General features: G+C 41.1%; 46 protein-coding genes and 1 rRNA gene (1 of these 47 running past the window's edge). 39 read left to right on the top strand and 8 right to left on the bottom strand.

From position 1 onward, the window contains the following. The 5 genes from BLR42_RS10170 to BLR42_RS10150 form a co-directional block, all read left to right on the top strand. Window positions 1-1,330 carry the 3' portion of a Ppx/GppA phosphatase family protein gene (locus BLR42_RS10170; protein WP_091868739.1) on the top strand. It extends 215 nt beyond the left edge of the window, so the window shows 1,330 of its 1,545 coding nt (coding positions 216-1,545); its start codon lies off the left edge, out of view; its stop codon occupies window positions 1,328-1,330. A gap of 60 nt (window positions 1,331-1,390) precedes the next feature. Continuing rightward, entirely contained in the window at window positions 1,391-3,559 is a 2,169-nt protein-coding gene (locus BLR42_RS10165; protein WP_170832715.1) for an RNA degradosome polyphosphate kinase, read from the top strand. A gap of 54 nt (window positions 3,560-3,613) precedes the next feature. Beyond that, window positions 3,614-4,198 (top strand): Maf family protein, encoded by a 585-nt coding sequence (locus BLR42_RS10160; RefSeq protein WP_091868735.1) that lies wholly within the window; start codon window positions 3,614-3,616, stop codon window positions 4,196-4,198. Between the two features lie 50 nt (window positions 4,199-4,248). Then, window positions 4,249-4,503, top strand: coding sequence for a hypothetical protein (locus BLR42_RS10155; protein ID WP_022761511.1), 255 nt, complete (start codon window positions 4,249-4,251; stop codon window positions 4,501-4,503). Between the two features lie 164 nt (window positions 4,504-4,667). Beyond that, a complete protein-coding gene (locus BLR42_RS10150; RefSeq protein WP_091868733.1) occupies window positions 4,668-5,900 on the top strand; it encodes a leucine-rich repeat domain-containing protein in 1,233 nt (410 codons plus the stop codon). A gap of 82 nt (window positions 5,901-5,982) precedes the next feature. Here the strand turns inward: BLR42_RS10150 and BLR42_RS22695 are convergent, their stop codons facing one another. Next, on the bottom strand, window positions 5,983-6,147 hold the full coding sequence (locus BLR42_RS22695; protein ID WP_022761513.1) for a hypothetical protein: 165 nt from the start codon (window positions 6,145-6,147) through the stop codon (window positions 5,983-5,985). Between the two features lie 244 nt (window positions 6,148-6,391). On the opposite strand from BLR42_RS22695, the gene BLR42_RS10145 reads away from it, so the two are divergent. The 4 genes from BLR42_RS10145 (at window position 6,392) to BLR42_RS10130 (ending at window position 11,143) form a co-directional block, all read left to right on the top strand. Further along, window positions 6,392-8,503, top strand: coding sequence for a helicase-related protein (locus BLR42_RS10145; RefSeq protein ID WP_091868732.1), 2,112 nt, complete (start codon window positions 6,392-6,394; stop codon window positions 8,501-8,503). Window positions 8,504-8,505: 2 nt separating this feature from the next. Further along, the gene (locus BLR42_RS10140) at window positions 8,506-9,444 is read left to right on the top strand and encodes a DMT family transporter (RefSeq protein WP_330387341.1); all 939 of its coding nucleotides are present in this window, start codon (window positions 8,506-8,508) and stop codon (window positions 9,442-9,444) included. Window positions 9,445-9,665: 221 nt separating this feature from the next. Then, complete coding sequence (locus tag BLR42_RS10135; protein WP_091868730.1) at window positions 9,666-10,403, top strand: queuosine precursor transporter; 738 nt, start codon at window positions 9,666-9,668, stop codon at window positions 10,401-10,403. Beyond that, on the top strand, window positions 10,400-11,143 hold the full coding sequence (locus BLR42_RS10130; protein WP_091868728.1) for a hypothetical protein: 744 nt from the start codon (window positions 10,400-10,402) through the stop codon (window positions 11,141-11,143). Before BLR42_RS10135 ends, BLR42_RS10130 begins: the two co-directional genes overlap by 4 nt. 5 nt (window positions 11,144-11,148) lie before the next feature. Here BLR42_RS10130 and BLR42_RS10125 read toward each other — a convergent pair whose 3' ends face one another. Further along, window positions 11,149-12,480, bottom strand: coding sequence for a hypothetical protein (locus BLR42_RS10125; RefSeq protein WP_091868726.1), 1,332 nt, complete (start codon window positions 12,478-12,480; stop codon window positions 11,149-11,151). Window positions 12,481-12,710: 230 nt separating this feature from the next. On the opposite strand from BLR42_RS10125, the gene BLR42_RS10120 reads away from it, so the two are divergent. The 4 genes from BLR42_RS10120 to BLR42_RS10105 all read left to right on the top strand — a co-directional run bounded on the left by BLR42_RS10120 (window position 12,711) and on the right by BLR42_RS10105 (window position 17,919). Beyond that, the gene (locus tag BLR42_RS10120) at window positions 12,711-13,664 is read left to right on the top strand and encodes a DUF2156 domain-containing protein (RefSeq protein WP_091868724.1); all 954 of its coding nucleotides are present in this window, start codon (window positions 12,711-12,713) and stop codon (window positions 13,662-13,664) included. Next, the gene (locus BLR42_RS10115; protein WP_091868722.1) at window positions 13,661-14,308 is read left to right on the top strand and encodes a GNAT family N-acetyltransferase; all 648 of its coding nucleotides are present in this window, start codon (window positions 13,661-13,663) and stop codon (window positions 14,306-14,308) included. The genes BLR42_RS10120 and BLR42_RS10115 overlap by 4 nt, the downstream gene beginning before the upstream one ends. Window positions 14,309-14,786: 478 nt before the next feature. Beyond that, the gene (locus BLR42_RS10110) at window positions 14,787-15,584 is read left to right on the top strand and encodes a GGDEF domain-containing protein (RefSeq protein WP_207648532.1); all 798 of its coding nucleotides are present in this window, start codon (window positions 14,787-14,789) and stop codon (window positions 15,582-15,584) included. Further along, entirely contained in the window at window positions 15,562-17,919 is a 2,358-nt protein-coding gene (locus tag BLR42_RS10105) for an EAL domain-containing protein (RefSeq protein WP_091868718.1), read from the top strand. The genes BLR42_RS10110 and BLR42_RS10105 overlap by 23 nt, the downstream gene beginning before the upstream one ends. Before the next feature lie 6 nt (window positions 17,920-17,925). Here the strand turns inward: BLR42_RS10105 and BLR42_RS10100 are convergent, their stop codons facing one another. Beyond that, window positions 17,926-18,732: a Cof-type HAD-IIB family hydrolase gene (locus BLR42_RS10100; protein WP_091868716.1), complete on the bottom strand. Its 807-nt coding sequence runs from the start codon at window positions 18,730-18,732 to the stop codon at window positions 17,926-17,928. Between the two features lie 162 nt (window positions 18,733-18,894). Here BLR42_RS10100 and BLR42_RS10095 point away from each other — a divergent pair, with 162 nt between their 5' ends. From BLR42_RS10095 to ppdK, 7 genes are all read left to right on the top strand, one after another. After that, window positions 18,895-20,451: a GGDEF domain-containing protein gene (locus BLR42_RS10095; protein ID WP_170832714.1), complete on the top strand. Its 1,557-nt coding sequence runs from the start codon at window positions 18,895-18,897 to the stop codon at window positions 20,449-20,451. A gap of 77 nt (window positions 20,452-20,528) precedes the next feature. Then, window positions 20,529-21,374 carry a PHP domain-containing protein gene (locus tag BLR42_RS10090; protein ID WP_091868712.1) on the top strand — a complete coding sequence of 282 codons (846 nt, stop codon included), beginning with the start codon at window positions 20,529-20,531 and terminating at the stop codon, window positions 21,372-21,374. 787 nt (window positions 21,375-22,161) lie between these two features. Then, window positions 22,162-23,802, top strand: a complete 1,641-nt coding sequence (locus BLR42_RS10085) for an ABC-F family ATP-binding cassette domain-containing protein (protein ID WP_026499009.1) — start codon at window positions 22,162-22,164, stop codon at window positions 23,800-23,802. A 141-nt stretch (window positions 23,803-23,943) separates the two neighbouring features. Beyond that, window positions 23,944-24,813, top strand: a complete 870-nt coding sequence (locus BLR42_RS10080) for a phosphoribosylaminoimidazolesuccinocarboxamide synthase (RefSeq protein WP_091868709.1) — start codon at window positions 23,944-23,946, stop codon at window positions 24,811-24,813. Window positions 24,814-24,929: 116 nt separating this feature from the next. Next, window positions 24,930-25,778, top strand: coding sequence for an aldo/keto reductase (locus tag BLR42_RS10075; protein WP_091868707.1), 849 nt, complete (start codon window positions 24,930-24,932; stop codon window positions 25,776-25,778). A gap of 294 nt (window positions 25,779-26,072) precedes the next feature. Beyond that, entirely contained in the window at window positions 26,073-26,954 is an 882-nt protein-coding gene (locus BLR42_RS10070) for a glycerophosphodiester phosphodiesterase family protein (RefSeq protein ID WP_091868706.1), read from the top strand. A 102-nt stretch (window positions 26,955-27,056) separates the two neighbouring features. After that, entirely contained in the window at window positions 27,057-29,693 is a 2,637-nt protein-coding gene (ppdK, locus tag BLR42_RS10065; protein WP_091868704.1) for a pyruvate, phosphate dikinase, read from the top strand. Window positions 29,694-29,764: 71 nt separating this feature from the next. Here ppdK and BLR42_RS10060 read toward each other — a convergent pair whose 3' ends face one another. Both BLR42_RS10060 and BLR42_RS10055 read right to left on the bottom strand, forming a co-directional pair. Next, complete coding sequence (locus BLR42_RS10060; protein WP_091868702.1) at window positions 29,765-31,306, bottom strand: DUF5597 domain-containing protein; 1,542 nt, start codon at window positions 31,304-31,306, stop codon at window positions 29,765-29,767. 145 nt (window positions 31,307-31,451) lie between these two features. Next, a complete protein-coding gene (locus BLR42_RS10055; protein WP_170832713.1) occupies window positions 31,452-32,276 on the bottom strand; it encodes a helix-turn-helix domain-containing protein in 825 nt (274 codons plus the stop codon). Window positions 32,277-32,884: 608 nt separating this feature from the next. On the opposite strand from BLR42_RS10055, the gene BLR42_RS10045 reads away from it, so the two are divergent. After that, on the top strand, window positions 32,885-35,296 hold the full coding sequence (locus tag BLR42_RS10045; RefSeq protein ID WP_091868696.1) for a glycoside hydrolase family 3 protein: 2,412 nt from the start codon (window positions 32,885-32,887) through the stop codon (window positions 35,294-35,296). A 133-nt stretch (window positions 35,297-35,429) separates the two neighbouring features. On the opposite strand, the gene BLR42_RS10040 is transcribed toward BLR42_RS10045, so the two are convergent. Further along, the gene (locus tag BLR42_RS10040; protein ID WP_091868694.1) at window positions 35,430-35,729 is read right to left on the bottom strand and encodes a hypothetical protein; all 300 of its coding nucleotides are present in this window, start codon (window positions 35,727-35,729) and stop codon (window positions 35,430-35,432) included. A gap of 130 nt (window positions 35,730-35,859) precedes the next feature. Here BLR42_RS10040 and BLR42_RS10035 point away from each other — a divergent pair, with 130 nt between their 5' ends. The 8 genes from BLR42_RS10035 (at window position 35,860) to BLR42_RS10000 (ending at window position 44,394) form a co-directional block, all read left to right on the top strand. Beyond that, a complete protein-coding gene (locus tag BLR42_RS10035; RefSeq protein WP_170832712.1) occupies window positions 35,860-36,756 on the top strand; it encodes a metallophosphoesterase family protein in 897 nt (298 codons plus the stop codon). A 155-nt stretch (window positions 36,757-36,911) separates the two neighbouring features. Then, a complete protein-coding gene (groES, locus tag BLR42_RS10030; RefSeq protein WP_022763119.1) occupies window positions 36,912-37,196 on the top strand; it encodes a co-chaperone GroES in 285 nt (94 codons plus the stop codon). 23 nt (window positions 37,197-37,219) lie between these two features. After that, on the top strand, window positions 37,220-38,842 hold the full coding sequence (groL, locus tag BLR42_RS10025; protein WP_026499004.1) for a chaperonin GroEL: 1,623 nt from the start codon (window positions 37,220-37,222) through the stop codon (window positions 38,840-38,842). Between the two features lie 298 nt (window positions 38,843-39,140). Continuing rightward, complete coding sequence (locus tag BLR42_RS10020; RefSeq protein WP_091868690.1) at window positions 39,141-40,163, top strand: response regulator transcription factor; 1,023 nt, start codon at window positions 39,141-39,143, stop codon at window positions 40,161-40,163. 10 nt (window positions 40,164-40,173) lie between these two features. Then, the gene (locus BLR42_RS10015; RefSeq protein WP_170832711.1) at window positions 40,174-40,959 is read left to right on the top strand and encodes a response regulator; all 786 of its coding nucleotides are present in this window, start codon (window positions 40,174-40,176) and stop codon (window positions 40,957-40,959) included. A 233-nt stretch (window positions 40,960-41,192) separates the two neighbouring features. Continuing rightward, window positions 41,193-42,410: an iron-containing alcohol dehydrogenase gene (locus tag BLR42_RS10010; RefSeq protein ID WP_022763123.1), complete on the top strand. Its 1,218-nt coding sequence runs from the start codon at window positions 41,193-41,195 to the stop codon at window positions 42,408-42,410. 187 nt (window positions 42,411-42,597) lie between these two features. Continuing rightward, entirely contained in the window at window positions 42,598-42,846 is a 249-nt protein-coding gene (locus tag BLR42_RS10005) for a DUF6171 family protein (protein ID WP_022763124.1), read from the top strand. Window positions 42,847-42,873: 27 nt separating this feature from the next. Continuing rightward, on the top strand, window positions 42,874-44,394 hold the full coding sequence (locus tag BLR42_RS10000) for an alpha-N-arabinofuranosidase (RefSeq protein ID WP_170832710.1): 1,521 nt from the start codon (window positions 42,874-42,876) through the stop codon (window positions 44,392-44,394). A gap of 6 nt (window positions 44,395-44,400) precedes the next feature. Here BLR42_RS10000 and BLR42_RS09995 read toward each other — a convergent pair whose 3' ends face one another. Next, a complete protein-coding gene (locus BLR42_RS09995) occupies window positions 44,401-45,750 on the bottom strand; it encodes an MATE family efflux transporter (RefSeq protein WP_091868684.1) in 1,350 nt (449 codons plus the stop codon). A 292-nt stretch (window positions 45,751-46,042) separates the two neighbouring features. Between BLR42_RS09995 and BLR42_RS09990 the strand changes: the two genes are divergently transcribed. The 5 genes from BLR42_RS09990 to BLR42_RS09970 all read left to right on the top strand — a co-directional run bounded on the left by BLR42_RS09990 (window position 46,043) and on the right by BLR42_RS09970 (window position 52,381). Beyond that, a complete protein-coding gene (locus BLR42_RS09990) occupies window positions 46,043-46,999 on the top strand; it encodes a glycoside hydrolase family 43 protein (protein ID WP_026499001.1) in 957 nt (318 codons plus the stop codon). Window positions 47,000-47,023: 24 nt separating this feature from the next. Then, complete coding sequence (locus BLR42_RS09985; RefSeq protein ID WP_091868682.1) at window positions 47,024-48,664, top strand: glycoside hydrolase family 43 protein; 1,641 nt, start codon at window positions 47,024-47,026, stop codon at window positions 48,662-48,664. A gap of 268 nt (window positions 48,665-48,932) precedes the next feature. Then, window positions 48,933-50,462, top strand: coding sequence for an ABC transporter substrate-binding protein (locus BLR42_RS09980; protein ID WP_022763129.1), 1,530 nt, complete (start codon window positions 48,933-48,935; stop codon window positions 50,460-50,462). 61 nt (window positions 50,463-50,523) lie between these two features. Beyond that, on the top strand, window positions 50,524-51,441 hold the full coding sequence (locus tag BLR42_RS09975; protein WP_022763130.1) for a carbohydrate ABC transporter permease: 918 nt from the start codon (window positions 50,524-50,526) through the stop codon (window positions 51,439-51,441). A gap of 13 nt (window positions 51,442-51,454) precedes the next feature. Then, window positions 51,455-52,381 (top strand): carbohydrate ABC transporter permease, encoded by a 927-nt coding sequence (locus BLR42_RS09970; RefSeq protein WP_022763131.1) that lies wholly within the window; start codon window positions 51,455-51,457, stop codon window positions 52,379-52,381. A gap of 92 nt (window positions 52,382-52,473) precedes the next feature. On the opposite strand, the gene BLR42_RS09965 is transcribed toward BLR42_RS09970, so the two are convergent. Beyond that, on the bottom strand, window positions 52,474-53,400 hold the full coding sequence (locus BLR42_RS09965; RefSeq protein WP_022763132.1) for an ArsR/SmtB family transcription factor: 927 nt from the start codon (window positions 53,398-53,400) through the stop codon (window positions 52,474-52,476). A 146-nt stretch (window positions 53,401-53,546) separates the two neighbouring features. On the opposite strand from BLR42_RS09965, the gene BLR42_RS09960 reads away from it, so the two are divergent. The 5 genes from BLR42_RS09960 to BLR42_RS09935 form a co-directional block, all read left to right on the top strand. After that, window positions 53,547-54,176, top strand: coding sequence for a lactate utilization protein (locus BLR42_RS09960; protein ID WP_091868681.1), 630 nt, complete (start codon window positions 53,547-53,549; stop codon window positions 54,174-54,176). Window positions 54,177-54,206: 30 nt separating this feature from the next. Next, window positions 54,207-54,815, top strand: a complete 609-nt coding sequence (locus BLR42_RS09955) for an MBL fold metallo-hydrolase (RefSeq protein WP_091868679.1) — start codon at window positions 54,207-54,209, stop codon at window positions 54,813-54,815. 7 nt (window positions 54,816-54,822) lie between these two features. Further along, a complete protein-coding gene (locus BLR42_RS09950; RefSeq protein ID WP_170832709.1) occupies window positions 54,823-56,112 on the top strand; it encodes a CapA family protein in 1,290 nt (429 codons plus the stop codon). Window positions 56,113-56,146: 34 nt separating this feature from the next. Continuing rightward, window positions 56,147-57,157: a pyruvate kinase gene (pyk, locus tag BLR42_RS09945; RefSeq protein WP_091868675.1), complete on the top strand. Its 1,011-nt coding sequence runs from the start codon at window positions 56,147-56,149 to the stop codon at window positions 57,155-57,157. A gap of 344 nt (window positions 57,158-57,501) precedes the next feature. After that, a 16S ribosomal RNA gene (locus BLR42_RS09935) occupies window positions 57,502-57,671 on the top strand; the annotation flags it as partial.

Raw genomic sequence — 57,671 nt, 5'->3', positions numbered from 1 at the left:
CTACGGAGTTACGCGTTATCAGGCCTATGGAACGAGCGCGATGCGTGAGACCAAGGACACTGATACTGTTCTGGAACTTTTGAGACAGCGCACAGGGCTTGAAATAGATATTCTGAGTAATTCCGAGCAGAGATTCCTTGATTATAAATCGGTTGCTCTTAATAACGAACGATTTTTTAAATTCCTTGAAAAACCAACTGCTATTGTTGATGTCGGCGGAGGTAGTATCCAGATATCTCTTTTCGAGAATGATACCCTTGTGACTACTCAGCAGCTGCGGCTTGGTGTTCTTCGTCTATATTCCACCATGCAGCAGATTCAGCCCGGTCACAGCAAGTTTCCGATGCTTGTGCAGGAACTCGTTGAATCCCAGCTGAATGTCTTTGCAAAGATGCATCTTAAAGACAGAAAAATAGAGAATGTTATTTTAATTGACGATTACGTATCACCTGTTCTGCAAAGAATAAACCTTGGTATGGAGGAAAAAGGATACGCATCGGCCAAGGAATTTGTGTATTATATGGGAACTTTGGCCAACAAATCTCTTACTGATATTTCCAAAAAGCTTGGCCTTCCACAGGATAATCTGATGCTCATGTATGTATCGGGACTTCTTGTGAGTAACATTGTTGCGATGCTTAAGGCAGAGACTATCTGGGCGCCCGGAGGGACACTCTGCGACGGTATCGCTTTCGAGTATGCCGAGAGGAAAAAATATATCAAGAGTTCTCATGATTTCGAGCAGGATATTGTTGCATGCGCACAGAATATTTCGCGAAGATACATGGGAAGTAAGCAGAGAAGTGAGACACTTCAATCAATAGCACTTAGTATTTTTGACAGCATGAAAAAGGTTCACGGACTGGGAAAAAGAGAACGTTTGTTATTGCAAATCTGTACAATCCTTCATGACTGCGGAAAATACATAAGCATGGTTAATCTCGGTGACTGCTCCTACAACATAATAATGTCTACGGAGATTATCGGAATATCCCATTTGGAGAGATCGATAGTTGCCAATGTAGTAAGGTTTAATCATGACGACTTTGAATATTATAAGGGCGGAGGATACAGATTCCACGGAATAGACCACGACGCGTATCTTACCATCGCTAAGCTCACCGCTATTTTGAGAATAGCCAACGGCCTTGACAGAACTCATAAACAGAAATTTAAGAATGTCAGAGTTGCAGTAAAGGACAAGGAACTTGAAATAACGGTTGATACCATGGCTGATATTTCCCTTGAAAAAGGTTTGTTCGGAGCAAGGGGAAGCTTCTTTGAGCAGGTATACGGAATAAAACCTGTAATACGACAAAAACGCTTTTGATGAATAAGACAGCAGTTACTTTTTACAGATGATTGCCCATAGGGGCTTATGAGGGACAATATGGCAGCAAAAAAGAAAAATACAACTACAAATGAAAGCGGTATTCCTAATTTCTATAATGATGAGTACTACATTAACAGAGAGCTTAGCTGGCTTGCGTTCAACAGCAGATGTCTTTCCGAGGCAAAGGATAAGTCGACACCTCTCTTTGAAAAGCTGAAATTCCTTAGTATTACATCCAGCAATCTGGACGAGTTTTTCATGGTCCGTGTGGCTTCCCTTAAGGATATGATAAATGCCGGTTATAAGAAGCCGGATATAGCGGGAATGTCACCAAAGCAGCAGTTGGATGAGGTCACCGATGCTGTTCATGATTTTGTTGTTGAACAGTACAAAATATACAACCGGCTGTTATTGCCGGAGCTTAGTGCAAACGGTGTTGAAATTGTAAAGGATTATAAAAAGCTTGCCCCTGAGGAAGCAGACTATATAGACAGATATTTTGATGATTTCGTATATCCTGTTCTTACTCCGATGGCGGTGGATTCGTCGAGACCCTTCCCGCTTATCAGAAATAAGACACTGAATATCGGTGCGCTTGTCAAAGGTAAGGACAATGATGATGAGATGGAATTCGCCATGGTTCAGGTTCCGTCGGTTCTGCCCAGAATAATGGAAATTCCCGAGATCAGCGGAGTAAGAAAAATAATTCTCCTTGAGCAGATTATAGAGAGAAATATTCATAAGCTTTTCCTTAATTACGATATTGTGTGCTGTCATCCCTTCAGAGTTGGAAGAAATGCAGACCTTTCAATTGATGAGGATGAGGCAGAGGATCTTCTGAAGGAAATTGAGAAACAGCTGAAAAGACGCCAGTGGGGACAGGCGATAAGACTTGAGATTGAGAAGGGCTTTGATAAGAGACTTCTTAAGCTGCTTGTTGACGAGCTTAAGGTTGAGCAGCGAGAGGTCTATACTGTAGACGGACCGCTTGATCTGACCTTCCTCATGAAGATGTATGGCATAGAGGGCTTTGACTATCTCAAAGAGCATGGCTATAATCCACCTGCCCCGGTTATTCAGCTTCCGGCTGACAGGGATATCTTTGAGTGCATAAGAGAGGGTGATATTCTGATGCACCATCCCTACGAGAGCTTTGATCCGGTAGTAAGATTTGTGGAAACTGCAGCATCAGACCCTGCGGTTCTTGCCATTAAGCAGACTCTTTACAGAGTAAGCGGTAATTCACCTATTATTGCTGCTCTTGCAAAAGCTGCTGACAACGGCAAACAGGTATCTGTACTGGTTGAGCTTAAAGCCCGTTTTGATGAAGAGAATAATATCGTCTGGGCGAAGATGCTTGAGAAAGCAGGCTGTCACGTTATTTATGGATTAAAGGGACTGAAGACCCATAGTAAGATAACACTTGTTGTTAGAAAAGAAGAAGACGGTATCAGGCGTTATGTTCACCTGGCAACAGGTAACTATAATGACTCAACTGCAAAACTGTACACTGACGTCGGTATGTTTACCTGCGCTGAAGCCTACGGCGAAGATGCTACCGCTGTATTTAACATGCTTTCCGGTTATTCTGAGCCGGTAGTATGGAACAAACTGACACTGGCACCTTTGTGGCTTAAGGACAGAATTCTTGATCTGATCAAAAGAGAAGCAGATCATGCCAGAAACGGTGAGCCTGCACATATCGTTGCTAAGATGAATTCAATATGTCATAAGGATGTTATCGCAGCACTCTATGAAGCAAGCAATGCCGGAGTAAAAATCGATCTTATTGTGAGGGGTATATGCTGTCTTAGGACCGGAATTCCCGGTATCAGTGATAATATAAGAGTTCGCTCTATAGTAGGTAACTTCCTTGAACATAGCCGTATATTCTACTTTGAAAACGGCGGAAGTCCTGAGTACTACGCATCAAGTGCTGACTGGATGCCAAGAAACCTAGAGCGCCGTGTGGAGATTATGTTCCCTGTTGAAAATCCCGCACTTCGGGAAAAACTATGGCATATTCTCGACTGCGAGCTTCGGGACAATGTTAAAGCTCATGTCATGAATGAAAAGGGCGAATATATCAAGGTAACAAAGAGAGGAGCGGATCCCCTTAATTCCCAGAAGCTTTTCGGAAATGAGGCAACCGAACTTGGAAAGCCTAAGAACATTACAGAGAGCAGAGTCTTCGAACCGGAATACAGGGACGACCACGGACTATAATATGCCTTCCCCAAAAGGGGGAAGGTGTCAGCGCAGCTGACGGATGAGGGTTAAATGAAATATATACTTGCATCAGGGTCCCCCAGAAGAAAAGAACTTCTGGGCTCCCTGGGGATAAATTTTGAAATAATACCCGCGACGGGTGAAGAAATCATAACGAGCGAAGTACCTTCGGAAGTTGTTACTTCTCTTTCGAAGCAAAAAGCTAAAGAGATTTTTCATAAAGTTTTAAGAGATAATAAAGACACTGTCGTTGTAATTGGTTCAGATACCGTTGTATCATATAAAGAGAAAATACTTGGTAAGCCAAAGGATAGGAAGGATGCCGGGCAGATGATCTCGGACATCGCCGGAACAACGCATGAGGTGTACACCGGAGTAAGCGTTGTATACGGAGATAATTCCGATGAAAAGGAATTCACTTTTTATGAATGTACAAAAGTAAAAGTGTTCCCAATGTCAGAGGATGAAATAGAAGCCTATCTTGATACGGATGAGCCCTACGACAAGGCCGGAGCTTACGGAATCCAGGGACTTTTCGGAAAGTTCGTGGAAGGCATCGAGGGTGATTATAACAACGTGGTGGGACTTCCGCTCTCAAGGCTTTATCAGGAATTAAAAGCAAGAAACATTATATAACCACTTTAAGCACGGGTACTTATTATCACCTGTGGGAAAGCGAGCTATGTATGCACGAATATGATGATGCGGTTTTAAATTGTTTTTTGGAAAATCAGGGACAGCTTTTTTCTGAAAATGTGGCTGAGTCTCCGGAAGAAGCAGAGGCCTTTCTTGAAGATTGCATGGCTGTAGTCGTGGATTCACCTGAGGAAGTAGAAGAATACTTTGAAGAAGCAGGCCTTGATCCCGGTGATGGGGATGTTATGGAAGCGTCAGAAGTGTTTGACATCGGTGATGGCAGATACCTTATTGTTGAAGGATAATATAATAACCAAAAGTTAATAAATACTTTAGGGAATATGCATTGTTTGTATATTCCCATTTTTTTACAATTAAATATGTGAAAGTGTCGTGATTTTGGCTGCTAAGTTACGATTAGCGTCTAATGCAGAAGGAATGTTTTTCACAGAAAAGGAGTTGATGGAAGATGAAAGAAGCAACAAGTAACAAAAAAGCTATAAAACGAATAGTAAGTAGTGTAATGGCATTGGCTGTGGCCCTCTGCATGTGCATGGTTGCTATGCCGATGAGGGTATTGGCTGTAGGCGAGGCTTTTATGATTGATAATACAGGCAATGTGAATGGTGCAACAGCTGATATTGGGAGTGGACAGCTAAAAGAAGGAACAAGAGCTGAACATATTGAGTATGATTTAAGTACAAGTACATTAACAATTAAAAATGCTCAGTTTAGTGATTTTGGATTTTCCGTATCAGGACAAACAATAAAGGTCATAGGAGATAATTCTACAGATTATTTAGGAATAACAGACGTGCCGCTAACAATAGAATTAACAGCAGGCTCTAATTTGACAATTGGATCATTCCGTATAGCAGGTACGGAAATATCATTAGGTGATGCCCAGCAACAAAATAAAATAATAATAAAAGGTGGCAAAATAGAAGGTGGAAAAATTGTTGCTACCGAACCTACTGAAGAAAAAGTTGACGATGGAATAAAAGTCGGCGATGAAGTCCAGGAACCTGATAAGACACCCAAAGAATCCCCTACCTACAAAGTAGTTTCTACAGATGAAGATAATCGTTCAGTAACCTACGAGAAGCCTGCTGAAAATGCCAGCGGAACAGAGACGGTTAAGGCTACCGTTACTCTTGCTGACAAAAAAGAATATAAAGTAACCGGTATAGGTGAAGGTGCATTTGCTAACTTTGGTGGAAAAGATAATATCACCGGAATTGTTATCAGTGACAGCGTAGAAGAAATCGGAGCCGGTGCTTGTAAGGACTGCAAAAATCTTGAGTCAGTCAAGATTGGAAGCGGAGTAAAGAAAATCGGAGCTAATGCTTTTGCAGGCTGCGCAGCGCTTACCACTGCAGATCTTACCGATAATGTTGAAGAAATCGGTGCTTCGGCATTTTCAGATTGTGCCAAGCTTAAATCACTTACAATCGGTAAGAAGGTTAAGAAGATCGGTGCCAAGGCTTATTACAACTGCTCAGGATTAAAGAACATTAAAGTTAAGTCAACTTATCTCACCAAGAAGTCCAAGGTTGGGAAAAAGGCATTTTTCAAAATCAATAAGAAGGCTAAGGTTAAGGTGAAGATGAGCAAGGGTGATGCAAAGAAATTTAAGGTAAAGACAATTAAAGTCTTCAAAAACAAGAGCATTGGATATGTTAAGACCTGGAAGGTAAGCTGATTTTCTGAATTGAAGAAATAAATAAAGCCGGTAGGCGTACTTGATAATCAAGCTGCCTGCCGGCTTTTCATTATATTCAGCTTCACCATACAAAGGTTACCGCGTTAGCTACATCTTCGGTGATTGTGTTGTCTTTAACCAGCTTCTTGAGCCAGATATCAAGGTTATCTGCCTTGTGGTTTGTCTGGATAAAGTGGATGCTTTTGCCTTCTACATTTGTTGAAAGAAAGAGTTCATACATATACATTGGTGAGAAACCTCCATTAAAAAATTCTCTGTTTTTCTTTCATTCATCTTGGCCATTTGAATGTTCTTTTTCGCTTACAGAAGATATATCGATGGGCACCCCGAAAAACTTTAGCCTGTTTTTTAATGTTTTTTTATTTTTTTTATAAGATGTTTTGTGAAAATTATTTTCAAAAACAGCAATAGAAAATCCATATATGGTATCATGCATATAAACTAATATGACATATACATAGGAGTATTGAATGGCTTCTAAGAAGTATCAGAACAGGTTTGCCAGGAAAAAAGCAAAATTTAAAAATGAGATCAGAAATGCAGATGCAGCGTTCCCAAGGCAGGAGTTTGATGCCTATTGGGATAAGCATATAGCTGAAATAGGACGGGATGTTCTTTTATTTTGCAGAAGTGCCCTTCGAACGGAGAGATTCCATGTTGACGGAAAGACGGCATATGGAAAAGTACAAAAGCAGGAGCTCTATAGAGGTAATATTGAAAAGTTCTGTAAACAGCTTTCGGGGAAAATGCATCCTTCGCTTCTTACTGAATTTTTCCCGGGAATTCCGCATGCAATTTACGAGCATTTACTTGAAGCACAAGATCCAGCCATAGTCACCTTTGTCTCTAAGACAAGAGAAAAAGCAGCTTCAAGGCTCATAATTAAGTATCTGAGAAAGACCAGGAAAATATGGGACTTAGTTACATATCTTCAGGATAATCTGACGGAAGAGGATGTGCTTACAGATCTTGGGAAAAATCCCAGATATAAATATCTGACTAAAAAGCTCATGCAGGCCATACAGGCGCAGAAACTTCTCTATGAAAATATCCAGACCTCAACACCTGATGACCTTACAACGCTCTTTCCGCTTGCAAGGCAGATGAAGAGAAAGTTCATAATCCATATCGGACCGACAAATTCAGGAAAAACTCATCAGGCGATGGAAGAGTTAAAGAAGGCCGGGAGCGGAATTTACCTTGCACCACTCAGATTACTCGCCTACGAGCAGTATGAGAGGATGAATAAAGACGGTGTTCCCTGTTCAATGATTACCGGTGAAGAGCGCATATTGATGCCGGGATCATACCATCAGGCGTCAACCATTGAGATGCTTGATATCAAGGAAGAATGGGATATGGCTGTAATAGATGAAGCCCAGATGGTTGCCGATGAGCAGCGAGGTGGCTCATGGACTACAGCTATTCTCGGAGTGAGGTCTAAACTTATTCATCTTTGCGCATCTCCTGATGCTGAGGATACTCTGATACAGATGATAGAATCCTGCGGTGATACCTATGAGATAACTTATCATGAGAGAATGACACCGCTTGTTATGGATGAAAATGCTGTGGATTTCAGCTTTCCCGAGGATGTACAAAATGGTGATGCGCTGATTGTTTTTTCAAGAAGAGATGTACACAGCGTAGCGGCAGAGCTTCAGGATAATGATATTAAATGCAGTATTATATATGGGGCACTTCCTTATGATGTCCGCCACAGGGAAGCGGAGAAATTCGCGAGCGGTGAGACAGGTGTTGTAGTTGCTACGGATGCGATAGGAATGGGCATGAATTTGCCTATAAGGCGCGTTGTTTTTCTCCAGACAGTGAAATATGACGGAAAAGATGAGAGACCGCTCAACTCCTCAGAGGTAAAGCAGATTGCCGGAAGAGCCGGAAGATATGGGATTTATGACACAGGATATGTGACCTCATATTATGATTATGAAATTATAAAGAAGTTGTTGTTCAAAAAGACTGTTCCGATAGACAGGGCTATGGTCAGCATCCCTGAGGAGTTTTTATTAAAAGACGGTAAGGTATCCACAATTCTTGAACTGTGGAATCAGATACCGGCTAACGATTTTTATGATAAGGGAGACATCTCCGAGAAAATAAAAATCGCAAAGGCGCTTGAACAAATCGCCGATGATCGTGAACTGATAAGAAAGTTTATAAGAATTCCGGCAAGCCCCGACAACAAGGATACTTTTCCCGTATATCTTGAATATTACAAGGAGCTTTCAGAAGGCAAGATGCCTGACCTTAGGAAAACGATTAAGGCGTACAGGGCTGATAATGTTGACGAAGATGATAAGGAGGCCCTTCAGGTACTTGAGATAAGCAGTGCTATCTACGACTTTTTATATTCTTTCACGAGAATATTCGGAGAAGAGGAAGCGCTCTCGGTAATATTATCCGGAAAAAGAAAGATATCCGAAAAGATTTTCACAATTCTGGATAAGCAGAATCTAAGCCTCAGAACCTGCATATACTGCGGTAAGAAGCTAAAGTGGTCCTTCAAGTTCAACATGTGTCAGGAATGTTATCGAAAAAGACAATTACTTAGAAGACATTAATAATGAGTGCTATGAATAATAAAAAATCCATATGGGCATGGTTCCCCGTAACTTTGTTAACAGCCCTTTTTTGCTGCGTGTTATGGGGAAGCGCTTTGCCGGCAATTAAAATAGCATATGAACTGTTCAGGATAGGCCCTGATGATACTGCATCAAGGCTTATGCTTGCTGGAGCAAGGTTTTTTCTGGCAGGAATTATGACGATAGCATTCGGGTCTATAATCAACCGGAAAGTACTTGTTCCCGGAAAGGGTTCGACAAAGTATATTGTAGTGCTTTCCATGGTCCAGACCGTGGGACAGTATTTCTTCTTTTTTATGTCACTGGCTCATATCACCGGCGTGCGCGGATCGATAATAAATGCGTCAGGCAATTTCTTTGCGATTCTTGTAGCGGTCTATCTGTTTCATTTTGAGAAATTTACACTGAGGAAATTTATTGGGTGTGTGATAGGATTTTGCGGAATACTGCTGATATTTGGCGGCATAAATGCCTTTGGAAGCGAAGCGGTTACACTTCAAGGCGAAGGTGCGATGCTTACAGCAGCGTTTTTCTATGCGCTTTCATCGTGTTTCATCAAGATTTATTCAAAGGAAGAAAGCCCGGTTGTTCTTAGCGGATATCAGTTCATGCTTGGCGGAGTAATTCTGTTTACAATCGGATTTTTCATGGGCGGGCACCTCATATTCGGAAGCGCAGCATGCGTGCTTAATCTTATATATATGGGATTTATTTCCGCCGGCGCTTATACCTTATGGGGGATTCTTCTAAAGCATAATCCTGTTAGCAGAGTTTCTATCCTTGGATTCATGAACCCTGTAATGGGTGTTGTTCTTTCTGCGATACTTCTTGGCGAGAAAAATGAGGCGTTCTCTGTCAGGGGAATAGTAGCTCTGGTACTTGTAGCGGCAGGAATTGTGATAGTTAATAGAAAAGAGTAAGATGACAAATTTTTATTGACATGATATTTCAAACAGTGTAAGATAGCCAAGGTCTTTTCAACACCGACAGTTCGTTTGCACCATCCTGTCGTTAAACAAAACCAGGGCTGATTGGAAATATCTATGTATTCTGATTGCTCTGCGTGCTAATGCGCAGAGCTTTTTTGATGATTCGTTGTTTCTGACCTGCTCTGAGCTTATATAAAGAGAGGTTACAGATAATGAATTTATTTCTTGGAATTTTTGAGTTGGTCGTTTGTTTTTCCGGCGTTGTAATTATGGACAGGCTTTTTGGCAAGAGGGGACTTTATACCTGGATGGCTCTTGCAGTAGTATTTGCCAACATACAGGTTTCAAAGCAGGTCGATATTGCAGGTATATCCACTGCGCTCGGCAATGTAATGTTTGCTTCAACCTATTTGGCTACAGATATCCTCAATGAAAAATACAGCGTAAAAGCCAGCAAAAATGCCGTAAAAATTGCGGCCGCTTCACTTATCGCATACATCGTTTTTGCGCAGTTCACCCAGAGCTTTATCCCCAATGCTTATGACGCTGTGGATCCCGGTATGAAGACTATTTTTGCTATGTCAGTAAGAATCACAGCTGCATCCGGTCTTATGTTTGTGCTGTCAAACTGGCTCGATGTAATCTTATATCAGAAGATTAAGGAAAAAACCAACGGAAAACACATGTGGTTTAGAAATAACATCTCCACAATCCTTTGCAATTGCGCTGAAAACTTTGCATTTTCCATTCTTGCATTTATCGGCACATATGATCTTCTTTACTGTCTTGAGATAGCAGTTGCAGGCTCACTGATTGAGATGCTTATTGCTCTTTGCGATACACCTTTCCTGTACCTTGCGAAAATCAGCAAAAAATCAGGAATTCTTATTGAAGAGGAAAACGGAGAAATCAAAGAAGATGCGGAAGATGTCACCGAGGCTGCAGCATGATACATGATCTTGTAAGATATCAGTTTGATAATAAGAGCGCCCTGCCAAGGGAAAATGTGCTTTTGGTATCACTTGGATGTTCATGGGGGAAATGCGCCTTCTGCGATTATCAGGATGATAAATCATCTTCTGTCCTGGCATGCGATGCTGTAAACAAGAAGGTTCTTAAGCAGGTAAGAGGCAAGGATATTTGCTCTTCATGCCTTGACGTAACCTGTTCTGCTTCTTATACCGAGCTTCCTTTTACCACCATGAATTACATAAGGGAAACCTGCGCGGAAAAAGGTATAAAAACCGTCATCCTTGAGGGGCATTATATTTACAGGGATAGTAATCCGTTTTTCGTAGACTTTTTTAAAGCTTACAACATCGATGTTCTTTTCAGATGCGGAGTGGAAACCTTTGATGAAAAACTCAGGGAGGACTATTTGCATAAGGGATTACCCGGTGTCACCCCTGAAGAATTATCTGCTCATTATCAGTGGATCAACCTAATGTATGGCATGCAGGGACAGACCATTGATCAGCTAAAGAAGGACATAGAGATTGGTCTTGCGCATTTTAAACGTATAAACCTGAGCATTTACACTACAGTTCCCGGAGGTCCCTTGCGGGATGTGGCTGCCATAACAGATTTTTACAGTAGTGATTTTTATAAAGAGTTACTTGATAATCCCAGGATTGATATTTTTGATGAATGGGACGAAGGTAACGATCACAATGTAGGGCATGATATTTGACTGCCCTACATCAGTTCTTTCAATTTTTTTAGCATGGATTCCTTATCCATGTAGTCAATTTCACTCATGGCTATACCGGAAGTATTTTCCGTGGCCTCTAAAAATTTTTGCTTATATTCATCTTCTGAAACGGGTTCATTCATCCAATTCCATTCGCCGTGTTCCATGGGATCCCAGCTATTATAATCGTCATCATCCGGGTATTCTGTCACATCAAAGCCGCCATATTGAGTATAGTTGATTGAGCCGTCCTTCATCTCATAGATTGTGTCGGAAGGGAGGCCCAGAGGAGCCTGGATTGCGCTGTCAAGCAGCTTGCCGGTGCCGGGAAGATAGTAGAGAGTTCCTCTGTAACCTCCGGCTGAAGCGACTCCGTCACCTAAGTCGTCATTCATAACAACGCCCTGATCATTATAGCCAACTATCATGTAGGGCTGTATTCCGGGATCTGGTCTGTTTTCATTTGTGCAGGTCGCGAATAGTTCAGGGGTGCCGTCTTCGTCAAGGTCAATCAGCTGAAAGCCGTCCCATTTAAGCGGGTCAGCCTGATCAACGATGGTGTAGTATTCTTCATAAAGATTGTAGTCAGTTTTTGCTTTGGCAGTAGGAGCAGGCATATCAAAAACTGCTTTTTCCATTACATCCGGGTCAACAAATTTGTAAGTATCCATGTAGGATTCGTATTCCTGCATGGTTATGGGCTTACCATTGTAGGTGAAGTCACTGTTTTCGTTATAGACGTCTTCCTCAGCATCGAAGTACTCAGCATAGATGCTCATCTGTTCGACAATCCTGCCCTCAGCATCATATCTGGCCAGATCCTGGTACTGCCTTCCCATATGAGAAAAGTCGCTGTGGCTGATATATGTATGTCCGTTACCTTCATAAACAGAGCAAAAAGCCGAAGTTCCGTCTCCGCAGGTAAGAAGATAAACAGATCCGTCCTTTACATCAAAAATATCAAAGCCGTAGGAAGGTTCATTGATAAGAAGTTCTTTTTCTCCGTCCTCATCAACATCGTAATAATATGCCTGCAGCTCGCCATATAGATCTATCATTTCCTGATATTTTTCCAGGAAATAGCTACCCTCTACGCGAAGCGTGTTATTCAGGTAGCTCTGATACAGAACGCGGTTGTCGTACTCTTCTGTAGTATTTTCTGTGCTGGATTCATTTGTGTTGTCAGTAGAAACTTCAACTTTTTCTGATGTTGATTCGGACTCACCGGTATTATTTTTAGCTGTGGGAGTACCACATCCGCTTACAGCAAATGCAATCGCAAGAGCCGAAAACATCGCAGCTATAACATTTATTTTTAAATACTGTTTATTTAACATTTTACACCTCCACAGTAAGAGTGATTTTTAACATGTGTTTCTATACAAAATAATGCATATTACCGACTAATTGCAACATTTTTCGGGATTTGTTATGTGGTAGCAGCAGTAGTAATAACGATCAGGAATTTTATGATACTAATAAATTGACATTTTCCGAATAATAATATATATTGATTGTATACAATCAAGTAGCGCAAACGGCAATATTGTTATATGGAGAAAAAGTCATGGATAAAAAGCTTACATTCCACAAACCGTCATTTGAAGAGGCTGCAAAGCTTTCGGAGATTTATGCACTAAGAGGAAATAAGACCTGTGACAGCACAGTTCTTGATACCTATATTTGGAAGAATTTATATAACACAGAGGTATATATAGAGGACAAGGCTGCAATTATTCTTATGAAAGATGAAGCGGGATATTTTGCGGCAATGCCCTATTGTAGAGAAGAGGAGCTTCCCGAATATTTTGAGCTTTTGAAAAAATATTTTAATGATGAGCTTGGCTGTCCGCTCAGGATAGACCTGGCAGATGAAGATGCGCTTGATGTGCTGGGATTATTGAATAATCCAAATTATATGGTAGAAGAGGAAAGTGACCTTAAGGATTATCTCTATGATGCTGAAGAACTTAGAACTCTTCCGGGTAAGAAATATCAGAAGAAGAGAAATCTTATAAACAAATTCATGAAGGAGTATGAGGGCAGATGGGAGTATAAGACCATGTGCTGCGTCGATGAGTACTTTCTTGAAATTTTTATGGAAAAATGGGTGGAGAACAGATTGTCCGAAGGCGTAGAGAGCAGAGATACGCTTCTTGTTGAAAAGGATGGAGTTATTGATATTCTTCGTAACTGCGACAAGGTTACGTTCAGAGTAGGTGGTATTTTTATCGATGAAGTTCTGGAAGCTTTTACAATCGGCTCTTATAACAGCAGGGAGAAGATGGCAGTCATTAGCATCGAAAAAGGTAATTCCAATATCCCCGGTATATATCAGGTTATAAATCAGCAGTTTTTACTTAATTCGTATGAGGATGCTAAAATTGTCAACAGAGAGGATGACATGGGCATCGAAGGACTAAGGCGGGCTAAGGAGAGCTATAACCCTACTGGCTATGCCAGGAAATACAGAGTCTGTGAGAAAGCAGCGTGCAATCATTTATACGAGAAAACAGCATGATAACAGAGTATTTGGATAAAAACAAAACAAGAAGTCTGTATGAAGAGGCTTTTGATGATCCTAAAGCCTTTGTTGATTATTATTATTCGGATAAGTGCCTGGACAATCGTATGATAGTCAGCCTGGAAGATAATGAAGTAATATCTATGCTTCATCTGAATCCGTATTATATAAATCTGTGCGGAAAGGTTGTAAAGAGTTACTATGTTGTGGCTGTGGCAACCAAAGAGGGCAGACGCCATGAGGGACAGATGTCCGCAGTTTTTCGGGAAGCTTTTGAGCTTATGAAAGAAGAACGCGTTCCATTTATTTATCTCATGCCCGTGGATGAATCAATATACTCCTGGATGGGATTTGAAAAGATATGCGACTTTACCACGGAAAGAATCCGGGATTTTGTAGAGATCAGGAAACGCTATGATGTTTTTTGTATGAGAGATGAAGACTATATAAGAAGAATGAACAAGGAAGAAGCATTAAGAGCGGAGGATAGCGGAGAAGTTTTACCGGATAGCCCAATCATAATGGCCAAAATCACGGATCTTGATTCATTTTGCGAAGCAGCTGGTTACTTTTTTGACAGTGACGAAGATGCGTTGAAATGGCTTAAGAGCAAAAGAATATATATAAGCGAAGAAGTATGAGAGACTTGAGTGCATTTTTATGCCTCAGGTTTTTTATTACTGAAAACTATCTTAAAAAAATCTAAACAGCGCTAATTGTGAATAAGATAAGTTTATAATAAAAATGTATGATTATATTATTGGGGAGTTATGCGATAAGACACTGATAATGAGCACATATAGCAGGAGACTTCATTATGTGGATCGAGTTTTCCGACATAATAGGTATTGCAATAGTTATTTATGTTGCTGTGCTTGTTCGAAATAATAAGCATCTGAGAAAAGATGCCAGATTCGGCATCCTTTTTCCGGTGTGATGCTTGCCGGTCTCTACTGCCTGGATATGTTGTGGTATGTGCTTCAATATACACTTCCGAACAATGAGACAACCGATTATATTCTAAATTTAGTTACTTGCATTATTTACCTGCTGATACCGGTGGGACTTAGTACCTTTTTTATAATATATATACAAAGAGGCAGGAGACTCAGACATTTCGTGGGACTTATCCTTATGCTGATTCTTGCGATATCGGACATAGCCAATATCTTCACTCCGATTGTTTTTTATCATAAAGATTCCTACATGGTTTTCAGACCCTTTGGACTGGTGATGCATATACTATGTTTTGGGGCTTTTATGATATTCCTTGCGGATATGGTTATTGCCACGGCTTTTGATTATGAAAACATCTTTCTTGCAGGATTTGTCGGACTTACAATGCTCTTGGGCTTCCTTGCGTCATGGATTAACTATGATTTTAAAACTTTGTGGGTAGGACTTGGGATAGCGTATATCCTTATGTATTTGGCGGTATCTGAGCTTTACAACAAAAAGGATGTTATAACGAATCTTCCTAACAGAAATGCCTACGAGAAAACTATGGCATATATTAAAGACAAATATAATGCTATTTTGATGGTCGATATGAACGATCTTAAAAAATATAATGACACCAAGGGTCATAAAACCGGAGACCGTTATATTTACGCAACGGCAAGGACTCTGGCAGATGCTTTTGAAGGTCATGGAAGGCTATACAGGGTTGGCGGAGATGAATTCTGCCTTGTATCCAAAGATTCAGAGGAGGTGCTTGATGCAATTGCAGCATCTGTTTTGGAGAAAGGCAGTTGTGATGAGAAATACGGTGATTTTCCGATAAGCTTTGCTTATGGTATAGCTAAGCGGCATGAAGGCGATACACATGAGCAGGTATATGATAAGGCAGACAGAATGATGTACGCAAATAAGGATATAACTAAGGAGAAGGCGCATGGTTCTTTATCTGACAAGTAGTTTTATCCCATATAAAGTGCAGGGGGCTCGAGAAAAAGCAGAACCCTTGGATAACTACGGCTTTTTTGATGAACTTAAAACTGAATGGCCTAAAGACGCAAAACTCCTCTATGTGCCTTGCAATCCGGAGGAGGTTAAAGAAAACGGGAAGAAAAGGCAGATCATTCTGGACATCTTTGCTTCTGCAAATTTATCTGTCAGTGAATGTAAAACTCTAACGGAAGAGGATTCGGCTAATGACATGGTGGCATGGTCAGATGTGATATTCCTCGCAAGCGGTCATGCTCCGTCGCAGCTTGCATTTATGAAGCGTATAGGATTAAAGGAAGCACTTTCGAGATATGATGGCGTTATTATCGGACAGGGTGCAGGTGCGATGAATGCTGCATTCTATGTGTATCATACGCCTGAGCTTGAAGGTGAAGCGGCAGACCCCAACTATGTCAGGTTTTCGGATGGCCTGGATCTGACTAACATTCAGATAATTCCTCACAGAGATTATATAAGAGAGCGAAGTGTGGATGGTCTGAATTTAATAGATGATATTGTTATTCCTGACAGCTTTGGCTGTAAATTTTATCTGATATCCGACGGCAGTTATTTTAAAGTAAAAAACGGAGAGACCTCGTTTTTCGGAAAAGGTGAAGTAATTGAAGACGGAGTTATTTATCCCGTTAAACCGGGAAAAATTATTCCGTTTATGAGTTATGTTGAACAGCCTGTGATAAGAAGCCTTATTTCCGAAGGCTATGACATGATCTTTGCTGTAGAAAAGAATGAAGAAAGATGTGAGGTCTATCATTTGGATATGAGCCTCTGGGGAATTTTCACAGAGAGCAGATTCGATTATAAAGAAATATGCAAAAGACTTTCTCAGACACTTGTAAAGGAGGAGCAGGAGATATTCCTTGAACAGGTCAGAATATCCTCAATACAGGAAGAACTGGCGAAGCGAGGCGAGTTTGTAAGAACTGTTCATGTGGACTATGAGGATGGTCGCCGCGCTAAGAATATCAGGGCAAAGGAAGTTCCGGGATATCCGGACTGGCTGATGATTATTTATATTGACATAACATCTGTTCTTGATTATGACTGGATGACAGATGAATATGCCAGAACCGGTTTTTTGGACAGAGCAAAGCTCTTCCTGTCCGAATTGCACCGGGATGACCACTATTCACTCGTGTTTGCTAATGTAAAAGGGCTGAAAGCCGTAAATGAGTTGTTTGGTAATCAAAAGGGAGATCTTGTAATATTCCAGACGAGGGATGCCCTCAGAAAGTATCTTCATCCTGTTCTCATGGGGAGACTGGAAGGGGATAACTTTGCCCTTATAACAGCGGATGATAATCTTATAGAAAAAAATATAAGATCAATGTGTCGGCAGGTTTTCAGGACTGAATCCATAAAATACAGCTATGAAATATACTGCGGAATTTTCCGTATAACCAATCCGAGAGTAGGAATATCCGCTATTTTGGACGGAGCGAAGCTCGCTGAAAAGAGTATTCGAAACAACAAGCGAAATCAGCTGTTTGCGTACTATGATGATTCGATGAAGGAGAATTATGTAAAGCAGAGATTCCTGTTGTCTGATTTTGAGCGAGCACTGGCAGATAATGAGTTTATGCCGTATTACCAGCCCATAGTCAATGCGAAGACAGGAGAGATAGTAAGTGCGGAGATGCTTATAAGATGGCAGCACAGAGATCTTGGTATGGTATCTCCAGTAGACTTTATTCCTATTATTGAATCGGAGGGAAAGACAGCTATTCTTGATAAATTCATGCTCGAGAGCGGGATTGATTTCATCGAAAGGTGTTATGCCGCGGGAAAAATGGCGGTACCCTGTGCGATTAATCTCTCCAGAGTTGATTTTTACGATTCGCTATTTATGGAAAACATCTTCGAATCAATAAAAGGCAAGAAGATAGAGCCTGCTATGGTCAGATTTGAGGTAACTGAGTCTGCCTATGCGGATCTTGAGACCAAGGCCCTTGAATATCTTGGCAAACTAAAAAAGCATGGAATTCAAATCCTTCTTGATGATTATGGAAGCGGCATGAGTTCATTATCAATGCTTGAAACCTTTGATTTTGATATTATAAAACTCGACATAGGCTTTATTAGGAAAATCGGTATCAACAAGAAGTCCGAATCCATAATCATTTCTACCATAAAGCTTGCACATGCCATTGGTGCAAAGGTTACTGCGGAAGGAGTGGAGAATGAGAAACAGCTTAAATTCCTGCAGGATGCGGACTGTGACTACATTCAGGGATTCTATTTTTACAAGCCTTTGCCCGAAGCTGAATTCGAGAAATTGCTTAAATAGAAAGCTTTAAATATTTGCCATAAGAATCTTTGCAAGGCCGTCGTTATTATTATCGGTTTCGGTGATAATATCGGCGGCTTTTTTTACATCCTCTGTTCCGTTGATCATGCCGATTCCGAGACCTGCGGCTTCAATCATTGAAATATCGTTTTCTTCGTCACCTGCCGCCAAAGTGTTTTCATGAGGAATGCCCAGGTAATCTGCAAGCCTTGTAACTGCGCTTCCTTTTCCTGCCTCGGAGTTAAATATTTCAAGATAGTAGGGATTGGAGTACAGAAGAGTAAGCTTATCTCCTGCAAGTTCTTCGACAGCAGCTTTGAAACGATCTATTTTTTCTCTGTCATGAAGCTCTATTCCTATTATTTTGCAGGGGATATCGGTGAGAGCAGAGTTTATGTCTTCTGAAACTATATATGGGGTATGTATCACTCTTCTATAGTATTTAAGCTCTTCATCCTCGGCCGGAGTAACTATATTTTCATCTGTATAGGTGTGGCAGTGAACACCGTATTCTTTTGATAAAGCAAAGATGTCGGGAATCATATCAAAAGGGATACCGGTTCTGTATACATCTTTCTTAGTGTCGCAGTCATAGATCTGTGAACCGTTATAGGCAATAAGGAAACTTCCGGGGAAAAACAGATTATTTTCCCTCTGTACAGACATTGCACTCTCCAAAGCACGACCTGTATTAATGGCAAAATGATTACCGGCATTTGTAAATTGTATAAGGGCCTCCATGGTTGCGGGAGACACCTTTTTTTCTTTGGTCAAAAGCGTACCATCCAAATCTGTGAAAAAAATCTTGCTCATATAAAACTCCGTTCAAAAACAAAATGACAATACTTTTTGCATTATAAACTCTTACATCACATCTGTAAAAGTTTATTTTTTTATAAGATTACGTTTATTTTGATACTAGTTTTGGGGCATATAATGAAAGTAAGGGACTTTAGCCATAGGGAGCATTCGCTTATGAAGAAGAGATTCGGGCTTCTGGCGAGATTTACTATCATTTTTCTTATGTTCATGATAATTATGATAGTAATCAGTGCAGTAGCTACCTATATAATCCAGGAAGACAACTACATATTGCAGCAGGAGAGGCAGATCAAGGAAGTTACAAATTGTCTTGAAGCTTTAATTGAAGCTGACGGAGATGAATTCAGACTTATGCAGGAATATTTTCTTGAGAACCATGAGAATATAGTCATCCCATATGATTATGACGGCAACTATATTCCTGCAAGAAATGAATGGGAGAGAATTTTTTCTGAGCAATACGGCGGAGAAGTTTTTGAGAAAACCATAGCGTTTTCTGATATGACTAATGAAGCTAAAATAGCTTTTACTACCTATAAATATGAGCAGTGGCTGAATATTTTTGAAGAATTCAATGAGGAGTTTGGTACCGAATACGTTTATTATCTTGTACCGACAGATACGCCACCGCTTATGTACTATGTCTTCGACGGACTCAGAACAGAAAAGGTAGTAGACGGAAAGAGTATCATGGAGTTCGATTTTGATGCGGAGGTTCCTGAAGACAGTTATCCCAAGCTATGGGAGACATATCAGACTGGAAAAAGTCCCAGCGGCTATGATTCCTATGATAATCAGTTCGGCAAGACTTATGGATACTATACTCCTCTATATGTAAGCGGGGAGATGATAGGCATAGTATGTGCGGATATCACCGTGGAAGCGGTCAACAAAGGAATTCTGAGTAACACTATTAAAGAAGTGGTAATAGTGGCTGTTATTTTATTGCTATGTATGTATAGCATGCTGTGGTTTATAAACCACCAATACATTTTAAAGCTTCATAAGATGGAAAAGTTCATGGACGAATATGCAGATAATAAAGAGGTTTCCACGGCTGATAAATTCGATAACATCAGTTTGGGAAACCATGAGATTACAAATCTCGCAAGAAGAACAGCTGCTATGATTCGTGAACTTAACGATTATATGCTGAACCTGATGAAGACCTCAAAGGAGCTTCATAGCACCAAGGAACATGCAGCAGAGATGGCTGAGCTTGCTCATAAGGATGCCCTTACGGGAATCCGTAACAAGACAGCCTATGACAAAGAGATAATAAAGCTGGACAGGGAGCTTAGGCGTAATCCTGATGTTGAGTTTGCTATTGCCATGATTGATCTTAATTTCCTGAAACGCATAAATGACAATTATGGTCATGAGCAGGGGAACATAGCAATTAAGAGACTTTGCGATATCGTATGTAAAATCTTCTGCCATTCGCCTGTATTTCGTTTGGGCGGAGATGAATTTGCCGTGGTATTATGGGGAAGTGATTTTAATAACAAAGATGCACTTCTTAATGAGTTTGCGAATAAATTAAAAGAGATGGAAAAAGATGATACTCTTAAGCCCTGGGAAAAAATATCAGCCGCTATTGGACTTGCAGTATATTCACCGGGAATTGATGAGAATGTAAGTGATGTATTTAAAAGAGCTGACAGTATGATGTATGAAAATAAGAAAGAGATGCGGGCAACGAGAGACTGATAGTATGTTAAAATAGTAACTGCGAAAAACGAAGATTATTGCTACTGGTTATATAATTTGATTATACGGAGACAGGTATGAAAAAAGTTGACTTACACACTCATTCTGCGGCTTCGGATGGGACCTACAGCCCCTCCGAGCTTATCAGGTATGCCCATGAAATTGGGCTTTCTGCAATAGCTCTTACCGATCATGATACTATTTCCGGCCTTTCGGAGGCGATAGAAGAGGGAGATAAGTATCCTGATCTTGAAGTAATTCCCGGTATCGAATATTCAACTGTAAGAAATGGCAAGGATGTTCATGTGGTCGGCCTTTATATCAATTATAAGGATGATGATTTCAAAAGATCACTTCAAAGCTTTATTGATTCCAGGGAAGAACGCAACAGGAAAATGTGTAAAAAGCTGACAGACGCCGGAATGCCGATAACCTACGAGGAACTGGTGGAGAATAATCCCGGAGCTGTAATTACGAGGGCTCATTTCGGAAGACTCCTTCTTGCAAAGGGGTATACAACAAGCATTAAGGAGGCGTTCGACAGATTCATCGGAGATCATTGCCCATGCTATGTACCCAGGGAAAAAATAACACCTGAAATGGCAATAGAGCAGATTATTTCAGGTGGCGGAATTCCGATTCTTGCCCATCCTGTTCTGTACGGCCTGGGAAGAGATGCGATGGATGAGCTTGTTCATTCCATGAAGGATGCGGGGCTTGTGGGTATCGAAGCTATATATGGAACATATACCGCACAGGATGAGCGGGACATGAAAAGTATTGCGGCTAAGTACAACCTTCTGATAAGTGGCGGATCGGATTTTCATGGCGGAAATAAACCGCATATAGATCTTGGCTGCGGTACCGGCAGGATGGTTGTTCCGTATGAGGTGGTGGAAAAGATTAAAGAGTATAGGAAATAAAAACAGCATCGTCAGTATGGCGATGCTGTTTTTTCTATATATTCTGTTTCTGAAAATTATTTGATTTTGATTCTTGCAGAAGCGGACTTAGTCTTCTTGCTGGCAACTAAGGACAACTGAAGATAAAGAGTCTGTCCTGCTTCAAGAGTGACTTTTCCGGTTCTCTTGGCAAGATATTTTTTATACTTTCTGGAGCTTACATTCAGCCAATTGTGCTCTTTTCCTTTTGTGTCAAAATAAGCAAAATCAAGAACGTCTGAATCTGAATTTACAGGACGGGTCTGTCCGAAAAGTGATCCAAGGCAGCTTTTTGCACCCTTTGCTTTTATATTGCTGACTGTAATGGTGTATGTTCTTGATTCCGGTGCTACGAATTTTACATAGCCCTCACAGAAAACACCTTCGGTTTTTTTGACAACAACATTGTGAGTGCCCTTTGATATTTCTGTTGAGATTGGCTCTAACTCAGAAGCGCGTGTAGCGAATTTGTGTGCTACAGGTTTAACAGTCTTACCTTAGCTTCTACTGTTAACGGCATAGAGAGTACAAATACCATTGCCATTACGAGTGATAATACTCTTTTCATTACCCCTATTTTGTTTCTTGTTTTCATATCTTTTCCTCCATAGAAATAAAATGAATAGTTCCCCTCACATACGATAATAATTTAACGACTTTCAAGGTATTTTGTCAATAAATAGACATTGCATTTTTGAGGGGTATCAAATATAATACCAAGTTGGTTACTTAATTATAGAAGAAACACGATCGGAGGTAGTTTTTCAATATGATCAGTGCAAACAATGTCACACTAAGAGTCGGTAAAAAGGCTCTGTTTGAGGATGTAAACATAAAATTCACCGAGGGCAACTGTTATGGAATAATTGGTGCCAACGGTGCGGGAAAATCTACTTTCCTTAAGATATTATCAGGTAAGCTTGAGACCACCAACGGAGATATTGCTATTACTCCCGGCCAGCGTCTTTCTTTCCTGGAGCAGGATCACTTCAAATATGATGAATTCACTGTACTTGATACAGTTATCATGGGTAACGCCCGTCTCTATGAGATCATGAAGGAGAAGGACGCTATTTACGCAAAGGAAGATTTCTCTGATGAAGATGGTATCCGTGCAAGTGAGCTTGAAGCTGAATTTGCTGAAATGAACGGATGGGAAGCTGAGTCAGATGCAGAGAGCCTTCTTAACGGCCTTGGAATCGAGACTGAGTTCCACTACAAGCTTATGAAGGAACTTGACGGTAATCAGAAGGTAAAGGTACTTCTTGCAAGAGCGCTTTTCGGTAATCCCGACATCCTGCTTCTCGATGAGCCTACCAACCACTTGGATATGGATGCTATTGCATGGCTCGAGGAGTTTCTTATCAATTTTGAGAATACTGTCATTGTTGTATCTCATGATCGTTACTTCCTTAATAAGGTATGTACACATATCGCTGATATTGATTACGGTAAGATTCAGCTCTATGCTGGTAACTACGATTTCTGGTACGAGTCGTCACAGCTTATGATTCGTCAGATGAAGGAAGCAAATAAGAAGAAGGAAGAGCAGATCAAGGAACTTAAAGAGTTCATTGCAAGATTCTCCGCTAACGCAAGTAAGTCTAAGCAGGCTACTTCACGTAAGAAAGCGCTTGAGAAGATCGAGCTTGATACTATTAAGCCCTCTTCAAGAAAATATCCTTATATTGATTTCAGACCTGAGAGAGAGATCGGTAACGAAGTGCTTACAGTTGATGGAATCAGTAAGACTGTTAACGGTGAGAAGGTTCTTGATAATATTTCATTTGTTGTACAGCATGATGATAAGATTGCATTCGTCGGTGGAAATGAGCTTGCTAAGACAACTCTTTTCCAGATTATTTCCGGCGAGATTGAGCCCGACGAGGGCACATATAAATGGGGTGTAACTACTTCACAGGCTTACTTCCCCAAGGATAATTCGAGCGAGTTTGATAATGACTATACTATTACCGAGTGGCTTACAGGCTATTCCGAGATTAAGGATGTAACATATGTCCGCGGATTCCTTGGCCGTATGCTCTTTGCCGGTGAGGATGGTGTTAAGAAGGTTAAGGTTCTCTCCGGAGGTGAGAGAGTTCGTTGTATGCTCAGTAAGATGATGATAAGCGGTGCAAATTGCCTTATCTTTGATGAGCCTACCAACCACCTTGATATGGAATCAATCACAGCACTTAACCAGGGTATGATCAAATTCCCCGGGGTTGAGCTTTTTGCCTGCCGTGACCACCAGGTAGTTCAGACAACAGCAAACAGAATAATGGAGATCCTGCCTGATGGCTCACTTATCGATAAGCGCTCTACTTATGATGAGTATCTTGAAAGTGATGCTATGGCAAGAAAACGTACAGTTTACAGCACTAACGAAGACGAAGATAATGATGACTGATCATTATGTATGCATATGAAGTTGTTTTTGGGAAAAAGAGCCTACGGAGCAACTGAATATAAAGCCTTCCCCTCTGGGGAAGGTGCCTGCGTAGCAGGCGGATGAGGTTAACAACGTTAAAGCCAAAGGGAGGAAAGAAGTATGCAGGAATATAGTCCGGTAAAAGAAGGTAAGGTTCGTGAGATTTATGATGTGGGTGATGCACTCATTATGGTAGCTACAGACAGAATCTCAGCATTTGATGTAATCCTTAAGAACAAGGTTGAGAAGAAAGGGACAGTTCTTACCCAGATGTCAAAGTTCTGGTTTGATTACACTAAGGATATCGTAAGTAACCACATGATCAGCACAGATACCGCTGATATGCCCGAATTTTTCAGAAAGCCTGAGTTTACCGGCAACAGTATGCTCTGCAAAAAGCTTACAATGCTTCCCATTGAGTGTATTGTCCGCGGATATATTACAGGAAGCGGCTGGAACAGCTATAAGGAAAACGGAACTGTTTGCGGCATAAAGCTTCCGGAGGGACTTAAAGAATGTGATAAGCTCCCTGAACCTATTTATACCCCTTCAACCAAGGCTGAAATTGGTGATCACGATGAGAACATCGATTTTGAGCGTTCTGTAGAAGTACTTGAGAGAGACTTCCCCGGCCATGGTCAGGAATATGCAGAGAAGCTCCGTGATTATACTATCGCTCTTTACAAAAAGTGTGCGGATTATGCCCGTACCAGAGGTATTATCATCGCTGATACCAAGTTTGAGTTCGGCCTTAACGAGAATGGTGAGGTGGTTCTTGGTGATGAGATGCTTACTCCTGACAGCAGCCGTTTCTGGCCGGTAGAAGGTTATGAACCCGGAAAGTCACAGCCTTCATTCGATAAGCAGTTTGTAAGAGACTGGCTTAAGGCTAATCCTGAAAGCGACTATAACCTTCCTCAGGATGTAATCGATAAGACTATTGCTAAGTATGAAGAAGCCTATGAACTTTTGACCGGAAAGAAACTGTAAAAAGAATTAACAAAATTACAGATGTAGTAAAACAGCATTGTCATTGATTTGATGATGCTGTTTTGTGTTATCATTGAATGTGATGATATATGAAATAAGCAGAGGAGGGTTCCTAAATGACACTTGCTACCAAGTTTAAGCTTAACAACGGCACTAATATTCCGTGCCTGGGATTTGGTACTTATAAAATTAAAGATCCGAATGAAGCGTATCAGTCTGTGAAAATAGCTCTGGAACTGGGATATATTCACATTGATACAGCGGCTTTTTATGAAAATGAGAAGTATGTGGGCGATGCTGTTAAAGACTACATTCAGGCTTCGGGATGTCGGAGAGAGGACCTGTTCTTGACAAGTAAGGTCTGGAAGACGGAAGCGGGTTACGATAGGACTCTACGCGCGTTTGAGAAAACAATGGATGAGATAGGCCTTGATTATCTTGATCTTTATCTTATTCACTGGCCTTCTTCGTATGCATTTGACGATGACTGGGAAAATACGAACAGATCAACCTGGAAAGCTATGATGGAGATTTACAAGAGTGGCAGAGTAAAAGCTATCGGAGTGTCCAATTTCCTTACTCATCATCTTGACGCACTTATGGATTCGGAAATAATACCGGCTGTGGATCAGATTGAAATAAATCCCGGATTTATGCAGGCTGATACTGTGAAATTCTGTCAGGACAACGGTATTCTTGTGGAAGCCTGGAGTCCGCTCGGACGTGGCAGATCACTGGAACATCCTGTTTTGATGGAATTGGCAAATAAGTATGACAAGAGTACTGCTCAGATAATCCTCAGATGGGATTTGCAGCATGATATTCTGCCGCTTCCAAAGTCAGTGCATGAGGACAGAATTAAGTCTAATTCCGAAATATTCGACTTTGAGCTTTCTAAAGAAGATATGGCAAAAATAGATGCCTTGGAGCCGTATGGAAACTCCGGACATTCGCCGGATGAGTAAACCTTGAAATATCCGCCTACGCAGCAAACAATACTGTCTCTCACAAGAGCAAAAAATATTAAGATAAAGGCGCCCAAGGCCCAGAATAAAAAGTATAGAAAACTCTTCAAAATAAGCCGGAATTAAGTGTGAAATAAGTGTAAAATGAGCTTTTTATAGTGATTATTATCAAAAATGTCAAGATTTTTATAAAAAAAGTCTTGACATTCGTTTTTTTTATACTTGTCAAATTTTAAGTTAGATATTAAAATATCCTAGGCGTTTTAAATAAGGGTTTGAAGGAAGTTATGAAATATGTTGAAAACTCTTCTGATTATAATAGTAGTTTTGGTAGTTCTTTACCTTTTGGCAATCATGCCAAGGATGATTGGAAGACCGTCAGCAGAGAAACTTCTTAAACAGAACTTGTACGCACACAGAGGATTGCACGACAATAATACAGAAGCACCTGAGAATTCGATGGCTGCTTTCAAAAAGGCTGTCGATGCGGGGTATGGAATAGAGCTTGACGTTCAGCTCACTAGGGATGGGGTTCCCGTAGTTTTCCATGATTTTACATTGGCCAGAGTAGCCAGATATGAAGAGGGACATGTGCCTGAGGATGCCGTAAGGAATGAGGACGGTAGCCTTGGGGTAGCAGGCAAGGTGATAGATTACACCTATGAAGAACTGCAGCAGTTTCATTTGCTTGGATCTGATGAGAAGATTCCGAAGTTTGAAGACTTTCTTAAACTTGTGGATGGTAAGATTCCGCTCATCATTGAGCTCAAGATAGAACTGTTTGATGTTTCGGTATGTGCAGTAGTTGATAAGATTCTTCGTAGCTATACCGGAGTGTTTTGCATAGAGTCCTTTAATCCGCTTGGATTATATTGGTTTAAGCGTCATCACAAAGATATTTTCAGAGGACAGCTTTCAGAGGAATTTTTCAGAGAACCTGAGAAATTGTGGCATACACCTTTGTATTATGCACTCGCATTCCTCATATTTAATTTTCTTACAAGACCTGATTTTGTGGCATATAATCACAAATATCAGCGCAACTTATCAAGGAAGCTTTGCCGCGGATTATATAAGAACACAGCGGCGGCCTGGACGATAAAGAGCCAGGAGGAATTAGATAAAAACAGAAATTTCTTTGATATCTTTATTTTTGAGGGATTTATTCCTTCATAAATCAATTGGTAATTACTATGTACGACATAGTTAATTATAAAAATGTAACATAAATGGAAAGGGTTTTACCGAATCGAATAATCGGTAAGAAAGGTAGTGAACATGGCAAACAAGTGGGTTTATATGTTTAGCGAAGGTGACATGACAATGCGTAACCTTCTCGGTGGTAAGGGTGCTAACCTTGCTGAGATGACAAGCATTGGTCTTCCGGTACCACAGGGTTTCACAATCACAACTGAGGCCTGCACACAGTACTACGAGGACGGACGTAAGATTAACGACGAGATCATGGCTCAGGCTATGGAAGGCGTTAAGAAGATGGAAGAGATCAACGGCAAGAAGTTTGGTGATCTTAACAATCCTCTTCTCGTATCTGTTCGTTCAGGTGCTCGTGCATCAATGCCTGGTATGATGGATACAATTCTTAACCTTGGTCTTAATGACGAGGTTGTTGCTGCAATGATCAAGGGCAATCCTGATCCTGCATTCGAGCGTTTCGTATATGATTCATATCGTCGTTTCATCCAGATGTTCTCAGACGTTGTTATGGAAGTAGGTAAGAAGTACTTCGAGCAGCTCATCGACAAGATGAAGGAGCAGAAGGGTGTTAAGTTTGACGTAGATCTTACAGCAGCTGATCTTAAGGAGCTTGCTGAGCAGTTCAAGGCTGAGTACAAGAACCAGCTCGGTTCTGATTTCCCTTCAGATCCTGTAGAGCAGCTTAAGCTTGCTATCGAGGCTGTATTCCGTTCATGGGATAACCCTCGTGCAAACGTTTACCGTCGTGACAACGATATCCCTTATTCTTGGGGAACAGCTGTTAACGTAATGCCTATGGTATTCGGTAACCTTAATAATGAGTCTGGTACAGGTGTTGCATTCACACGTGACCCTGCAACAGGTGAGAATAAGCTTATGGGTGAGTTCCTTATCAACGCTCAGGGTGAGGACGTAGTTGCTGGTGTTCGTACACCTATGCCGATCGCTCAGATGGAGAAGGAATTCCCTGAAGCATACGCTGAGTTCATCAAGGTTTGTGATACACTTGAGAACCACTATCACGACATGCAGGATATGGAGTTCACTGTTGAGAACAAGAAACTCTATATGCTTCAGTGCCGTAACGGTAAGAGAACAGCTCCTGCTGCTCTTAAGATCGCTTGTGACCTTGTTGATGAGGGACACAAGACTCCTGAAGAAGCTGTAGCAATGATCGATCCTCGTAACCTTGATACACTTCTTCACCCTCAGTTCGACGCTGCTGCTCTTAAGGCTGCTACTCCTATGGGTAAGGGTCTTGGTGCATCACCCGGTGCTGCTTGCGGTAAGGTTGTATTCACAGCTGATGATGCTGTAGCATGGGCTGAGAGAGGTGAGAAGGTTATCCTTGTTCGTCTTGAGACATCACCTGAAGATATCACAGGTATGAAGGCTGCTCAGGGTATCCTTACAGTTCGTGGTGGTATGACATCACACGCTGCCGTTGTTGCTCGTGGTATGGGTGAGTGTTGCGTTTCCGGATGTGGCGACATTAACATGGACGAGGAGAACAAGAAGTTCACACTTGCTGGAAAAGAGTTCCACGAGGGAGACTTCATCTCTATCGACGGTACAACAGGTAACATCTATGATGGAGTTATCAAGACTGTAGACGCTCAGATCGCTGGTGAGTTCGGCCGTATCATGGATTGGGCTGATCAGTTCAGAAAGCTTAAGGTTCGTACAAACGCTGATACACCCGCTGATGCTAAGAAGGCTCGTGAGCTTGGTGCTGAGGGTATCGGTCTTTGCCGTACAGAGCACATGTTCTTCGAGGAAGACAGAATTGCTGCATTCCGTGAGATGATCTGCTCTGATACAGTAGAGGAGAGAGAAGCTGCTCTTGAGAAGATCCTTCCTTATCAGCAGAATGACTTCAAGGCTCTTTATGAGGCACTTGAGGGATGCCCTGTAACAATCAGATTCCTTGATCCTCCGCTTCACGAGTTCGTTCCTACAACTGAGGACGAGATCAAGAAGCTTGCTGATGCTCAGGGTAAGAGCGTTGAGGAGATCAAGGCTATCATCGCTTCTCTTCACGAGTTCAACCCTATGATGGGTCACAGAGGATGCCGTCTTGCAGTTACATATCCTGAAATTGCTAAGATGCAGACAAAGGCTGTTATCCGTGCTGCTCTTGAGGTTCAGAAGGAGCACGCTGAGTGGAATGTTAAGCCTGAGATCATGATTCCTCTTGTATGTGAAGTTAAAGAGCTTAAGTTCGTTAAGAAGGTAGTTGTAGAGACAGCTGATGCTGAGATCGCAGCTGCAGGCGCTAAGCTTGAGTATGAGGTTGGTACAATGATCGAGATCCCGAGAGCTGCTCTTACAGCTGACGAGATCGCTGCAGAGGCTGATTTCTTCTGCTTCGGTACAAACGACCTTACACAGATGACATTCGGATTCTCTCGTGATGACGCTGGTAAGTTCCTTAACGCTTACTATGATGAGAAGATCTTCGAGAACGATCCTTTCGCTAAGCTTGATCAGACAGGTGTTGGTAAGCTTATGGATATGTCACTTAAGCTTGGTAAGCCCGTTAATCCTAAGCTTCACGTTGGTATCTGCGGAGAGCACGGTGGAGATCCTTCATCAGTTGAGTTCTGCCACAAGATTGGCCTTGACTATGTTTCATGCTCACCTTTCCGTGTACCTGTTGCAAGACTTGCAGCAGCTCAGGCAGCTATAGCCAACAAGTAATGAGGGCAATGAAATAATTAAAAAACAGCTTGGCAAATGAAAATGCCAAGCTGTTTTTTGTATAAAAGATTTTAGTATTTATATAACTCCAGCATAAATACTCCAGGCATACTTCCGAAGTGAAGTGCCATTTTTTCATCGCCGTTTAAGCGCTTATCTGAAATGAATTTTCCATTTTCCATATGACCTGCTTCAAGGCTTAGGATGTCTGCTTGTTTGTTTTCACCTGTCTTAACATCAAAGCTTACTGAGCATTCCAGACCAATTAGTAAGAATTTGTTATCATCAAGCTCAAATACAGAGAAGCTTCCAAGAGGCTTTCCAGATGTTCTTGGAGAATAGCCAACTTTGAAATCGTACTCTTTGCAGCGAACAAGGCAGCCGTAGTCGTACTCCCCATGACGAACATATGACTGAAGCTTATTGGTGCCACGGTACTGTAAGTATAAAGGCTCAAGCTCATCTAATAATTTATAAGTAGCTGCAAGGGCTTCCTTGCTTCCTCTTGTATCAAACGCAGATGGGTCGATATTAAGGGCAATCATGACTTCCATTGGTGGCTTGTCTACGAGCTCAGGATCAAGTGCCAATTCTTCGATACCAAATGGTGAAAAGCAAACTGCATTGTGGTGAAGCTGTGCGTAAAGTGCGTATGAAGAAGCAACTGCATCCTTTCTGATTTCAGGGATGAAGAGCGCATTGCCTTCGTAGGCGTATTCATCCATAACGTCTGCACAAAATGGAACATATACATCTGGAGCCAAAGCGAAAAGTGATGGAGCCATCGCCTTCCAGATTTTATGAACAGTTCTGTTAGGGCCGCCTGATGGATAGGTTCCGGCAATCCATGGATATTGCTTTAACCAAGCGTTAGCATAGCATGGCAGATTGTATTCATTTTGTCCTGCTTTAGTGATTTCTTCAACAGCCTTTGCAAAATGATAAGCCATAAAGAATTCCTCTGCATCATCCTTGAAGGCTTCCTTCCAGGTACAGGTCACATCATAAAGCTTTCCGATTTCCTCAGGAACCTGTGCCTCAAAAAGCTCATTAGCCTTTTCAGAATAATCTCTGGCAGTGCCAAGTAGACCGATTTCGTTTTCTACCTGCATGCCGATTACTGTGCATTCATTCTCATCGATTGATTTGATGTGAGCCATAATTGCTGCAAAGGTCTTTTTGTCAGCTTCAATTGCCTCATGGCAAAGTGGTGAGATAGTGTTGATTTTGTCACCGTTTACCTTTTTAGCTAAAAAATATCTTTCAGAATCAACCTTAACCCAGCTTGGAACGTACATTGATTCAGCATTTTTCCAAAGACCAAACCAAAGGAATACAAGCTTTTTGCCTTCCTTACGTGCCTGATTAATAATTCCATCAACAAGTGTAAAGTCGTATTTGCCTTCCTCTGGCTCGATACATTCCCAGTAAATAGGGATGATTAAAGAGTTGAGATTAAGCTCTCTAACCTGAGGCCAGATTTTTTCTTCCATTTCCTGTAATGTAGATGCGCTGGAATTGTGGATTTCTCCACTGTGCATGAAAAATGGCTTGCCATCAACGTGTAGAGTGCCAATCCCTTTTTCATCTACTTTAAATTCTGATTTACACATTTATTAAACCCTCTTAATAAACCAGCTGCGCCATTGCAGTGGGTATTTCTTTTTTATCTATATATAAATTTAATACCTAGAGGGCATGGGGTTCAATCTTAATTCTCTAACCTTTATGGTAAAATATTAAGATATTGTAGAGCAATTACATAATGTGGCTCATGCGATATTGATTAGGAGTTAGTTTGTACTGTTTGAAAAATACTTTTCCGAAATAGCTGGCGCTGCTGTAGCCACATTTTTCAGCGATTTCTTTGATAGACATAGAGGGCTCCTGTACCAGTAGAATCTGGGCATGCAGTAGTCGAATGCAATTTAAATATTTTACTATCGTAAGTCCCGTATGCTCTTTGAAAATACTGCAAAGATACTCTGGGGTTCTAGATGTGATTTGAGCCAGGGTATCCAGTGAAATATCCTCTCCATAGTGGGTCTCTAAATATTCTATTGTTTGAGTGATGGTGGGGTTACCATAGTCGGCAGAGCCTGATGCGATGTGAGTCAGGCAGAATGATAAATCGGTAATAAGCGCGTAGGTTTCCTGTGATAGAAGCATATGCTTATGGCGGCTGTTTTGCTCAGCAATTTCTATTAGCTTTTTATGATGAGCGTCAATCATTTCACGGTTGCTTAACAGGTAGGCGCCTGAGGAGTTAATCTTTAGTGCACGAAATAGCAGAGGAACGATACTGCCATTAAATCCCACAATATCTAAAATCCATTTTCCACCTGTGCTGTGATACTCATGAGGGGTGTTGCTAAAAATAATAAAGCATTGTCCCTTGTCAATAACGTATTTACGGTTATCAAGTATTAGCTCCCCTTGCCCTTCTTTGCAGAAAAAAATCTGGTTTAGATTAATTCCATGCATTCTATAAACAGGCTCCTGATCATGGTCGGCGCCCAGTAATACCAGCTTTAAAGGAATAGCGTCATATTCGTTTTTCTTATATTGAAAAGAACGTAGCATCCGCCTGTCACCTCGCATCTTAAAAATGTACTATATATAATACAATAATAATATTGAGGCGCATTCGTGGTCAAGTTATACTTCTAGGTATAAAGAAATGAAAGACTAGCCTGTAGCTAACAAAGAATATTTCTATGAAGGTGACGTGCTCAGTTACCGAAATATAATCATCTTTGGGGAATAATACTATGGTAGACATGACGGAACACGAAAGAGAAGTATTAAATAAGCTGAGGGATTGTCCACAAATTTCGTGGGAAATGATAAGAGAATCAAAACTGAAAACATCTTTTGTATATCATTGCATATTCATAGCTGTGTTTGGCGTACTTTGGTTGCTTCTGAATTGTATTGGTATTACTTATAGAACGGTTCCAACCTTCTTAATTGCAGGCTAGGGTGGTCTAGGGTTAATTATTTCTTTTTGGTGGTGGTTGATTAAAAGCAAGATTCTCGGTGTGAATGAGTAAAAAATAAGAGATTCCCCTTTTGTTTAATGCAAGAGGGGAATCTTTTTTTAGTTGTAAATGTGTATTTAAACATACGTGAAATACAGCTATAATAATTGCATATATACTTTTTATGAAAAGCTTATGGAGGTTATGGCAATGGGAAAATGGTCCAGAATAATGTATCATCCGAATCTTCCTTTAGGAGAGGATGGGAATAAGGTTACTGCTTCTGCTGAGCATATAGCGATTTCTAAGAATGCTGCAAAAGAAGGTATGGTTCTTTTAAAAAATGAAAAGAGTATACTGCCTCTTGCAAGAGGACAAAAGGTCGCTCTTTTTGGAAAAGCAACGATAGATTATGTAAAGGGAGGCGGCGGATCAGGTGATGTTACCGTTCCCTACGTTACAAACCTCGCTGAGGGATTTAAGAAACTTGGAGCGAGGGTTTCTCTTTTCGAAGATTCTATTGATTTTTATGAGGATTATGTAAAAGGATTATATAAGGAAGGCAAGATGCCGGGACTTATAGCAGAGCCCACGCTTCCTGAGGATATTCTGACTAAGGCAAAAGCGTTTACTGATACTGCAATTATTTCAATCAGCAGATATTCGGGTGAAGGTTGGGACAGAAAGAGTGATAAGGTAATCGATCGCACTTTTAAGGGAGTGGATCAGCCCCTTATAGATATGACTAATGGCATTTTTGAAAGAGGTGATTTTTATCTTTCAAAGGCTGAAGAAGAGTTAGTAAATTCTGTAAGTAAGGCTTTCGAGAAAACTGTTATAGTATTGAATATCGGCGGCATGTTTGATGTTTCATGGATTAAAGACAGCAAGGACATAGACGCTGCTCTTATCGCATGGCAGGGCGGCATGGAAGGCGGCCTTGCTACAGCTGAGCTTTTATGTGGACTTGGGAATCCCAGTGGTAAACTGGCGGATACCTTTGCGAGGAACCTCTCTGATTATCCGGGAACAGAACATTTCCATGATTCTGATGATTATGTTGAATACGAAGAGGATATCTATGTAGGCTATAGATATTTTGAGACAATCAAGGATGCATCCGATAAGGTAATATATCCCTTCGGATATGGTCTTTCATACACAGACTTTAGCGTAAGCCGCGTCAAAATAAGAGAAGACGACGGCATAATCACTGTGAAGGCAAATGTGACAAACAATGGTCAATATGCAGGAAAAGAAGTGGTTCAGATCTATGTTTCGTCGCCGCAGGGCAAGCTCGGAAAACCTGAGAAAACACTTGTAGGTTTTAAAAAGACTGCTTTACTTGAACCCGGACAGACACAGAGGGTAGTAGTTGAATTTCCTGTTGATGTTTTTGCATCCTATGATGACCTTGGAAAGATTCAGAAGTCTGCTTACGTCCTCGAAAAGGGAAGATATAAATTTTTTGTAGGGACAGATGTAAGAAATGCAAGATCTGCTGAGCAGGAATATGTCCTTGATGATAATAAGATTGTGTGCCAGCTCACCCAGAAGATGGCTCCTGTTGCTTTAAAGAAGAGACTTCTTGCGGACGGTACATATGAAATGTTAGAGCAGGGAGATGCTTCTAAATATAATGAGAATGAGCTTACACCTCTTTCCGAAGATGAATTGGAAGGTATGTCACCTGCAATTAGACCTGAAAAGTCTGTGAATCGTTATAAGCCTGCAGACAAGCGTCAGCTTATTGATGTTTTCACAGGAAAAATTTCTATTGATAAATTCATAGAAGGATTATCGGATGAGGATTTGGCATGGCTTGTAGGAGGACAACCAAACACAGGCGTAGCCAATACCTTTGGATACGGAAATAATAATGAATTTGGGATACCTAATGTTATGACAGCTGACGGACCTGCCGGTCTTAGAATTCAGCCTCATGTTGGGGTAAAGACAACAGCTTTCCCTTGCGCAACTCTTCTTGCATGTACCTGGGATCCGGAAGTGGCAACGAAGGTTGGAATTGCCGGTGGAGAAGAGGTTAAGGAGAATAATATCGGAGTATGGCTGACACCTGCCATGAACATCCACAGATCTCCTCTTTGCGGAAGAAACTTTGAGTATTATTCGGAAGACCCGCTACTCACCGGAAAGATGGCTGCCGGAATGGTACGTGGAATTCAGAGTAACCATATTGCTGCAACAATAAAGCATTTTGCTCTGAATAATAAAGAGACCAATAGAAAGGACAGTGATTCAAGAGCATCTGAGAGGGCAATTCGTGAGATTTACTTAAAGGGTTTTGAAATTGTTGTTAAAGAGGCTCATCCCTGGAGCATAATGACATCCTACAATATCATAAATGGAAGACGCGCTTCGGAAAACGAGGATATGATAAATGGAATTCTTCGCGGAGAATGGGGCTTTGATGGTATGGTTACTACCGACTGGTGGACCCACGGCGAGAATTATAAAGAATGTAAGGCCGGAAATGATATGAAGATGGGATGCGGATATCCGGACAGAATAATAGCTGCTCTTGAAAAAGGCGCCATCACACGAGATGAACTAAACAAGGCAGCTAAGAATATCCTTACATTAATACTGAGAATTGATTAAATAAAAATGCCTTCCCCCAAGGGAGGTGATAGTGATATAAAAAAGCCTTTCCCCAAGGGAGGTGATGGTGATATAAAAAAGCCTTCCCCCCCATGGGGGAAGGTGGCAGCGAAGCTGACGGATGGGGGTCACCTCATAAATCTTTAACAACAACTTTTCCGCCGTTTTTAACACTGTCCTGCTCAAGAAGTTCAACGGCAGATGCGGCAATTTCATAATACATTGCGGCATTGTCGCCTATATCAGCCATCTTTTTCATGTTGGTTTCACAGAATTTCTTTGCCTCGGCAATATCACTTTGCGAAAAGACTTTACTTCCGCAATAAAGTGTACCGGTTGAGGGGTCAAAGTGAGAATCTTTCTTCTTTGCTTCTCCACTCATGCCCATGACACCTGCCAGAGAACGGATTAAATCTTCACGATTGTCTGCCATAATTAACCTCCATTCGAAGATGCGATTATTGAACCAACTTATGAATATATTTTCGCACAGAGGTTATTTTTTGACTATTAACTACTTATTATAAAAATATAAAAAACTTGAGAATAGATTGGAGAAACTATTGGATATTGCAGTATTCGGTGATATTCATGGAAATCACTCAGCCCTTCAGGCCTGTATAGATTATTGCATGGGGAAGGGGATAACTAATTACATTTTACTTGGAGATTATATTTCGGATTGCCCGGGCGTAAGAAAGACAATGGATCTCATATATGTGCTCAGACAGTATTTCACGTGCTATACTGTTCGCGGAAATCGCGAGGAAAGCATGCTGAATTACAGAAAATCCGGTGAGAACGGCTGGATGAAGGGTTCAGGAAGCGGCGCTCTTTTGTACACTTATGAGCAATTGACAGAGAAGGATTTTAAGCTGTTTGAGGAACTTCCGATTTACGGAATATGGAATCCGAAAGGCTCAGCAGGCTTTGAATATTGTCACGGTTCACCGACAAATGCGTCAGAACTTCTATTCGGAAATAAGAGAAACACTAAGAGAACACTTAATAAAATAAAGACAAACATGCTCCTGCATGCACATACTCATGTACAGGAGTGCTTTTTATACAGAGAGAAAAGAGCGGTGAATCCCGGAGCTATGGGACTTCCCAGAAATAAGAACTGCTATGCTGAGTTCGCCATTATCCACAGCGGTAAAACCGGTTGGGAGGAAGAACTGGTACAGGTAAAATATGACAGGCATGAAATACTTAAGGAATTTCAGTCAAGCGGTCTTGTGGAATATGCGCCTGCATGGGCAGCAATAACTATGCATACAATCAGAACCGGTGTGGATCTAAGCGAATCCATCCTTCTACAGGCGATGAAGCTTTGCGAGGAGGACAGGGGAATGGTAAGATGGCCGGCAATACCAGAGCAGTATTGGGCAGAGGCTCTTAAGGAAAACTATGTGGATCTGTCGGGCAAGGATATCCCGCGCCCAAAGCATAATAATTAAAACACTATTTCTTTGCATTTCTGCAAATATTCACATGTGGGTATTGCATTTTTTATCGTGTGTGGTAATATATTTCTTGATGATTAGCACTCGAATCATATGAGTGCTAACAATAAAAAGTCAATAATATGTTGAAGATATAAGGAGGCAAAAAAATGAAGTTAGAACCACTTGCAGACAGAGTCGTACTTAAGGCGCTTGAAGCTGAGGAGACAACTAAGTCAGGAATCGTACTTCCCGGTGCAGAGAAGGAGAAGCCGCAGCAGGCAGAGGTTATCGCTGTAGGCCCCGGCGGAGTCGTTGATGGTAAGGAAGTGAAGATGCAGGTAAAGAAGGGTGACAACGTTATCTATTCCAAGTATGCAGGAACAGAGGTTAAGCTCGACGACGTTACCTACATCATTGTTAAGCAGAACGATATTCTTGCAATTATCAAATAATAGTTCACGGAGGCAATTTTAAAATGGCAAAGACAATTAAGTACGGTGCTGACGCCCGCACAGCTATGGTAGAAGGCGTTAATAAGCTTGCAGATACAGTAAGAGTAACAATCGGACCTAAGGGAAGAAATGTAGTCCTTGATAAGAGCTATGGCGCACCCACAATTACAAATGACGGTGTTACAATCGCAAAAGAGATCGAGCTTGAGGATGCTTATGAGAACATGGGCGCTCAGCTTGTTAAGGAAGTTGCTACAAAGACTAACGATGTAGCAGGTGACGGTACAACAACAGCTACAGTACTTGCACAGGCTATGATCAATGAAGGTGTTAAGAACCTTGCAGCAGGAGCTAACCCTATTGTCCTTAGAAAGGGTATGAAGAAGGCTACAGATGCAGCAGTAGCTTCTATCAGCAAGATGGCTACAAAGGTTAAGGGCAAGGATCAGATCATGAGAGTTGCCGCTGTTTCATCAGGTGATGATGAAGTTGGTCAGATGATCGCTGACGCTATGGAGAAGGTTTCCAATGATGGCGTTATCACAATTGAGGAATCCAAGACAATGCTCACAGAGCTTGATCTTGTAGAAGGTATGCAGTTTGATCGTGGTTATATCTCAGCTTACATGGCTACAGATATGGACAAGATGGAAGCTAACCTTGATGATCCTTTCATACTCATCACAGATAAGAAGATTTCCAATATCCAGGATATTCTTCCTCTTCTTGAGCAGATTGTTAAGACAGGCTCTAAGCTTCTTATCATCGCTGAGGACGTTGACGGTGAGGCTCTTACAACTCTTATCGTTAACAAGCTCCGCGGAACCTTCAATGTAGTTGCGGTTAAGGCTCCCGGCTATGGTGACAGAAGAAAGGCTATGCTTGAGGATATCGCTATTCTTACAGGTGGTAAGGTTATCAGCTCTGACCTTGGTCTTGAGCTTAAGGATACAACAATGGATGATCTTGGTCGTGCTAAGAGCATCAAGGTTGAGAAGGAGAAGACAACAATCGTTGATGGCCTTGGCAATAAGGGCGACATTCAGGCAAGAGTTGCTCAGATCAAGAAGCAGATTGATGACACAACTTCTGATTTTGATAGAGAGAAACTTCAGGAGAGACTTGCTAAGCTCGCCGGCGGTGTTGCAGTTATCAGAGTAGGTGCTGCTACAGAGACAGAGATGAAGGAAGCTAAGTATCGTATGGAGGATGCTCTCAATGCTACAAGAGCAGCTGTTGAGGAAGGTATCATCTTTGGTGGTGGTAGTGCATACATTCATGCTTGCAAGGATGTTGAGAAGGTAGCAGCTTCACTTGAGGGTGATGAGAAGACAGGTGCTAAGGTAGTTCTTAAGGCACTCGAAGCTCCTCTTTACCACATTGCAAACAATGCTGGTCTTGACGGATCTGTAATTGTTAACAAGGTTAAGGAGTCCAAGAAGGGAATTGGATTCAACGCATACTCAGAGGAGTACGTTGATATGATCAAGGATGGTATCATTGACCCTGCAAAGGTTACAAGAAGTGCTCTTCAGAATGCTACATCTGTTGCATCAAGCTTCCTTACAACTGAGGCAGCTGTTGCTACAATCAAGGAGCCCGTACCTCCGATGCCTGCAGGCGGTGCAGGAATGGGAATGATGTAATCCATAAGGATGAATCAACCATAATGTTAAATTAGATATGGATCGCATTATCTAAAAAATATAGGAAGACAGTCTATCGATTTATTCGAAACAGATTGTCTTCCTTTTTGATTTACAGCAAATTCATTATATTGGTACATATTTAATATGCAGTTAATAGTTTTTTTGTTCATATAAAGCTAAAATATTTGTAATGTAGGGATTCTATGTACACAGTGGGGGCATCCGCGGAAAATGATTTTCCTGTAAGCTCAGTTAGACGATGGTGTCTTGGTGAGAGCAAACTTGGAGGTTCGAAGTGAAGAAGATACTGATAGTTGACGATGAACTTATGATGCTGAAGATAGCGGATCGTGCACTTAAGAATGATTATGAGACTATCCTGGTTGATTCCGGAGAAGCGGCTGTTGAATTGTTTGTCAGAAACCTTCCGGATATGGTTATCTCGGATATTAAGATGCCTTCTATGTCAGGCTATGAATTGCAGAGATTGATAAAGTCCAAGGCAGGAGTGAATGTTCCGTTTATTTTTCTTACTTCCGATGACAGTAAAGAGAGCGAGAATAAAGGACTTGAAATGGGCGCGGCCGATTATATTAAAAAACCGGTCAGGGCCGATGAACTTCTTTCAAGAGTAAACAGAGTTTTTGACAATGCAGCCGGTAAGATCATCTCCGATACTGATAATGCAGATATTTCAAAAACAGATCCAAAGGACAATGAATTTATAGACCGGGAACTTGAAAAACTTCCCGAATGGATAATTGAAGAACCGCTGATCGATGCCCGGGAGGGGATAAAAAACTGTGCTTCTGCCGAGGCATATCTTTCATCAATCGATATTTTTATAAGACATATTTCGAATAATATTGAAATACTTGAAAAGTGTTTTGCAGAAGGTGACATAGAGAATTATACGATTAAAGCTCACGGGCTTAAAAGTACATCCAGAATAATAGGATGTATGACTTTATCAGCTAAGGCCTTAGAGATGGAAAAAGCAGCGAATGAAAATAACATTGAGTTTATAAAGAATAATCATATCGCTTTTATTGAAGAATGCAGAAGGCATGAGAAAGCACTTTTGGATCGGACAAAAGAGGAGGAGAAGGAAGAAATATCTGATGAGGAGGTCCAGGATGCACTTATGGCAATAAGAGAGTTTGCTATAGAAGAAGACTTTGATATAGTTCAGTCAATAGTGGATTCTCTTATGAAACGTGCTTTAAAGCCTGAAGACTATAAGAAGATATCTTCGATAAAAATCTATCTGAATAGTCTTGAGTGGGATGAAATTCGTAAGATTACCAATGCCATCTGAGGGGGTTCAAATGGGTAAGGAAAAAATGGGTAAGGAAAACGTGATTATTTTAAGCTCGCAGGAAACATTTTCGGTACACGGAATGGAAATGAAGCTTGCTGAAATAGGATGTGTTAGCAAATATGTACCGATTGACATGAAAAAGCTACAAAGCAATACTGAGAGCTGCGAGCTCATAGTTTATTATATGGATGAGACTGTTTCTGATAGTGCTTCATTCCTGGTATATTTAAAAGACCTTTGCATGGAGAAGGAAAAAAGTCTTATTTTGATTGGTAAGCATGAAGAGTACAATGAAGCTATTAAAACCATACCGGGAAGGTGCATCACAGCTTGGTTTGAACGTCCCTTGGATATGAAGGCGTTCCTGGATACAGTGTCGGATGTATTTAGTCAGAGAATGTTGCAGCAGACACGAAAAGTCGTGCTTATAGTGGATGATGATGTGGCCTATATGCAGATGATTCGTGACTGGCTTAAGGATTCCTATCAAGTGGTTATGGCTAATACAGGTATAAAGGCAATCCGTTGGCTTACGGTTAACAAAGCAGATCTTGTGTTGCTTGATTATCAGATGCCCATAACCACAGGGCCGCAAATTTTTGAAATGCTTAAAAGTGATACGGAAACAGATGAACTTCCGGTAATGTTCCTGACAGGGCAAAAGAGCCGAGAGAGTGTCATGACAGCTATGAGGCTGAAACCGGTGGATTATATTCTTAAGAGCATCGGAAGAGATGCCCTCCGAGATAAACTTGATCAGTACTTTGCTATTCAGAAAGCAATTGCACGCTAGTGGATATTCTTGCCTTCCCCCACTGGGGTGCACGACGTCCGGGGGACGTCGGTTTTTGCGCTGACTGGAGCGGAGCGGAGACAGGTGGCACGGAGTGCCGGATGAGGGCATGAAATAAAAAAACAACTTTCATATAAAAGTCAAGATTTGATTTATTTAAATTACCTCCTTATAATTATTTTGTGGGTTATGTTATTTATTTAACAAAATAATTATTTTAAGGAGGTATTTGTATGTCACGTTTTACACTGCCCAGAGATATCTATCATGGGAAAGGCGCACTTGAAGCGCTGAAGACTTTTGAGGGCAAAAGAGCCATCATTTGTACAGGTGGCGGTTCTATGAAAAGGGGCGGATTTCTTCAGAAGGTAGAAGAGTACCTGAAGGAAGCCGGAATGGAGACAGAACTTTTTGAGGGTATCGAACCTGATCCGTCAGTTGAGACGGTTATGAAGGGTGCTGAAGCAATGCAGAAGTTCCAGCCTGACTGGATCGTTGCTATCGGTGGTGGTTCACCTATAGATGCTGCAAAGGCTATGTGGATTAAGTATGAGTATCCGGATACCACTTTTGAAGATATGTGTAAGGTTTTTGGCCTTCCTAAGCTTCGCACAAAGGCTAAATTCTGTGCTATTTCATCAACATCCGGCACAGCTACCGAGGTTACTGCATTTTCCATCATCACTGATTATCAGAAGGGCATTAAGTTCCCGATCGCTGATTTTGAGATTACTCCCGATGTAGCTATCGTTGATCCCGAACTTGCTCATACAATGCCTAAAAAGCTTGTTGCTCACACCGGTATGGATGCTATGACACATGCTGTTGAGGCTTATGTTTCCACAGCAAATTGTGATTACACAGATCCGCTTGCAATTCACGCTATAGAGATGATCCAGAAGAATCTTGTTAAGTCCTATAATGAAGACATGGATGCAAGAGATGCTATGCACAATGCTCAGTGCCTTGCAGGTATGGCATTCTCCAATGCGCTTCTTGGAATCGTTCACTCAATGGCTCACAAGACAGGTGCTGCTTTTGCAGACCTCGGAGCTCACATCATCCACGGCGCAGCTAATGCTATGTACCTTCCTAAGGTAGTTGCATTCAACGCTAAGGACGAGACAGCTAAGAAGCGCTATGGCGTTATCGCTGATTACATGCACCTCGGCGGCAAGGATGACGATGAGAAGGTTGAACTCCTCATTGATTATCTTCGCAAGATGAATGATTCTCTTAACATCCCTCACAGCATAAACCATTATGGTCCCGACGGACTTCCGGCTGAACAGGGATTTGTTCCGGAGAATGTATTCCTTGAGAGACTCCATGACATTGCTGCTAACGCAATTCTTGATGCCTGCACAGGTTCCAACCCTCGTCAGCCCAGCCAGGAAGAGATGGAGAAACTCCTTAAGTGCTGCTACTATGATACAGAAGTTGATTTCTAATCTTTATCAAAAACGCTTCATGAGTGATATGTACCCTCTTTACCGGACAAAACGGTAAGGAGGGTATTTTTTGCTCTTTGAGAAAAGCATAATTCCTACCCTGAAAGTGTTAATAAGTGTTTGCAAAACAAATGCATTATGATAAAATGTAAAATAATTTATATGCGTCTAAAATAAATGGGGAAATATGGAAAACACCAGAGCTTGTAAGCATTGTCTTCTACGGGATATTGAAGGCGAAGAGAAGAAAATGATAAAAAAATATCGCGATGCCATAACTCCTGATAGCAGGGTTACGGATACAGTATATGAGAACAGGTTAGGTATATGTACACAGTGCGACAAGCTATCAATAGGGACCTGTCTTGTTTGCGGATGTTATGTGGAGTTAAGAGCACTGGGCATTGGTACACATTGCCCTAAGAAAAAATGGTAAATCCATTATTTGGAGGAGGAAGAGAAATTGGCTAAACTTTTAATCAACAACGAGAGTAAAAAATCAAAGATTGCACCTGAAATCTACGGACATTTTTCAGAACATCTCGGAAGGTGTATCTATGAAGGCCTTTATGTCGGGGATAATTCTGACATTCCTAATGTGAATGGTATGAGAAGTGATGTGGTTAAGGCACTTAAGGAAATGAAGATACCGGTACTTCGCTGGCCCGGCGGATGCTTTGCGGATGAGTATCATTGGATGGATGGCATTGGCCCCAAAGAAAAGAGAAAGAAGATGATCAACACACATTGGGGCGGTGTAGTTGAGGACAACAGTTTTGGAACACATGAATTCTTTGAGCTTACAAAGCAGCTTGGCTGTAAGACTTATGTTAATGCCAATATGGGATCAGGTACAGTAAGAGAGATGAGTGAATGGGTTGAATATATGACCTTTAACGGCGTATCACCTATGGCTGATCTCAGAAAAGAGAATGGTCATGAGGAGCCCTGGACGGTAGACTATCTTGGAGTTGGTAATGAAAACTGGGGATGTGGGGGCAACATGAGACCTACATATTATGCCGATGAATATAGAAGATATCAGACATATGTAAGAAACTACAACGGTTCTAAGCCAATTTCAAAGATTTGCTGTGGACCTAATGTTGATGATTATAACTGGACAAAAAATGTACTTGAAACCTGCTTTGATCATACACCCCCGCAGTTCCATGGCTTTATGGATGGACTTTCATTACATTACTATACTCTTCCTGAAACAGAGGATGACTGGAATGTAAAGGGATCAGCTACAAAGTTCACAGAGGAAGTATTCTATCAGACACTTAAGAGAAGTCTCTTCATGGATGAACTTATCAGAAAGCATGGAGCGATCATGGATCAGTATGATCCGGATAAGAAAATCGGTCTTATGGTTGATGAGTGGGGAATATGGACTGATGTTGAACCAGGCACTAATCCCGGATTCCTTTATCAGCAGAATACTATGCGTGATGCACTTGTAGCAGGAATGAACCTGAATATATTCAACAAGCATTCAGATAGGGTAAGGATGGCATGCATTGCACAGATGGTTAATGTTCTTCAGTCAGTTATTCTTACTGAAAATGAGAAGATGATAAAAACTCCTACCTATCACGTATTTAAGATGTTCAGATATCATCAGGGAGCGAAACTTCTTGATAGTGAACTTATCAACAATAGTAAGGTTGGTTCAGGCAAGAATGAACTTCCCAAGCTGTTTGAATCAGTTTCCGAGGATGAAAACGGAGTAGTGACAGTGACACTGACCAACAATTCCCTTGAAGCAGCTGAGGATGTTGAAATTGCTTTCACAAGTGATTCCGATTCATATAAAGTTGCAGAGGCTTCAGTGGTAACAGGTAAAATGGCAGATCACAACACCTTTGAGAACCCCGATGTTGTAACAGAAGATAAGTTTACTGATTACAACGAAAAAGAGAACGGAGTAACAGTAAAGATTCCTGCCTGCTCAGTTCTCATGCTCCGTTTGAAAAAATAAACTATATCAGTTCTTATTTAATCTTGTTCTTAATTGCTTCATTACAAGCATATACAGAATGTAAGAAAATACACCTGTCGTAAACCATGAGAGTGCATCACCTGCAACAGCGATAGCATAGCTGTGAACTCTCATGGAGACAAAAGCGGTAAGCAGCCTTGATACAAGCTCCATAATACCGAGCATCAGGGCTGTTTTTCCGTATCCGCAGGCTTGCATTGCATTTCTGTAAATGAAGATCATGGCAAGCGGGATATAGAAAAGAGCTGCCTCTGTAATATAAATCTTGCTATAAGGAAGATAGTCAGCCAGGTTTACGCCCTTGTCGAAAAACATACTTACAATGTAGGGCATCATAACTACGCTGAGGATACCGGTTATTACAGAATAAATTACAGAGATCTTCATGGCATCCTTCGTTCCCTGATGTACTCTGTCAAGATCACCATAACCGAAGTTCTGACCGACGAAAGCAGCAGTAGTCTGTCCTATGGAAGGCATTCCGGCAGTCATAAGATTTACTACTTTTCCTGCAGCTGTAAAACCGCCTATCGCAACTGACTGATAGATGTTGATTGATGCCTGCATGACCATTGTTCCGGAAGCTGTGATTCCAAACTGAAGAGCCATAGGGATACCGATGTTTAGCTGTTTCATGGCAAAGCCCTTATCCAGCTTCCAACTTCCTTTTACAGGTCTTAAAATATCCACCTTTTTATAAATGTAAATAATACACAGAATGGCTGACGCACCCTGTGATATATCTGTAGCAAGGGCAGCACCGAAGGTTCCCAGTCCAAATACAATGATGAATAAAAGGTCCAGAACGATATTAAGTGCAGCTGAAAAAATCAGGAAATACAGTGGCGTCTTACTGTTTCCGATTGCCCTTAGAGAAGCAGCAAAAAGATTATATCCGATAAGAGCAAAGCTTCCGGCGCATATGGTAATGATATAGGCATAGGCATAATCGTAGATGTCATCCGGAGTATTCATTATATGAAGAAGGCTTGGCATGCTGATTATGGCAATTACCGTCACCACTAAAGTGCTGATAACACCAAGAATGATCGCGTTTACAAAAGCCTGCCTTGTACCTTCCTTACTTCCCGCTCCAAACTGGTGGCTTATGAGAACTGTGTAACCTGTTGTCATACCATTGGCAAGTCCCATTATCATAAACATTATAGTTCCTGTGGACCCAACGGCCGCAAGAGCCTCGGGACCTACAAAACGTCCGACGATTACGGTATCTACCATGTTGTAGAACTGCTGGAAAATAAATCCTAAAAGTATCGGTATTACAAACTTTAAAAGTATCGGAAGGGGCTTCCCTTCAGTCATTTTTCCATTCATTTCTTATCTCCTCAAAATATGTCTAGTAATAAATAATTAAGTTTTGCAAAATTTATACAGTCAGATGATTTTATTCCAATGCAAATTTGTTTTCAAGTACCTTTTTATAAAATGGTTGAAATGTTTAGATAATAATAATATAATTTAGAATAATATAAAATAGTTCAGCAAATAATGAAAGTGATGATAGTGATTAACTTTATAAATTAACTTATGAATTTTAAAAATGTGATTAACTTATTAGCTGAACATTTTGAAACAAAAATTATTTATGTTTTGTGGGAAAGGTATTATGAGCAAGGAAAAAGAGCTTAAATATAATGAGCCATGGATTTTGCAGAGAGCTGATCCATATGTTGTTAAGGCAGATGACGGCTTTTACTATTTTACGGCGTCTGTACCTGAATATGACAAAATAGTGCTTAGAAGATCAGAGACACTTGCTGGCATTGCTGATGCAGAGGAACACACAATCTGGAAAAAGCATGACAGTGGAATAATGAGTAAGCACATCTGGGCACCCGAACTTCATAAGGTTATGGGCAGATGGTACATATACTTTGCGGGCGGTGAGACCCAGGATATCTGGAAGATAAGACCTTACGTGCTTGAATGTCAGAGCGATGATCCCATTGCCGGTCCCTGGGTGGAAAAAGGTAAGATGAAGTGCGCAGAGGATGATGAATTCTCCTTCAGAGCGTTTTCGCTTGATGCTACTGTTTTTGAGCATAGAGGCAAGTGGTATTACATATGGGCTGAGAAGGTTGGCGTCGGCAAACAGATTTCAAACCTGTATATCGCAGAAATGAAGAGCCCTTATGAGCTTAAGACAGTTCAGGTTCTTCTTACAACTCCCGATTATGACTGGGAGAGAGTTGGCTTTTGGGTCAACGAAGGCCCCGGCATTTTAAAGAGAAACGGGAAAATATTCATGACCTATTCAGCCAGTGAGACCGGTGTTGCATATTGCGTCGGCATGTTAACAGCCGATGAAGACGCAGATCTTCTTGATCCTAAGTCATGGACTAAGGAGAGATATCCTGTGCTTAAGAGTGATGCAGAAGCTGTGGTTTATGGCCCCGGTCATAATTCATTTACTGTAAATGATGATGGCGAGGATGTAATGGTATATCATGCACGAACTGAAACTGAGATAGAGGGAGATCCTCTGTATAATCCTAATCGCCATACTATGTTAATGAAAATCAGATATGACGAAAAGGGATATCCCATCTTTTCATGCAGATGAGGACATAAATAAGAGGAGCACAAAATGCATTCAACTAAATATATAAACTATGCGGCAATTGCTCTTGCGACAGCAGCTTTCGCGGTTTCTGCAAGTTGTTCCAAAGGAACTGGAGAATCGGACAAGATGAAAACGGTAGAATCGGCAGATAACAGCAATTCATCAGATAGCAGCAATCTTGAAACCAAGGTGGAGGATGATGGTATGACAGATAAAGCTGAAACCAGCATAAAGACAGGAGTTTATAAAAATGCCGTTTGTTGCCATGATCCTCAGGTAATCCTGGCGGATGGTACTTACTACATGACAGGAAGCCATCAGGTTCTTGCAAAATCGGATGACCTTAAGTCGTGGAGCTACATAGGTAACGGTAACAATGTTTTTGATAATCTCTTTTCAGGAGATCTCGATGCATTTAAATATGTCGGGAAAAATGAGGAAGGTGGCTATTCCGTATGGGCAGCCAACACCTTCTACAATGAAACAATGGGAAAGTATGTGATGTATTTCTGCACTACTTCTTCCTATATTAAGTCAAATCTCTGCATGGCAGTATCGGATGAACCCGGAGGGAAATATACATATACAGACACAATCCTGTATTCCGGTTTTACTAGCTCCCATGCTGCTGAGACAGATATTTATGACGTCCTTGGAGAAGACGCTGATCTTTCAGAATATTTAAAGCTTGGAGGATATGATAATAACAAATGGCCCAACTGTATAGACCCTGCAGTTTTCACAGATGAAGATGACCGCATGTGGATGGTATACGGCTCCTGGTCAGGTGGAATCTTCCTTTTGGAGCTTGATCCTGAAACGGGGAGGCCTATTCATCCTATTGAAGAAGCAGCAAAGGGCGGAGAGGATGCGCCTGATCCTTACTATGGCTACAAACTTGTAGGTGGTGGACACCACGCTATTGAAGGTCCTTATATTACATATTCCAAGGAAACCGGATACTATTACCTTTTCGTATCCTATGGAGGACTTACTTCAAATGGTGGATATCAGATAAGGCAGTTTAGAAGCGAAAATTCCACAGGACCATACGTTGATGCAGCCGGTAACAGGCTGGGAGATGAAGAAAACTACATGAGCTATGGCCTTAAAATGATGGGGAATTACAGACTTCCCAGTTTGTCGGTGACATACATGGCTCCCGGTGGACAGTCTGTTTTTCAGGATGAAAATGGCGAATACTACATAGTTTATCACCAGCGCTTTGATGATGGACAGGAATTCCATGAACCCAGAATACATAAGCTTTTCATGACAAAGGACGGCTGGTTTACGGCAGCGCCCTTTGAGTACACAGGCGATGAAGGAATGTCTTCAATAAGTGAAAAAACGGATGTAACCCCTGACATGTTAAGTGGTACATTTTATCTGTTGAATCATGGTCTTGATGTTAATGAGTTTGTAAATAAGCCCGTAAAATGCACCTTTGAAAATGGCAGTATTACACCTGATGAAGGCGGCGAAATGACCGGTGGAACTTATGCTATAAATAGTGGCGAGCCTTACGTGACTATTACAATTGACGGAGTGGAGTATGAAGGCTGCGCTTTTACCATGACAGATGAAGCCGGAAACAGCACATTATGTATCTCTGCAAAGGGTAATGATAACAAGACAATATGGGCTGTTAAGTATCTGCAATAGGCATTGGTAAATTATAAGAAGGCTATACTATAGTGTTGTGACCATGGATTATGGCAGTGAACACATAATAGCAATATTGTAAAGAGAATTCAGCAATTATTGATAAGTTTGTTTGAATATACAAAAACTATTTTACAAATTTGTTAAAAACAACAAAAGTGTAAAATGTTTTACAAAAATCTAAAATAATTGTTGACGTTCTAAATTTGTTTGTTTAAGATTACTATATAAGTTAATCACTAACTGAGGATTTTTAGGAGGATTTAACATGAGAAGGAAGTTTTTAGGTATTGCAATGGCAAGTGTAATGGGGCTTAGTGCTCTGACAGGCTGTGCTACAACAACAGTTGAGGAAGCTGGAGAGGCTGAGAGCACAGAAGCTAAGACAGAGGAAGGTAGTGGAGCAGAAACTGCAGACGCAGGAGATGCAACAGAAACTGCTGATGCAGCAGAGGCTGAGAGTACAGACGGTTCTTCAACTGACTCACTTACAGGTAACGGAGATAAGACACTCCATGTATTTCTTTACATGCAGGAGCATGAGAAGAAGATTTACGAAGAGCTTGTAAAGCAGTTCGTAGATGAGCACAAGGACGAGATCAAGGAAGTTGTTTTTGAAGTAACAACTCAGGATGAATACAATCAGAAGATGATTGCTAACATGACAGCTAATGATATGCCTGATGTATTCTATGTAGGACCTGCAGCAGTTCGTTCTTATGTAGATAATGGATATGTTCTTCCTCTTGACGATTATGTTGATGCTGACACAATCGGAAGCGTATGGGGAACAACACAGGAGATTTACCGTTATGATGGTAAGAATGTTGGAAGCGGTTCACTTTACGCACTTCCCAAGGATCTTTCCTGCTTCGCATTTGCTTACAACCAGGATCTTTTCGATGCAGCAGGTCTTGAGTATCCTGATCCGGAAAAGCCTTATACATACGATGAATTCATAGAAGTTTGTGAGAAGCTCACAATTGATAAGGATGGTGATGGAGAGATTGACCAGTGGGGTGTAGCTAACGCTGATCAGTTTGGTATGACTCCTTTCCTTTATTCAAACGGAGTTAAGTTCCTTAACGATGACATGACTAAGGTTAACGTTGCAAACAATGAGCCTCTTAAGGAAGCGCTTACATTCTATACAGACCTTACAAAGAACGGTCTTACACCTTCAGTTGAGCAGGATACAGCTCTTGGTGGATACCAGAGATGGCTTGATGGACAGGTTGCATTCTATGCATGTGGAACATGGGACGTTGCAGCATTCATGGATGACGCTACATTCCCTTACAAGTGGAACCTTTGCGGATGGCCTGTAGGACCTTCAGGTGACGGAAGATCACACACATGGATGGGATCAGTTGGTTACTGTGTATCTGCAACATCTGAGAATCCTGATCTTGCAGCACAGCTCGCAGCTAAGCTTTCAACAGACGAAGAAGGTCAGAAGGCTGTATCAGGTATCACAACTGGTGAGTCTATCCAGCTTCCTAATATCACAGAGCTTGCTTATGGTGAGTTCAAGGATGCTGTAAACAGCGGCAAAGTTCCTTATGCTTCAAATGTAGATGTAATCTTCGGATATTTTGATGGTAATGATCACTATGCAGCAGCACTTCAGGAAACAGATTACACATACAATGCTGAGTGGTTCACTCCTTTCTGGTCAGGTGTATTCAATATCAAGAATGGCGATATCAGTGTAGAGGATTATTTACAGCAGGTTGAGCCTGAAATGCAGGAAGCTCTTGATGAAGCAATCGAGCTTCAGAATTCTGCGACAAACTAATGGGTTATCATTCTAGCCCCTTCACAAATGAAGGGGCTGGATTTTTAAGGAGTATTTTTTTATGGCATCAAAAAAAGTAAAAGTTCAGATGTCTGCGATGGCAAAGAGAGAAGAACGCTGGGCGTGGCTCTTTATTGCGGCTCCGTTCGTGGGGTTCATGCTTTTTATGGCATATCCAATTGTGTTTGCCCTGATTGCCAGTACAAGCAAATGGACAGGCATTAACTCACTATGGGGTAATATTGTAGGCCTTAGAAATTACATCAAAATCTTAAATGACGCAAAATTCTGGAAAGCTATGGGAACCACTATCATTTATATGATTGGGATCCCGATAGGGATGATTCTTGGAATTCTTGTAGCTATGGGATTGAACAGAAAGATTCCCGGAAAGAGATTTCTCACTACAATGTACTATGTACCGGTTGTTTCTTCACTGGTTGCTGTGTCAATTCTCTGGGCTTGGGTTTTCAACTATGACTATGGTCTTTTAAACGGAATCTATAAGGCACTCACCGGTCTTCATGGTCCTAACTGGCTCGGAGATGAGCTGATGGTAAAAATATCCCTCATCATCTTCATGGTATGGAAGGGACTTGGAGGCACAATTATCCTGTATCTTGCAGGACTTCAGAACATTCCGAGAGATTATTATGAAGCAGCAATGATCGATGGCGCTAACAGCTGGCAGAAGTTTAAGAGCATCACACTGCCGCTGCTTTCACCTGTTACATTCTACGTACTTATTACTTCACTTATTGGAGGATTCCAGGTATTTGTAGAAGTGCAGGTTATGACACCTTCAGGTGGACCGAACTACAGTGCAGCAACAGTAGTGTTCTACCTGTATGAAAAGGCGTTTACCAACGGTCAGCTCGGCTACGGTAGTGCAGTAGCAGTAATTCTTGCGATTATCATATTCATTATCACTGCCATCAATTTTTGGGGACAGGATAAATGGGTAAAAACTATAGATTAAGGAGGTGTGACAGATGGAACTTGCACTGAAAGCAAAATCAAATGCGAATTCAGACTCATCAAGAAGATCAAAAGCAAACGCAAAAGATTACCAGAGTGATCGCGTCACATCTTCGAAAGAGAAGGCCATGAACGTGGTGATCTTCATAGTTCTTTTTCTGTTTGCAATTACAATGGTGTTTCCGCTTATTTATATGGTAGCAACATCATTTATGACAAAAAATCAAATATTATCAGGATCATTGACACTATTTCCGAATCCTATTCTTATAGGAAAATATAGTCAGGTTCTCAGCAAAGGACAGTTTATCTCGGGAATTATCAATACTGTTACTGTTGAGATCCCGGTTTTGTTAATCGGTGGATTTACCTCATCGCTTGCGGCATTTGCATTTGCAAAGATGAACTTTCGCGGGAAAAATGCACTATTCCTTGCGCTTCTTGCAACAATAATGATTCCTTTTGCAGTTGTTATGATTCCGCAGTATGTATTGTTTACAAAGCTTGGATGGACTAATTCACTGGCTCCGCTTATCATCCCTGGATGCTTTGGCAATGTCAGTATGATATTCTTCCTAAGACAGAATTTGTACAGCATACCGACAGAGCTTATGGATGCAGCAAAAATCGATGGCTGTAACTACTTTGAGATATACTACAAAATATTCCTGCCTCTTATGAAGGGTGCTCTTGGAACACAGCTTATGCTTTGGTTTATGGGAATATGGAATGACTATCTTGCACCTACGATTTTCCTTAGAAGTGAGAAACACTGGACATTGCAGGTGGTTATCAGATCCTTTAATTCGTACTATGCAATCCAGAGTGATTATGCGCTTATTATGGCGGCTTCGGTAATAGCAATGCTTCCTACACTGGTATTATTCTTCTTATTCCAGAGAGTAATCATTGAATCTATTGCTATAAGTGGTATTAAATAAAATTTTGATTAATAAAAAAGCTTCCCCAATTAAAGCCTTCCCCTTTGGGGGGAAGGTGGCACGAAGTGCCGGATGAGGGGAAGCTCTTATTTTTATGCCTCAGTAGAAATAGGACTGTAAGCAATCTTTACATTTATATCCTGACTGTAGTTTCCGAAAGTCTTACCAAATATTGTCAGACCGCCCACATGCTCAGTGTCTTCAGGAACAGCCATTTTAAACTTGATTGAACTTTTGCTTGTCAGATTGAAGTGATCAATGTTGATGTCTGAAATCTGTAAGCCATCAATAAAAGTACCACGATGATTTATCACCAGCATTTTAAGTAATCCATACTGATTCCAATTGGGGAACCACCAGTCCGGAGTGAAGATACCCTTCACATCACCGAAATCTCCGGGTGAAATCCATTTTCCAAGAAACTCATTATTGAGATAAAAATGAATGTCTGAAGGCCACACATTATTAACGCCGGGAGCTTCACTTGAAAGCTCTGCAGAGATACATATCTCATCTATTTTCTGATTGAAAGGAATAAAGTTTGGAACTACATATTCCACATGTCCCTTTGTGAACCAGAGAATATCTGCATTGTAGCGATCGGGATGAGAGAAGTATCTGGTGTCATCCACCTCACCGATAATATTGGTTGAGGATGCAAGTCCGCAGGTAGGAAAAACTTCGTAATCAGCGAATTGTCCAACCTTGATGTCTGCAGTATATATATTTTCGTTCTTTTCTTCGTCCTGAATATCTATAAGAATTTTGTCTACATGAACAGAGCAGATTTTCTGATTACCATGTCCGTTTGTCTCGTTGCTGACAGTAATCATACCGCATTCTTCAAGCTTTCTTATATGGCTTGTGAGCGCACCATTAGTAATATTAAGCCTGCTTGCGAGCTCATTCATGTTCATTCCGTTTTCTTCCAATAGAATTTTGATGATTTCGATTCTGACATCAGATCCCAGAGCCTTGAAGAGGTCGAGCCCTTCTGATAAAGATTTAATATGAAGCATGACTACTCCTTTAAATAAAAGTAAAATATTTAACAAAAATATAATATCACAGAAAGCAGCTAGCTTTCAATAAAATAAAAATCGATGTTTGGCTTTGTTTTCATAATGGAAACAGTTAAAATTAAAAGAAAACAGGAGGAGATCACATGAACGAGAATATTACAAAGAGAAACGAGCTGCTGGCTCAGAAGGTAATAAAAGGTCTTGAATCAAGAAATATGAGCGGTTACTACGCAGCTACAAGAGAAGAAGCTGTAAAGAAGGCTCTTGAAATCATTGAGGAAGGCAGCACGGTTACCATGGGTGGAGCGGTGTCGGCTCACGAGATAGGACTTGTAGATGCTGTGAAAAACGGAAACTACAACTTTATCGGCAGAGATGCTGCTACGGATAAAAGAGCTGCAATGCTTGCGGCTTATGATGCGGATGTATTTCTTTCAAGCGCAAATGCAATGACAGAAGATGGCATAATAGTGAACATTGATGGAAATTCTAACAGAGTATCCGCTATAGCCCAGGGGCCTAAAAAGGTTCTCTTTATAGTAGGAATGAATAAAATCTGTGACGATCTTGACGGCGCTATGAAGAGAGCACGAAATGTGGCAGCTCCGATTAATGCTCAGCGTTTTGGACTCTCCACACCATGTGCAAAAACCGGTGCATGCATGGATTGTAAATCTCCGGATACCATTTGCTGTCAGTTTTTGATTACGAGATTTTCAAGACATGAAGGCAGAATACATGTAATTCTTGTGAACGATATTCTGGGATTTTAATTTGACGGATTTGAATAAGAGGCTCATTACATGACACGAATAGATGAAAAAATCAAATTCCTGGAATCATCTGATAACCCGCTGTCTGCAGATATATATTTTATAGAAGGAAACGAATATACATATATTATAGATGCAGGCAGCAATGATGCAGCATTTGAGTATATAAACAGCATCGATAAAAAGAAAATTATCATCACTCATTTTCATCAGGATCACAGCGAAAACATGAATCGAATCAATATTTCCGACGATAATCTTTATGTTGGAAAACACACCCGGAAGACTATAGGAAAAGGAACGATAGTTGAAACAGAAATAAAAATAAACGACGGAATTAGCATAAGAATTCTTCCTATAAAAAACAGTCATGCAAAAGATTCTCTCTGCGTGGTTGTTAATGATGAGTATCTTTTTCTGGGTGATTCCTTTTACAGCAGCACAAAGGGATACAACGTATCGCTATTGCATGATGAAATAGCGCTTCTTGAGAGTATAACTTTCAGCAAGGCAGTCCTTAGTCATGATAACACGATTCACGACCGAGACTATGTACTTGGAAATCTCAAAGAAATTTTTGCTCTAAGGCAAAAGAGTCAACCATTTATCAGCAATGAACTACTAAGGAAATATGAGTAATAATATTATGAAAAGACCTTTGACTAAGATGCTTGTCATCTTACTTTTTGCTTGCGGTTGCGGTAAAGAACATACAGTGGCTCAAAAGCAGCCTGAATCTGTGAATCAGGAAAATCTGGAGAATACGGAAAAACCATCAGAGCATAGTGACGGGCAAACCGGACAATCTGAGCAGGAAGAAGTAGAGATAGAAACAGTAGAGGCAGAAACAGTAGAGGCAGAAGAGACAGATCAACCGGATCAATCCGATCAATCAGAGGCTCAACCTGCGGAAAATACCCTGACACTTTGCATGGTTGGAGATATTTTGCTGCACACGCCTATAGAGGAGAGATCATGCGACGATAACGGAACTTACGATTTTGCGCCCATATTTTCAGAGATGAAGGATGATATCTCATCTTATGATATTGCGGTTGTTAACGAGGAAGTTATCATAGGCGGTGAAGAACTGGGCATAAGCGGATATCCTGCTTTCAACGCTCCTTATGCTATAGGAGATGCCCTTGTAAACTCCGGATTTGATGTCATATGCCATGCAACAAATCATGTACTTGATAAAGGAAAAAGTGGTCTTTTAAATACCTGCAACTTTTGGAACGAAAACTATCCGGACATAACAGTCATAGGTATAAACGAGACAGCGGAAGATAAAGAACGTGTAGATATTATAGAAAGAAACGGAATCAAAATCGCGCTTCTTAATTATACATACGGAACAAATGGCATCTCGCAGCCTGCTGATATGCCGTATGCAGTTGACCTTCTGGAGGAAGATAAAGTCATAAAAGATCTGGAATATGCAGAGCAAAATGCTGATTTTACTGTTGTATTTCCGCATTGGGGTACGGAGTATCGTCTTACCCCGGACTCGTCACAGCAAAAATGGACAGGTATATTTGAGGAGCATGGAGCAGATCTCGTCATTGGAACGCATCCGCATGTTATAGAGCCTATTGAGTTTATTGACGACAAAATGCTTGTCTACTATTCTTTAGGCAATTTTGTAAACTGGACTTCCGGAACAGGTGAAGGGACCACCAACAGAATGGTTGGCGGAATGGCAGGTGTTACCATAACAAAGGACAGTGATGGTGTTACTTCCATATCTGATTATGGAGTAAAGGCCCTTGTCTGTCATGTGTCAGATGAAAAAGGCGGAATCAGGGTTTTTCCACTGCGAGATTATCCCGAGGAGCTTGCAGCAGTAAATGCAATAATTGCACAGGACAGTTCCTTTTCAAAAGAAAAGTGCATAGAGCTGTGCAATGAGGTATGGGGAGATACATGGGACTGATAGTATAGTCGGATTGGAGAATGAGATTAAATTTATGGTGGATATTTTTGGAACACTAGGACCAAGCTGTAATGATGAAGCAACGCTAAAAGCTATGTTTATGGCAGGCATGACAGGGGTGAGAATTAATTTGTCACACGTTATGCTAAGAGATAATGAGGAACTGCTTAATTTTGTAAAAAGGGCTGCCGAATCTGTATGTATAGATCCCAAAATCCTTATCGATCTGCAAGGGCCTGAGCTTAGAATCGGCAATCTTCAAAAAGAAATAAATTTATGTTCCGGAGATGAAATACCGGTTAGGTGTGAAGGCTATCATGGAGTAATCTCTGATGTTATCCCTCTCGATAAAAGAATATTTGAAGAGATGGAAGAAGGAGATGAGATACTTCTTGATGACGGGAAGATACTTGCCGGAGTAGAACATAGGAGCAACAATGAGGCAATACTCAAAATAATCAGAGGCGGAATACTTAATAGTAGGAAAAGTATTCTGATTAAAGGAAAAACAATTCTGATGCCAACACTTACATCTGATGATATTAGCAATATCAGTGACGCAGTTAAGCTCGGGGTGACCGGTGTCATGCAGCCTTTTGTCAGGAACAGGCAGGATATTCAAATACTTAGAAAAACATTGGATGATGCAGGTGGAGATAAAATAGAGATATACGCCAAAATCGAAAACATGGATGGCGTTGGAATGCTTCCGGATATAATGGATGAATGCGATGAGATAGTAATTGCCAGAGGTGACCTTGGAAATGCGATGCCTCTTTGGGAGCTGCCGTATGTACAGAAGCGTATATCAAAAGAATGTCGAACCAGATCAAAACGTTTTATGGTAGTTACCCAGATGCTGGCATCGATGGAACACAGTCCCATTCCAACCAGGGCAGAAGTAAGCGACATTTATAATGCTGTTGCGGATGGAGCATCCTCTGTAATGGTTACGGGAGAGACTGCGATTGGCGAATATCCGGTGGAAGTAATTGGATTTTTATCAAAAACGGCATTGCAATATGAAAAATCCAAGAAAATATAGAGATATTATTACGTGAAAACTCAGTATATATCAGGGAATATGGGAAACGCAAAAAAAAATTTTGATTTTTTGAAAAAAAATTCAAATTTATTGTTGACACTATATAACCTTAGTGATATATTAAATATCGCTGCGGCGCACGGCAGTAAACAAAAAGCCCGCGAGCCCAGTATTTATCAGCACTTTGACAATAAAATAGTAATGCAACCCTGAAAATTCCAAAAAGAATATTCAGAGAACAAAACAACCTAACTTAGGTAAAAACGGACAGAACAAAGCCAAGCAATGTTCTGGCCAGAGAGAACTTGATTGCTGAGACCCGAAAGGGTTTAAGTAATAGATTTAAACGTGAGAGTTCGATCCTGGCTCAGGATGAACGCTGGCGGCGTGCCTAACACATGCAAGTCGAACGGAGATTTGACGCTGCAGAGACTTCGGTCAAAGCTTGTTAAATCTTAGTGGCGGACGGGTGAGTAACGCGTGGGCAACCTGCCTCGTACTGGGGGATAACAGT

This window comes from Butyrivibrio sp. INlla16, from assembly GCF_900104155.1.
Taxonomy (GTDB): domain Bacteria; phylum Bacillota; class Clostridia; order Lachnospirales; family Lachnospiraceae; genus Butyrivibrio.
The sequence above is the reverse complement of the archived record's forward strand: the minus strand, read 5'-3'. Positions and strand labels throughout refer to the sequence as shown.

Bases quoted from the DNA above. Each gene is read 5' to 3' on its own strand.
- BLR42_RS10165 (WP_170832715.1), top strand. From the start codon at position 1,391: ATGGCAGCAAAAAAGAAAAATACAACTACAAATGAAAGCGGTATTCCT.
- BLR42_RS10160 (WP_091868735.1), top strand. From the start codon at position 3,614: ATGAAATATATACTTGCATCAGGGTCCCCCAGAAGAAAAGAACTTCTG.
- BLR42_RS10155 (WP_022761511.1), top strand. From the start codon at position 4,249: ATGCACGAATATGATGATGCGGTTTTAAATTGTTTTTTGGAAAATCAG.
- BLR42_RS10150 (WP_091868733.1), top strand. From the start codon at position 4,668: ATGAAAGAAGCAACAAGTAACAAAAAAGCTATAAAACGAATAGTAAGT.
- BLR42_RS22695 (WP_022761513.1), bottom strand. From the start codon at position 6,147: ATGTATATGTATGAACTCTTTCTTTCAACAAATGTAGAAGGCAAAAGC.
- BLR42_RS10145 (WP_091868732.1), top strand. From the start codon at position 6,392: ATGGCTTCTAAGAAGTATCAGAACAGGTTTGCCAGGAAAAAAGCAAAA.
- BLR42_RS10140 (WP_330387341.1), top strand. From the start codon at position 8,506: ATGAGTGCTATGAATAATAAAAAATCCATATGGGCATGGTTCCCCGTA.
- BLR42_RS10135 (WP_091868730.1), top strand. From the start codon at position 9,666: ATGAATTTATTTCTTGGAATTTTTGAGTTGGTCGTTTGTTTTTCCGGC.
- BLR42_RS10130 (WP_091868728.1), top strand. From the start codon at position 10,400: ATGATACATGATCTTGTAAGATATCAGTTTGATAATAAGAGCGCCCTG.
- BLR42_RS10125 (WP_091868726.1), bottom strand. From the start codon at position 12,480: ATGTTAAATAAACAGTATTTAAAAATAAATGTTATAGCTGCGATGTTT.
- BLR42_RS10120 (WP_091868724.1), top strand. From the start codon at position 12,711: ATGGATAAAAAGCTTACATTCCACAAACCGTCATTTGAAGAGGCTGCA.
- BLR42_RS10115 (WP_091868722.1), top strand. From the start codon at position 13,661: ATGATAACAGAGTATTTGGATAAAAACAAAACAAGAAGTCTGTATGAA.
- BLR42_RS10105 (WP_091868718.1), top strand. From the start codon at position 15,562: ATGGTTCTTTATCTGACAAGTAGTTTTATCCCATATAAAGTGCAGGGG.
- BLR42_RS10100 (WP_091868716.1), bottom strand. From the start codon at position 18,732: ATGAGCAAGATTTTTTTCACAGATTTGGATGGTACGCTTTTGACCAAA.
- BLR42_RS10095 (WP_170832714.1), top strand. From the start codon at position 18,895: ATGAAGAAGAGATTCGGGCTTCTGGCGAGATTTACTATCATTTTTCTT.
- BLR42_RS10090 (WP_091868712.1), top strand. From the start codon at position 20,529: ATGAAAAAAGTTGACTTACACACTCATTCTGCGGCTTCGGATGGGACC.
- BLR42_RS10085 (WP_026499009.1), top strand. From the start codon at position 22,162: ATGATCAGTGCAAACAATGTCACACTAAGAGTCGGTAAAAAGGCTCTG.
- BLR42_RS10080 (WP_091868709.1), top strand. From the start codon at position 23,944: ATGCAGGAATATAGTCCGGTAAAAGAAGGTAAGGTTCGTGAGATTTAT.
- BLR42_RS10075 (WP_091868707.1), top strand. From the start codon at position 24,930: ATGACACTTGCTACCAAGTTTAAGCTTAACAACGGCACTAATATTCCG.
- BLR42_RS10070 (WP_091868706.1), top strand. From the start codon at position 26,073: ATGTTGAAAACTCTTCTGATTATAATAGTAGTTTTGGTAGTTCTTTAC.
- ppdK (WP_091868704.1), top strand. From the start codon at position 27,057: ATGGCAAACAAGTGGGTTTATATGTTTAGCGAAGGTGACATGACAATG.
- BLR42_RS10060 (WP_091868702.1), bottom strand. From the start codon at position 31,306: ATGTGTAAATCAGAATTTAAAGTAGATGAAAAAGGGATTGGCACTCTA.
- BLR42_RS10055 (WP_170832713.1), bottom strand. From the start codon at position 32,276: ATGCTACGTTCTTTTCAATATAAGAAAAACGAATATGACGCTATTCCT.
- BLR42_RS10045 (WP_091868696.1), top strand. From the start codon at position 32,885: ATGGGAAAATGGTCCAGAATAATGTATCATCCGAATCTTCCTTTAGGA.
- BLR42_RS10040 (WP_091868694.1), bottom strand. From the start codon at position 35,729: ATGGCAGACAATCGTGAAGATTTAATCCGTTCTCTGGCAGGTGTCATG.
- groES (WP_022763119.1), top strand. From the start codon at position 36,912: ATGAAGTTAGAACCACTTGCAGACAGAGTCGTACTTAAGGCGCTTGAA.
- groL (WP_026499004.1), top strand. From the start codon at position 37,220: ATGGCAAAGACAATTAAGTACGGTGCTGACGCCCGCACAGCTATGGTA.
- BLR42_RS10015 (WP_170832711.1), top strand. From the start codon at position 40,174: ATGGGTAAGGAAAAAATGGGTAAGGAAAACGTGATTATTTTAAGCTCG.
- BLR42_RS10010 (WP_022763123.1), top strand. From the start codon at position 41,193: ATGTCACGTTTTACACTGCCCAGAGATATCTATCATGGGAAAGGCGCA.
- BLR42_RS10005 (WP_022763124.1), top strand. From the start codon at position 42,598: ATGGAAAACACCAGAGCTTGTAAGCATTGTCTTCTACGGGATATTGAA.
- BLR42_RS09995 (WP_091868684.1), bottom strand. From the start codon at position 45,750: ATGAATGGAAAAATGACTGAAGGGAAGCCCCTTCCGATACTTTTAAAG.
- BLR42_RS09990 (WP_026499001.1), top strand. From the start codon at position 46,043: ATGAGCAAGGAAAAAGAGCTTAAATATAATGAGCCATGGATTTTGCAG.
- BLR42_RS09985 (WP_091868682.1), top strand. From the start codon at position 47,024: ATGCATTCAACTAAATATATAAACTATGCGGCAATTGCTCTTGCGACA.
- BLR42_RS09980 (WP_022763129.1), top strand. From the start codon at position 48,933: ATGAGAAGGAAGTTTTTAGGTATTGCAATGGCAAGTGTAATGGGGCTT.
- BLR42_RS09975 (WP_022763130.1), top strand. From the start codon at position 50,524: ATGGCATCAAAAAAAGTAAAAGTTCAGATGTCTGCGATGGCAAAGAGA.
- BLR42_RS09970 (WP_022763131.1), top strand. From the start codon at position 51,455: ATGGAACTTGCACTGAAAGCAAAATCAAATGCGAATTCAGACTCATCA.
- BLR42_RS09965 (WP_022763132.1), bottom strand. From the start codon at position 53,400: ATGCTTCATATTAAATCTTTATCAGAAGGGCTCGACCTCTTCAAGGCT.
- BLR42_RS09960 (WP_091868681.1), top strand. From the start codon at position 53,547: ATGAACGAGAATATTACAAAGAGAAACGAGCTGCTGGCTCAGAAGGTA.
- BLR42_RS09955 (WP_091868679.1), top strand. From the start codon at position 54,207: ATGACACGAATAGATGAAAAAATCAAATTCCTGGAATCATCTGATAAC.
- BLR42_RS09950 (WP_170832709.1), top strand. From the start codon at position 54,823: ATGAAAAGACCTTTGACTAAGATGCTTGTCATCTTACTTTTTGCTTGC.
- pyk (WP_091868675.1), top strand. From the start codon at position 56,147: ATGGTGGATATTTTTGGAACACTAGGACCAAGCTGTAATGATGAAGCA.